Raw genomic sequence first — 52327 nt, forward strand, 5'->3', positions numbered from 1 at the left:
ATATTATAATGACTTTAGCGTATTCCAATTTAAAACTTTGACTTAAGTTAACTATCCTCAAGCGGATTGTCGACAGATTTTCCTTTTTTTCATCACGAAATAATGGATTATTAAGATAAGTTAAGCCACGAAAATTTATTAAAAGTTTTTATTCTAGAAGGGTTTTAAACGGCATAAACGGTAGTTTCATTTCATGAATCATACATTTGACAAAACAATATCTAAAATCAAAACATGTGGTTGAATGTAATTTCTAAAAATTAAGCATTCAAAAATACCGTTTCCATACCATAGAGGCCGCCTGAACGACCGTTAAACTTTTTTGATTGAGACGAATCAGATAAGTGCTTATGATTTTGTCTAATGTAATTATAAGTATGGTTTTAAGGCTTCACACGATACGGCAGCCGGCTATGGCTATGCGGTTGCAGCAAACAACTCAGGCATCGGGCAAACACTCCCGATTTACTCATTCATTACACGAAAGACATCATGAAAAACATTACGATACAAAAATTTGCCGATAAGACCGCAAAAATCGGCATCGTTGGCTTAGGCTACGTCGGTTTACCACTGATGTTGCGCTATGTGGATATCGGTTACCAAGTTTTGGGTTTCGACATTGACACCAACAAAGTCGACAAGCTCAACAAAGGCGAAAGCTACATCGAGCATATCCCTTCCGACAAAATTGCCGCTGCTTCCAACAGCCTGTTTGAAGCAACGACAGACTTCTCCCGCATCGGCGAAGTAGAAGCCGTCATTTTGTGCGTACCGACTCCGCTGAACAAATACCGCGAGCCGGACATGAGCTTTGTGATCGACACTACCGATGCGGTAAAACCTTACCTGCGCGCCGGCCAAGTGCTGTCTTTGGAATCCACTACCTACCCCGGTACTACCGAAGAAGAATTGCTGCCGCGCATGGAAGAAGGCGGCTTGAAAGTCGGTCAAGACGTGTTCTTGGTTTACTCTCCTGAGCGTGAAGACCCGGGTAACCCTAACTTTGAAACCCGTACCATTCCAAAAGTCATCGGCGGCCATACCCCTGCTTGTTTGGAAGTCGGCCTGGCACTGTACCAACCCGCCATCGATAAAGTTGTTCCGGTAAGCTCCACCAAAGCGGCCGAGCTGACCAAACTTCTGGAAAACATCCACCGCGCCGTAAACATCGGTTTGGTGAACGAGATGAAAATTGTTGCCGACAAAATGGGCATCGACATTCACGAAGTCATCAATGCCGCCGCAACCAAACCGTTCGGCTTCGTTGCTTATTACCCAGGCCCTGGCTTGGGCGGCCACTGTATCCCTATCGACCCGTTCTACCTGACTTGGAAAGCCCGCGAATACGGCGTAAACACCCGCTTCATCGAGCTGGCAGGCGAAGTGAACTCCCACATGCCCGACTACGTTATCGAAAAAGTCGGCCTGGCTTTGAACGACCACAACCGTTCTATCAAAGACAGCAAAATCTTGGTATTGGGTATCGCCTACAAGAAAAATGTGGACGATATGCGTGAAAGCCCGTCTGTGGAAGTTATGGACCGCCTGCACAAACTGGGCGCAGTGGTTTCCTACTCTGACCCACACGTTCCAGAGTTCCCACATATCCCCGGCCACCACTACTTCGACCTGAAGAGCGAAGCGCTGACCCCTGAAACTGTCGCTCAATACGACTGCGTGGTTCTGACCACCGATCACGACAAATTCGACTATGACATGATCACCGAACATGCCAAGCTGATTGTCGATACTCGCGGCAAATTCCCAGTGAAAAATCCTAAAGTCATCAAAGCATAATCTTGCTTCAGACGCATCCGGCTGCCACCGGTTTCCCCGACCGGGACGGCGGCCGGTTTCCCAAGGCCATTTGTTTTTCAGACGGCCTTGGCAAACCGGCAACGGTAACAACGCATCTCTTACGAAAAACGCTCAGCTCGAACTTCTGGCCGTCTGAAAACAAATAATATGAACGCGAAAAAAATCCTCGGCTACGCATTGGGCCCGATAGGAAGCGCCGCTTTCGGCCTGCTTTCCCTGCCGCTCATCTCATGGTACTTCCCTGCGGAAGACATCGGCCGTATCGTACTCTTGCAGACCATTGCCGGATTGAGCATCCTGCTCTTGGGTTTGGGGCTGGACCAATCCTATATTCGCGACTATTACGCCGTTAAAGACAAGGCCGCTCTGTTCAAATCCGTTTTTTTATCGCCATTGATTCTGACGGTGGCGGTTGTGGTTTTAGTGTTACTGATAAACGCATCATGGCCGTCTGAAATCATTTTTGACATCCCCAGTGCAAATTTGGGGATTCTCTTCCTGATTTTCTTAGCCACCACGCTGATTATCCGTTTTTTAGCCCTGATTTTGCGGATGAAAGAGCAGGCATTGGCTTTTTCCGTCAGCCAGCTTGCGCCGAAATTCTTGATTTTGGTGTTGGTTTTTGCCGTGATCGCTTCCGGCCTGCCCGCCAATACCACTTCGCTGGTTTTTGCCTACACCGCCGCCCAAGTGCTGACCGTTGTACTGTTGATATATCAGCTGCGCCAAGACTTGCAAGCCGTTTCCCATGCGAAATGGTCGCCTGAGCTGCATCGGGACGGATTACGCTACGGCCTGCCGCTGGCATTCGGCAACTTGGCCTATTGGGGTTTGACTTCGATTGACCGTTTTGTCCTCAAGAATATCTCGGGCTTGGACGAGTTGGGTATTTATTCGATGGCGGTCAGCTTTGGCGCCGTCGCCTTGATCTTCCAAAGCGTGTTCTCCACTATCTGGGCACCTTTGGTGTTTAAATGGGTAGAAGAAAAAACCAATCTGGACAAAATCGGCGACATTACGCTTTCCATGACCGTCCTCATTAGCGCAATGATTTGCCTCATCGGGATTTTCTCGCCGATGGCGACCTGGATACTGCCGGAAAAATACACGCAGGTTCAATTTATCCTGCTCTCGTGTATGCTCTTCCCCCTGTTTTACACGCTGACCGAAGTCAGCGGCATCGGTTTGAACGTCGTCCGCTCGACTTGGCTGATTACTGTCATCAACATCGTTGCCTTTATCGCCAATACCGCCCTACTCTATCTGTTGGTACCGAAATTTGGTGCAAAAGGTGCAGCTATGGCCAGCGCAACGGCTTTTTGGCTGTTTTTCATCTTGAAAACCGAATTCTCTTCACGCCTGTGGCAGCCTTTGCCGCGCCTGAAGATTTATACCAACTCAACGCTCTGCCTGATGATCTGCCTTGCCTACACTTGGTTGGGTACGCGCGACAACTATATTTGGTTTGCGCTGGCATGGGCAGTCGGACTGAGTTTCCTGTTCCTAAAATATAAACACGCACTATTTGCCGCGACCGAAAAAATCAAAGCCAAATTAAACCGTTCGGCAAAATAGCCAACCTGAGATTCACGTCTCTACGATAACAACAGAACGACTATGAAAATAAAACGTCTGAACTTATACACTTACATCCTATACATCATGCTCGCAGCCTATATGCTGGGGCCTGCGCTGTCCTTTAAGGTCGGCGTACCGCGTATCGACAACCCGCTGACCCTGATATTTGTACTGCTTGGTTTTGTCGTATTTTTTCTGGAAAGCAAGCATATTCCGCGCAAGATTTTTGCCATGCTCTGCGCCCTGACCGCCATGTGCATCTGGCCTGCCATCCACATGGGCATTACATCGCTGACGCCGACGCAGTACATGGATATTTTGTTTTTTATGGCGATTCCGGCTTTCTTCTACTTGTTTTACCAAGTATTGAAGCGCGCCGACGACCCTTTGGGAACGATTCAGAAGTTCCTCATCGTATTTACGCTGTTTATCGCCGTGCCGCCGTTTGTAGAGCTGGCCACCGGTATTCAGTTTGTGAGTGCCAGCGATGAGTTGGCTATTGACGAAGGCTCGCTCAAAGGCTTGTTCTTTAACCCGAACAACCTTGCCGCCACCGCAGTCTGCCTTGCGCCTGCCATTTTGTTTTTCTTCCAACTCCAAGGACGGAAACACAAAGAAAAACTGCTGGGCTGGGGCTTGTTCCTGCTGTTGGGCATGGCTATTTTCGCCAGCGTATCGCGTACCGCCATCGGCTGCTACCTGTTGATTTTGTTGGTTTATACAGCCTATCGCAAAAACGGTTTTATTACGGTCGGCGTCGCTGGTTTGCTGGCGTTGGTGTTGTCGATGATTCCATCACGCGCGATTGCGGAATTTTTGCTGTCGCTCAACGGCAACCAGTTTTTGGAACGCTTTTCCAGCCGCGTGTACCTCTTCCTGTACGACTTGGGCAGCGACAACTCCGTTTCCTACCGTCAGGAGATTTACAACTACTTTTGGAACAATCCGCCCCTGCTGCTGACCGGCTACGGTCCTAAAAACTTCCGCGAATATTTCGGCGGCCATTTGAGCGGCAGCTTGGGCTTTGAAAACCCGCACAGCTTCATCATCGAGCTGTATCTGGGGTTCGGCATGATTTCCTTGCTCGGCTTTATTGCTTTTGTGGCGTGTTATTTCCTCTACACCACCTCAAACCGCGCAGTAACCGGCAAATCGCGCGTTTTGGCTTGGGTTGCCTTGGGCATTTTCCTGCTGGCCGGTTTTATTCCGTCCACCATTTTGCGTATGCCGTTTATCTGGCTGCCCTGCCTGCTGATTTTTATTTACAGCGTATTTGTTGCACCCGAGCTGAAAGATATGGCCGCTTACGCATACAACGAAACACTATACGATACGAAGAAACCATCATGAAAATCATCCTGACTACCTCCATGTCCGGCCTCGGTGGCACTGAAAACGCCACTTTCCGCCTCGGCCGCCTGCTCAAACAACGCGGACACGATATCGTATTGGCCTCTTCAGACGGCCCTTTGATTCAGGAAGCGCAAGCATTGGGCATCCGTTGGCAACCGATTGATTTTTACCAAGGCGGTCTTTTGGGTTACGTCAAAGGCATGTTTGCCTATATGAAACTGCTGAAAAAAGAAAAACCTGATGTGATTCACTGCCAAATGGCGCGTATCGTTCCGGCCTGCGCCATTGCGGCCAAGTTCGCTTCGCCGAAAACCAAAGTGTTCTACCACGCGCGCGGCCTTGATCCGGAAACTTATCCGAAAATTGCCAAGCTTTTCGACAAGCTGGGCGTGTACATCATCGGCAACTGCAAACACGAACGCGAAAAACTCATCCGTTACGGTTTCCCTGCCAACCGCATCACCTACACTTACAACGCCCTGCACAAAGCAGATTTCGTTCCTGAAAAAACGGTCAAAGACTATGTCCAACTGGGCACGCTTTCTCGTTTGGACACCGTCCGCGCCGTGCATCTGATGTTGGATATTTTGAAGAAAATGGTTGACCGCGGTATGCCTGTACGCCTCAACGTTGCAGGTATCGGCGAAGAAATGGACAACCTCAAAGCCCAAGCCAAACGTTTGGGCATTGAAGACAAAGTCACCTTCCTCGGCGGTGTCCGCGACTTGACCGGCTACTTCAAAGAAGTCGATATTTTGGTGAACACGCCGCATTGCGTGGGTGACCACGGCGCAGGTGTCGGTAACAATATTTTGGAAGCCGGCCTTTACGACACACCTGTCGTGACCTACAACATGGCGGGCATTTCCGAAATGGTCATTACCGGCCAAACCGGCTACTGCATTCCTTTCGGTGATGACGAAGCGTTTATCGAAGCCGTCGATACACTCATCAAGCATCCAGAGTTGCGCGGTCAAATGGGCAAAGCCCTGCACAAACACGTCGAAACCTTATGCTCCGACGACGAAATATACCGCACCACCATGGCTGCGTACGAAATGTAAGGCCGTCTGAAACATGAACATTACCATCGTCGCCCCTTATTGCTCGCTGCCTTCCGAGCCGCATTTCAACCGCTTCTGGTATCTTGCCGAGCTGTTGTCGCAGTCGCATGATGTGTTGCTGATTACCAGCAACTTCAAGCACTACGACAAATCTTTCAGACGGCCTGAAGATGCCGAGGCCGCCTCACAAGGCCGTCTGAAAGTCATGCTGTTGGAAGAAAGCGGATACAGCAAAAACGTGTCTTTAGGACGCGTGACCAGCCATCACCGCTTCGTCAAACATTTTGAAAAATGGTTGGAAAACTGCCGTCCGGGCGAACAAGATGTCGTCTTTTCCGCCTATCCGCTGATTGCCACCAACCTGCTGTTGGGCAAACACAAAGCGCGTTTAGGCTACAAACTGATTGTCGATGTGCAGGACGTATGGCCGGAGTCTTTCTCCTCGGTCGTACCGTTTTTGAAAAAAGTACCGCACAACCTGCTACCCTTTGCTTCACGCGCCAACCAAGCCTACCGCTACGCCGACGCGCTGGTTGCCGTATCGCAGACTTATCTCGACCGCGCCAAAGAAGCCAATCCGAACGTACCCGGCGAAGTCGTCTATATCGGCGCGGATTTTCCCAAACTCGATGCCGCGCCTGCCAAAGATTTTGGCGACGACAAAACCCGCTTTTTCTACTTGGGCACACTCAGTTACAGCTATGACGTGGAAACTGTGTGCAAAGGCGTTCGCAGGCTGTTGGATGCCGGCGAAAACGTCGAATTGCACATCATGGGCGGCGGCCCCGATTTGGACAGGCTCAAACAATACGCCTGCGACGGCATCAAGTTTTACGGCTACATTCCTTACGCCGAAATGATGTCGGTCGCCAAGGGTTGCGACATCTCCGTCAACGCCATCCACTCTTACGCCATGCAGTCGATTACCAACAAACTGTCCGACTATATGGCTTTGCAAAAACCGATTCTGAACAGCCAGGTCAACGACGAAGTTGCCGAAGTCCTGACCCTGCTGCCGCATGCGAACTACCGTTCCGGCGATGTGGACAGCTTCGTTCAAGCCGCCAAAGATATTTTGAAGCGCAAAGACGATCCTGTTCAGTCCGAAGAAATCGTCCGCCGCTTCAAGCGCGACGTTGCCTATCAAAAAATCGTCAACCTGATTGAAAGATTAGCTCATGAATAAATTTTTCAAACGCCTGTTTGACATTGTTGCCTCCGCTTCAGGACTGATTATCCTGTCGCCTGTGTTTTTGATTTTGGTGTACCTCATCCGCAAAAACTTAGGCTCGCCCGTGTTCTTCATCCAAGAGCGGCCGGGCAAGGATGGCAAGCCGTTTAAAATGATTAAATTCCGCTCCATGCGCGATGCAATCGATAAAGACGGCAACCCGCTACCGGACAGCGAACGCCTGACCGATTTCGGCAAAAAATTACGTGCCACCAGTTTGGACGAACTTCCTGAATTATGGAATGTCTTAAAAGGCGAGATGAGTCTGGTTGGCCCTCGTCCGCTGCTGATGCACTACCTGCCGTTGTACAACGACTTCCAAAACCGCCGCCACGAAATGAAACCGGGCGTGACCGGTTGGGCGCAAGTCAATGGCCGCAACGCCATTTCATGGGACGAAAAGTTCGCCCACGATGTTTGGTACATCGACAACTTCAGCTTTTGGCTGGATATCAAAATTTTGTTCCTGACGGTTAAAAAAGTCTTCGTCAAAGAAGGCATCTCAGCCGAAGGAGAAGCCACCATGCCTTATTTCACGGGTAATAAAACTGATGAAAAAAAATAACATACTGATTCTGTCGGCAGGTCGCCGTGTCGAATTGGTGCAGGACTTCCAAACCGAAGCCGCACGTTTTTCAGACGGCATTGCCGTTTTTGCCACCGACCTCAACCCCGACATGTCTTCTGCCTGCCATGTTGCCGACCGCGCTTTCAGCGTGCCGCGCATCGATGCAGCCGAATACATTGACAGCATTTTCGAGCTTGCCCAACAACACGACATCGGTCTGATTGTGCCAACCATCGATACCGAGCTGCTCAAACTGGCCGAAGCACGTGACCGTTTTGAAGCAGAAGGAATACATATTGTCATTTCGGATACAAAACTGATTACCCTATGCCGCGACAAGCGCCTGACCGCAGGCCTGTTTGCACAATACGGCATCCGTTCACCTGAAATTTACGAACGGGACCGCCTGGTTTTCCCATGTTTTGCCAAGCCTTATGACGGCAGCCGCGCCATCGGTGCGAAAAAAATCAACACACCGGCTGATTTGACTGTCGACATTACCGAAGACCCGAAAATGATGTTCGCCCAATACATCGATATCGAGAATACTTTCTCCGAATTTACCGTCGATATGTATTACGACCGTCAAGGCCGTCTGAAATGCGCCATTCCTCGCGAGCGTTTAGAAGTGCGCACCGGCGAAGTCAGCAAAGGCGCAACCCGACGCAATGCCCTGTATAAAGAGCTGGTTGAAAAAATGGCCGTATTGGAAGGCGCACGCGGCTGCATTACCGCGCAATTCTTCGTCAGCAAAACCGACAGTACGACCTACGGCGTGGAAATCAACCCGCGTTTCGGCGGCGGTTTCCCACTGACTTACGCAGCAGGCGGCAACTATCCGGGCTGGCTGATTCAAGAATACATCGGCGGCCAAGACATCCCTTTCTCCGACGACTGGGAAAACAATTTAATCATGCTTCGTTACGATGCTAAGGTTTTGGTAAGAGAACATGATTAAGCCGGAAGAATCCGTCATCGTCTTCGATCTTGACGATACGCTTTACTCTGAGTACGACTACAAATGCTCCGGAATACAGGCAGTTGTAGGGACAATTACGTCGCTTTACCCACAACACGATGCCGACGTACTAAATGAAATTGCAGACAATAAAAGTAAAGACTGGCTCGACAATTTGTGTCATCATTGCAAATTAAACGAACTAGAGAAACAATCACTTTTGTGGCAATATCGACTACATAGGCCTGTTATCCGACCTTATGTCGAACCGTCTTTTTTACGGAAGCTGATGCGCCCTTTTGCCGCATGCGCCCTGATTACAGACGGCCGCAGTCTGACACAGCGTTTGAAAATACAGGCCTTGGGTTTGACCGATTTGTTTGACGACATTTTGATTTCGGAAGCCATGCAATCGGAAAAACCCGACGATAAGCGTTTTGTCTTCCTGCAAAACAAATATCCGGCTGCAAAACGTTTCATCTACATCGGCGACAACATCAAAAAAGATTTTGTCGCACCCAACAAACTGGGTTGGCTCTCCATAGGCATCATGCCTAAGCCGCACAATATTCATCAAGCCGAGCCCGAGCAATACGGTCGTGAATACCAGCCCACCCTTTGGATAAACACCCTGGAAGAACTGACTACACTGACAACTTCCGCCACCGAAAAAGCAAATGCATAAGGGACATTTCTCCATGAAAATCTTATTTATGGGTCGCAAACAGGTTTCCGCCAACCTGCTTCGTTTTTTGACCAAACAAGATCATATCGAAATCGTCGGTGTCTTGACCGACAGCCATCTGCAAGGCTCGCCGACCACGGCCGCCGCACAGGAATTGGGCTTACCCCTATACACCTTCGATACGGCTTTGGAAGCAATGCGAGAAGGCCGTCTGAAATACGATTTGGGCTTGTCCGTCCTTTACTGGCGTAAGCTGCGTGATGAATTCCTGAGCATTCCGACTTTAGGCACGATCAACTTCCACCCTGCGCTGTTGCCCGAATACAAAGGCACGGGCGGCTACAACCTGGCCATCATGGACGAGCTGAACGAATGGGGCAATACTGCCCACTACGTCGACGCTTCCATCGATACCGGTGAAATTATCGAAGTGGACCGTTTCCCTATCGACGCCGAAACAGAAACCGCCCAATCGCTCGAACGCAAAACCATGCAGGCATTGGAAGATTTCGCACGACGCATCATCACCCGCGCCATCGAGTCGAAAACCAAATTGCCAACCACGCCAAACATCGGTGGCCGCTACGTCAGCCGTGACGAGATGGAAGCCATGAAGCAAATCCGCGACGGCGACAATATCGAGAAGAAAATCCGCGCCTTCTGGTTCCCTCCTTACGACGGCGCATACGTCGAAATCAACGGTCAGAAATACACCCTGATCAATCGCCAACTGCTGGAAGAAATCGCCCCCAAAGGCTCAACCAGTCTTTTCGCAGGAAAAACAAATGCTTAATACATCACTCTCCCCATGGCCAAGCTTTACTCAAGAAGAAGCCGATGCCGTTTCCAAAGTCCTGCTGTCCAACAAAGTCAACTACTGGACAGGTACGGAATGTCGCGAATTTGAAAAAGAATTTGCCGCCTTTGTCGGCACGCAATACGCCGTCGCCCTTTCCAACGGTACGTTGGCTTTGGACGTAGCCCTCAAAGCAATGGGTATCGGCCAAGGCGATGATGTGATTGTCACTTCGCGCACTTTCTTGGCTTCCGCATCCTGCATCGTGACCGCCGGCGCAAACCCTGTGTTCGCCGATGTCGATTTGAACAGCCAAAACATCAGCACCGAAACCATCAAAGCCGCTTTGACGCCAAACACCAAAGCCATCATCGTGGTTCACCTTGCCGGTATGCCTGCCGAAATGGACGACATCATGGCTTTGGCAAAAGAACATAACTTGTGGGTTATCGAAGACTGCGCCCAAGCGCACGGTGCAAAATACAAAGGCAAATCCGTCGGATCTATCGGCCACGTCGGCGCTTGGTCGTTCTGCCAAGACAAAATTATGACCACCGGCGGCGAAGGCGGCATGGTAACCACCAACGACAAAGAGCTGTGGAGCAAAATGTGGTCGTACAAAGACCACGGCAAAAGCTATGACGCCGTGTACAACCGCGAACACGCACCAGGTTTCCGCTGGCTGCACGAAAGCTTCGGTACCAACTGGCGCATGTTGGAAATGCAGGCGGTCATCGGCCGCATCCAGCTCAAACGCATGCCCAAATGGACGGCGCGCCGCCAAGAAAACGCCGCCAAACTGGCTGAAAGCTTGGGCAAATTCGCCAGCATCCGTTTGGTCGAAGTGGCCGACTACATCGAACACGCGCAATACAAGTTCTATGTTTTCGTCAAACCCAAACACCTGAAAGACGGCTGGACGCGCGACCGCATCGTCAGCGAACTGAACGCGCGCAAAGTCCCCTGCTATCAAGGCAGCTGCTCCGAAGTGTATTTGGAAAAAGCCTTCGACAACACGCCTTGGCGTCCGAAAGAGCGTTTGAAAAACGCTGTCGAGTTGGGCGACACCAGCCTGATGTTCTTGGTGCACCCAACACTGACCGATGAAGAAATTGCGTTCTGCAAAGAAAGCATCGAAGCCGTATTGACTGAAGCCACGGCATAATCATTTTCAGACGGCCTGCAACTTCAGGCCGTCTGAAAAAATAAAACAGCCTGCTTCAAACAATCCGTACCAAGCCACATTACAACACTCAGACACAAGAAATATAAAATGAACTTGGAAACCCTGCTGGCTCTGCCGCGCAACCTTAAAAAAACCTTCTTCGTCATCCACGATATCTTGATGATATTCGTGGCGTTTTGGTTTGCCCAAAGCCTCAAAGTGCAATATTCCGACGAATGGTTGAGTATCGCCAACTGGCTGGCTTTCGGCAGCACCGCTGTGCTGACCATCATCCTTTTCATCCGTATCGGCCTCTATCGCGCCGTCACGCGCTTTGTCAGCATCCGCGTCCTGACCGCCGCCGCATTCGGCAGCATCATTTCAGCGGTCTTGTTCTGCCTGACCACCCTGATTTTTGAACAAAAACTACACCTTGCCCTGCCCATCGTCTATTTCTTGGTCTTGGTGGTCGGCGTGACCAGCTCGCGTATGATCCTGCGTGCGATTCTGACCGATCATCACCGCAAACAAATGACCCCCGTCATCATCTACGGTGCAGGCCAATCCGGCCGCCAGTTGTTGGAAGCCATCAAACAGGTTAACGAATATTCGGCCATTGCCTTTGTCGATGACAACCCGAAAATCCAACGTACCGTCATCTATGACCTTGCCGTCTACAATCCCAATGAAATCCCAATGCTGATCAGCCGCTACGGCGTCCGAAAAATCCTGCTGGCGATTCCAAGTTCTACGCCGGAAGAACGCAAAGACATCATCCGCCGCCTCGAAGCGTACAAATGCGAAGTCCTGACCATTCCGGGTATGAAAGATTTGGTTGACGGCAAAATCAACGTCAGCTCATTGAAAAAAATCTCTGTGGTCGATTTGCTCGGCCGCGCCCCTGTGGCACCACGCCCTGAATTGATGAGCGCCGACATCAGCGACAAAGTCGTGATGGTGACCGGCGCAGGCGGCTCTATCGGCTCCGAACTTTGCCGTCAGATTCTCAACTGCCGTCCGACCAAACTGCTGTTGTTTGAATTGTCCGAATTCGCCCTGTACAGCATAGACAAAGAATTGCGCGAAACCCAAGCTGCGCAAGGCAGCCAAGTCGAAGTCGTACCGCTTTTGGGCTCGGTTCAAAACAAAGAACGCCTTAGCAGCATCATGAAGGCCTATCACGTCGACACCGTTTATCATGCCGCAGCCTACAAACACGTCCCTATGGTCGAGTTCAACACCATCGAAGGCATTCAAAACAACGTGTTCGGCACACTCTGCTGTGCGCAGGCTGCCGTAGATGCAGGCGTTTCCACCTTTGTTTTGATTTCCACCGACAAAGCCGTCCGTCCGACCAACACCATGGGCGCCAGCAAACGCATGGCCGAACTCTGCCTACAAGCGCTTGCTGCCGAGCCGGAACAAAAAACACGCTTCTGCATGGTGCGTTTCGGCAATGTATTGGGTTCGTCCGGCTCCGTTGTCCCCGTATTTGAAAAACAAATTGCCGAAGGCGGCCCGATTACCCTGACCCACCAAGACATTACTCGCTACTTCATGACCATTCCCGAAGCAGCGCAACTGGTTATCCAAGCTGGGGCAATGGGTAAAGGCGGCGACGTATTCGTCCTCGACATGGGCGAATCCGTCAAAATCATCGACCTTGCCCGTCAAATGATTGTCCTCAGCGGCCTCAAAGTCAAAGACGAGCAACACCCTCACGGCGACATCGAAATCAAGATTACCGGCCTGCGCCCGGGCGAGAAACTTTATGAAGAACTGCTCATCGGCGACGAGGTACAAAAAACCACTCATCCCCGTATTATGACCGCCAGTGAAGTAATGCTTCCATGGACGCAATTATCTGACATACTGTCGGAACTCCAAACCGCTTGTCTCCAAAGCGACCAAAACAGCCTGCGCCAGCTTTTGTTGCGCGCACCGACAGGCTTCGTACCCAAAGACGGTATCTGCGACTTGGTTTGGCAACAAAACAACAAGGCCGTCTGAACATTTTCAGACGGCCCGGACACCATCCCGCAAGGACTACTACATGAAAAAAACGCTCTCCCTGCTTACTCTATTCGCACTGACTGCCTGCAACAGCACGACTGTCATTCCCGGTTCAACCATCAAAACCAGAACCAAAACCATTGTTTACACCGATACCGACACCGCAGCCGATACCAACCTTGACAGCCGCGTTGCCGTTTACCCCATTACGCCCAACCTGATTGAGAAAATGCGTACGCCACCCGTACTTTCCCAAGCCAACCAAGGCTTGGAGCAAAGCAAAAGCGCTTACCGCTACCGCATCGGCAGCGGCGACGTCCTCAATATCATGGTTTGGGCGCACTCCGACCTCAACTCCCCTATCCAGCAAAGCAACCCGCAAACCAACCAAGTCAGCCGCGGTGCCTGGGTAGATGAGGGCGGTTACATTACTTACCCGTTGGCAGGCAAAATTCAAGCCAAAGGCAAAACTTTGGACGAATTGCAAAACACCCTGACCAGCCTTCTGAAACGCTACATCAAAAACCCTCAAGTAGCCATCAACGTTACCGAATTCCGTTCGCAACGTATTTCTGTATCCGGTGCCATCAACCAAGCAGGTCAGCTGCCGATTACCAATATCCCGATGACCATTTTGGACGCCATCAACCAGGCTGGCGGCGTCACCCAAAGTGCCGACACCCAACACATCAAATGGACGCACAACGGCGTCGACCGCACCATCTCCCTGCAAGACATGCTGCAATACGGCGATATGTCTCAAAACCATCTCCTCAGCCATGGCGACATCGTTTACGTTCCTAACAGCAACAACAACAAAATCTACATCATGGGTGAAGTCGGCAAACAAGCCACCCTGCCAATCGGCAATCACGGCCTCAACCTGACCCAAGCGCTCGGCGAAGTCGGCGGTATGAACCAAAACTATGCTGACGCAACCGGCGTATTCGTGATCCGTCGCGCACCTGAAGATGCGGCCAAACCTATCCACATCTATCAGCTCAACCTGAAAGATGCGACTTCTTACGCGCTGGGCAGCGAATTCAAACTGCGCTCCGAAGACACCGTTTACGTTACCGCCGCCCCGGTTACCCGTTGGAACCGCGTAATGTCACAAATTACCAATTCCATCAGCAACGTCAATACCCTCGACAATACGTTTAAATAAACAGTGGTTCCTGCGTCAGACCCTTGTTTGACAGCAGGATACAAAATCACGCACAATCCGACCAAATTACATAAACGGCATATAAAAGCCGTACACACCGCACAAACGGAAAAGCAGTATCTTATAGTCTGACTCACGCTTTTTTTCAGACCATAAACCGAAAACAATATCATGTACCACAACATACTCATCGTCTGCCTAGGCAACATCTGCCGCTCACCCACAGCAGAGCGGATCATGCAGAAAAAACTACCCGGCCACCGCATCAGCAGCGCCGGCATAAAAGCACTGGCAGGTAAGGATGCCGATTTCCAAGCCATCAAAACCGCGCTCAAACACGGCGTTATCGTTGCAGGCCATACGGCACGCCAACTGACTGCCCAAATGTGCGAACAGGCCGATTTGATTCTCGTCATGGAGCCCTGTCAAATCGACATGGTGGCCGACATCTATCCGCCTGCACGCAGCAAAACCATGCTGTTTGCCCAATGGTTGCCTAAAAAAACCGTACCTGACCCATACAAACAAAGCAGTGAAATGTTTGAAGCCGTTTTTGAACAGCTCAATGCTGCCGCAGACACTTGGAAAACCAAACTAAACGGAAAAACTCAACCGGTATAAAACCGGCATGAACAAGAAAGCAAGCAATGAAAAAAACGACCTACACACCTTACAGCGCAGACAACGACGACATCGACTTCGGCCAACAGCTGCGCGTAATTTGGACAAATAAATACAAAATCCTCGCCGCCCTGCTTGCAGGCGGCATTCTTGGCGCAGCTTTCAGCTTGGCATCCACTCCGCAATACCGTGCCGACGCCATGCTGGAAATTGAAACGCGACAAAACCAAATCCTGACCGAAATCAACAGCATCTTCAACAACCAAACCACGCCGTCTGAAGCAGAAGTCGAGTTGGTTCAATCACGCCTGGTGCTGGGTAAAACCGTTGACGACCTTCAGCTTGACCAAGAAGTCAAAGCCAAATACACACCCGTTATCGGCAGCCTGATGCACAACATCAATGGAGACCCCGATCCTAAATTGACCGTCGGCAGCTTTACCGTACAAGACGAATGGTTCAATAAAACCTTCACGCTGACCGCCAAGAGCAACAAAGCCTATACTCTTACCCTGCCTGACAAACGCGTTGTCGAAGGCAAGGTTGGAGTACCTCTGAAAATCAACAATCACACCACCCTCAAAATCGATCAAATCCTGGCTAATCCGGGTCAAGAATTTGCATTGACCAAGTTCTCCCGTATCAGCGCCATCGAAAACATCCAAAACAAACTGGCTGTTATCAGCAAAGGTAAAACCAGCCCCATCATCAACCTTACCTTTACCGGCACCGACCCTAAACGTACCAGCGTCATCCTCAACAGCATTGCCGACAACTACGTTGCGCAAAATCGCGAACGCGACGTCCAAGTTGCATCCAGCGGATTGGCTTTCATCAGCGAAGAATTGCCACGCTTGAAAGAAACCTTGCAAGACGCTGAAAACAAACTCAATGCCTACCGCCAACAATCAGGCTCCCTCGACATTCCGCTCGAGTCCAAAGGCGCATTGGAAAGCCTGACCGGCATCGAAACCCAAATTACCCTGCTCAAAACCGAAGAAGCAGGTTTGGCCGAGCTGTACACACCGGAACACCCTTCCTATAAAGCCGTATTGGACAAACTTGCCGTCCTCGAGCGCGCTAAAAACAAAATCAACCAACAAATTGCCGAGTTGCCGAACACCCAACAAGAAGTTATCCGCCTGACCCGCGACGTAGAAACCAACCAAGCAACCTACGTCCAACTGTTGAGTAAACAACAAGAACTCAACATCATGAAAGCCAGTGCGCAAGGTAATGTCCGCATCGTTGATTATGCCTATGTCCCTGAATACCCCGTTGCCCCGCGCAAAGCCGTCATCACGCTCCTGAGCGCACTTGCCGCAGGCTCATTGACCGCTTTGTGGCTGATGATTCGCAACCGCATGAAAAACGGCATTACTTCATCCGAAGAAATCGAAAACCTCAATTTGGAAGTCGTCGCACTTGTTCCGCACTCCAAAACCCAGCAAAAACGCGACTTCTTTAAAAGCAAATTCAAGAAAACCGGCGGCCGTTCCAACTATCTGCTGGCCAGCGAAGACCGCGCCGACACTGCCGTCGAAGCCATCCGCGCCCTGCGCACCAATATCTACTTTTCCATGCTGGACGCGCCTAACAACGTCCTCATGATTACCGGTGCCGCGCCTGAAGCAGGTAAATCCTTTATCTCCGCCAACCTCGCCACCGTAATGGCGCAGTCAGGCAAACGTGTTCTGCTTATCGATACTGATATGCGCAAAGGCTACCTCGACCGACTCTTCGGCCTTACCCCCGAGTTCGGCTTGTCTGACATCCTCAACGGCAAAGCTGCTCCGGCCAAAGCCGTACAAGAGACCAGCATTGAAAACCTCCACCTCATCAGCAGCGGCAGCTATCCTAGCAATCCGTCCGAGCTTTTGATGGACAACCGTTTCAACGAGTTGCTCGCCCACGCGCGCCAACGCTACGATTACGTCATTTTGGACACGCCGCCCGTATTGGCCGTGACCGACGCCGTCATCATCGGCCAACATGCCGGCACCGTCCTGATGATCAGCCGTTATGCGCACACGCGTGCACGAGAGCTTGAGGCCAGCGTCGAACGACTCAAACAAAACCACATTAACATCAAAGGTGTCGTCCTCAACGGCATGAAGCGCGAAGCCAACAACAGCTACGACTACTACGCCTACGATGCCTACCATTCCGGTAACAATAAATCATAAACCGAAGCAGGCCGTCTGAACTTTCAGACGGCCTAAGGCTTTTTAAACGGCACAAAAAATTTTTCACAAACGCCGCCCTTGCACCCCAAAGCCGTTTGTTTTAAAGTAAGCCCCGTTCCCATATGGAAGAGAAACATGAAAATTACCGTCATCGGCGCAGGTTCGTGGGGTACAGCTCTCGCGTTGCACTTTGCGCACCACAACAATGAAGTCGCCCTTTGGACACGCAATCCCGACCAAATCCGCACCCTGCAAGCAGATCGCGAAAACAAACGCGGCCTGCCCGGCTTCCCTTTCCCTGAGTCCCTGACCGTTTATGCCGATTTGGGTGAAGCGCTGAAAGACAGCCAACTTGCCCTGATCGTTACCTCCGTAGCCGGCCTCAGAAGCAGCGCCGAGCTGCTCAAACAACATAACGCCGCCGACATTCCCGTTCTCGCAGCCTGCAAAGGTTTTGAACAAGATACCGGCCTTCTGACTTTCCAAGTACTGAAAGAAGTCCTGCCAAACAATAAAAAAATCGGCGTTCTCTCAGGTCCGAGCTTTGCCCAAGAACTGGCCGCCCAACTGCCTTGCGCCGTCGTACTTGCCTCCGAAAACAAAGAATGGGTGGAAGAAACCACCGCCCAACTGAACACCAACGTAATGCGCCTGTACGGCAGCACCGACGTCATCGGCGTTGCCGTGGGCGGTGCCGTTAAAAACGTTATGGCGATTGCCACCGGCCTTTCAGACGGCCTCGAATACGGCCTCAACGCACGCGCAGCCTTAGTAACACGCGGCCTTGCCGAAATCACCCGCCTTGCCATCGCCATGGGCGCACAACCCAAAACCATGATGGGTTTGGCAGGCATCGGCGACCTTATCCTGACCTGTACCGGCGCACTCTCGCGCAACCGCCGCGTCGGCCTCGGCCTCGCAGAAGGCAAAGAGTTGCATCAAGTGCTTGTCGAAATCGGCCACGTTTCCGAAGGCGTCAGCACCATTGAAGAAGTCTTCAACACCGCCGCCAAATACCAAATCGATATGCCCATCACTCAAACCCTGCTGCAACTCATCCGCAAAGAAATGACCCCGCAGCAAGTCGTTGAACGACTGATGGAACGAAGCGCGCGCTTCGAATAAACGGTCGCGCCGTCTGCCATTCAGACGGCCTGACGCACAATATGGCGGCCATAAGGCCGTCTGAAGGGAAACACATGAACCAATCACTGAACAATCTGGAAATCAACGTTTACCAACTTGTCCAAAAATTTGAAACGCTGGTTTCAGAAAACCGCCGTCTCAACGAAGAAATCGACAGACTCAAACTCGAGCAAGAGCAACAAAAACGCCAACACGACGCGGCCATTGACGAACTCAGCGAAGCCTTGCTGGTTCAAGTCGGCAAACTCAAAGAAGACCTGCAAAGCAAAATTGACAGCCTGACCGTCGAAAAAGAAAACTACCGCAACGCACTGGCCCAAAGCGCAGACCAAATCCGCAGCCTCATTGCCCGACTGCCCCAAGAAACACAACAATAAAAGGACGCCCCGTGAGTATCGAACAAGTCAATCTCGACATCATGAATGTCAACTTCACCATCAACACGCCGAGTGAAGAAAAAGCTACCCTGCTGCAAGCCGTTGAAATGCTCAACAAAAAAAGCGACGCGATTAAAGAAAGCGGCCGCATCGTCGGCACGGACAAAATCGTCGTCATGGCAGCCCTCAACGTCGTACACGACCTCTTAAAAACCACCCTCAACGACGATTTGGCAATCGGTGAATTTGAGCGTAAAATAACCGACATGAACAACGCGTGCCAAAAAGCACTGGCGCGCTTGGAACAAAACTGATTTCCCCCTTTTCCCTGCGGTGTTCGCGAAGGCATATATTCCTTTGAACCAATACGTTCGCTTTAGGTTGCCGGGAGCTGTAGTGGGCGCGAGCGTCCGTTTGCCGGACGCACCCGAAACTACCCGAGGTGACCGCCTTGTCAGCAAGGTTCAAGCGGATTCAGCCTAAACGGCACTCGTGGGGATTCCCTAAAAAAAGCCATACCGACAGGTGTGGCTTTTCCCTTTCGTAAGTAAAGACTTTCGTAAAGATTTCCGGCCGTCTGAAAAAACCGCATATTCATGCATCAAACACACTCAATTAAGATTGACAAAAGCCAATCTCCTCTTTAAAATCCATAACTTTCTATATATATCTGGATTCCAACCATGAAAACCTTCTCTGCAAAACCCCATGAGGTGAAGCGCGAATGGTTCGTCATTGACGCAGAAGACAAAGTTCTGGGTCGTGTCGCAGCCGAAGTCGCACACCGTCTGCGCGGCAAACACAAACCCGAATACACCCCTCACGTTGATACTGGCGACTACATCATCGTCATCAACGCAGACAAACTGCGCGTGACCGGTGCTAAATTCGAAGACAAAAAATACTTCCGTCACTCTGGTTTCCCAGGCGGCATCTACGAGCGTACTTTCCGCGAAATGCAAGAGCAATTCCCAGGCCGCGCTTTGGAACAAGCCGTAAAAGGCATGCTGCCTAAAGGTCCTCTGGGCTACGCTATGATCAAAAAACTGAAAGTGTACGCCGGCGCCGAACATGGCCACGCTGCACAACAACCTAAAGTTTTGGAACTGAAATAATAAGGACACGACATGAACGGTAAATACTACTACGGCACAGGCCGCCGCAAAAGTTCAGTGGCTCGTGTATTCTTGACTAAAGGTACCGGCCAAATCATCGTAAACGGCCGTCCCGTTGACGAATTCTTCGCACGTGAAACCAGCCGCATGGTTGTACGTCAACCTCTGATTCTGACTGAAAATGCCGAATCTTTCGACATCAAAGTTAACGTAACCGGTGGCGGCGAAACCGGTCAATCCGGCGCTATCCGTCACGGCATCACCCGCGCCCTGATTGACTTCGACGCAGCCCTGAAACCAGCCCTGTCTCAAGCAGGCTTCGTTACTCGCGATGCTCGTGAAGTTGAACGTAAAAAACCAGGTTTGCGCAAAGCACGTCGCGCAAAACAATTCTCCAAACGTTAATACGTTTTCAGAATCGAATCAAAAAGCCTTGCTCTGCAAGGCTTTTTTCATTTATAAAACAATAATCCAATATCCCCGCAATATATGATGAAAACCCTACTCCACTACGCCAAATCATTGCTTCAGGCTGTGATTATCTTCATCTTCTTATCCCTGATTGTCGACTGGGTGCGCAAGCCTGACCAACCCTTGCAGTCGGCAGCACAAACCATCACTTTAACCGATGGGCAAACCACTTCCCTTCAATCCTTCAGTCAAAATCGGGTTGCCGTCGTTTATTTTTGGGGTAGCTGGTGTCGTATTTGTTCATACACATCATCAACCATAGAAAAGCTGCACCAAGACAATATCCCAACACTGGGCGTAGCCTTGCGCTCCGGAAGCAACGCAGACATTGCCCACCATATGCAACAAAACAACCTATCCTTTCCAAATTTCAATGATTCAGACGGCCTGATGGCTCAAAAATGGAACATAGCCGTCACTCCGACCATTATCATATTAAAAGATGGCAAAATGATTCATCACACATCCGGACTTTCCAGTTATATCGGCTTAAAAATCAGAATTTACTTGGCAAATATCTTCAGCTAAATTCATTGAAAATCCACTAAAAATAGAGAATCTAAAGAATAATTTCACCTGAATATATTCAACCAATTCCATTTCATAAATAAATAAACTATCTCTTTCCCAATAACATATGATTTTGTTGAGATTATAAAGAAAATAGACTAAGATATAACCATAAGAACAATTGGAAACATTATTATCAAAACAAACTGTTAGAGATCTTCATCTAATATTGTGGCAGTGATGCTTTTGTTCCCATGACCCGGCTGCCGACGGCAGCCTTAAAACAGCAATATTCGCCTTTATCAATCTACCTCACGCTTCAACGGTTTGATTTTTGATAACACCGGAGACTTAGTAATGCCCAACCAATCTAAACATGCATCTATCAATATCGGTCTGATTCAGGCACGGGAAGCATTGATGACCCAATTCCGCCCTATTCTGAACCAAGCCAATATTACTGACCAGCAATGGCGTATCATCCGGCTCTTAGCGGAAAACGGCACACTCGACTTTCAAGATTTGGCCAATCAGGCCTGCATCCTCCGTCCCAGCCTGACCGGCATTCTGACCCGCTTGGAAAAAGCAGGTTTGGCCGTGCGCCTGAAGCCTTCCAACGACCAACGCCGTGTTTACTTGAAACTGACGCCCGAAGGCGAGAAACTCTATGAGTCCACTGGCGCATTGGTTGACGAGCGCTATGACGCAATTGAAAAAGTCCTTACCAAAGAAAAAATGGCACAACTCAAAGAACTCTTGGCAGAGCTGGCAAAAATCGAACAGGCATTAAAATAAAGCGAGCCGGATGACAGATTCAACACACACACTCAAGAGATCCTTCCGAGATGCCATGGCCTCCTGTGCCGCTGGCGTGCACGTTATCACGACAGACGGTGAAGCAGGGCGCTATGGCATTACCATGACTGCCGTCACTGCCGTTACCGATGAGCCGCCGACAGTCATGCTGTGCATCAACCGCCAATCCGCCATCATCCCCATCCTGCAGGGCAACCGCGATTTGTGTATCAACACGCTCAACGACAGCCAGCAGGATGTTGCCGAACACTTTGCCGGACTGACCAACCTCTCGCCCGAAGAACGCTTCGAATACCATATTTGGCATAGGGGACAAACCGGACAGCTCGAAGTCGAAGGCGCGCTGGCACACATGCATGGCAGCATTGTCGATCAACGCGAAATCGGCACGCATTACGTCTTTTTTGTTCAGCTCAACGAAATCCGCAATACCGACACGCAAGCGCCAGCATTGCTGTATTTCCGTAGGCAATTCAAATCTTTGGCATAAATAAGGGTCTCAGGCCGTCTGAAACATCGGTTTCATTTTTCAGACTGCCTGAGACTTTTTCTGTTTCACACATTATAGGCACACCCATGAAAGCAATGATATTGGCCGCCGGTCGCGGCGAACGCATGCGCCCGCTGACCGACCACACGCCCAAACCCTTACTCGAAGTGGCAGGCACGCCGCTTATCGGCTGGCACTTGCGCCGCCTGCAACAAGCCGGTTTCACTGAAATCGTCATCAACCATGCCTGGCTTGGCCAACAAATCGAAGATACCTTGAAAGACGGTTCGGACTACGGCGTGCGCATTGCCTATTCTCCAGAACTCGCCGGAGGCCTGGAAACCGCCGGTGGCATTGCCACCGCCCTGCCTCTTTTGGGCGACGAGCCGTTTTTGGTCGTCAATGGCGATGTGTTGACTGACATTGATTTCCAAGCTGCACGACTGGCTGCCCAGCGTATGCAGGAACACAACCTTCTCGCCCATTTATGGCTGGTGGACAATCCACCACACCATCCCGAAGGCGACTTCGGCCTGCTTTCAGACGGCCTGGTATCCGCCTCATCTGCAGACGGCCAAGCCCTGACTTTCAGCGGCGTGGGCGTTTATCATCCCGCACTTTTCAAAGATACCCCGGCGCATCAGGCTGCCAAACTTGCCCCTCTATTGCGTCAGGCCATGAGCCAAAACCAAATCAGTGGCGAACACCATAACGGCCTTTGGTTGGACGTCGGCACAGTCGAACGCCTGCAAGAAGCCGACCGTATCGCCCAAAGCTGGTAAAACAAAAGGGACGCATCCGATACGTCCCTTTCAATATCAAAGGCCGTCTGAAAATATTGGGCAACCCTTTTTTCAGACGGCCTTAATCTATCATCAAGCTTTAGCCAATTTCTTTTCTTTCTTCATTCCCAACAAGCCATTGACAATCATCACGCACAATCCCGACCAAATCAGGCCATAGCCGATCAATGCGCTTTTTTCTACCGGCTCGCCCAGCCACACAATCGACACGATAAAGAGCAATACAGGTTCCAAATAGCTCAACATACCGAACACTGCAACCGGCAACAACTGATTCGCCTTCAAATTCAAATGCATGGATATTGCGCTATTGAAGCCCAGCAGCACAATAAAGAAAATTAAAATTGGTTTGGCCGCAATCATCGCGGGTGTATCCGTTGCCAGCACAATATACGCCAACGCAAACGGCGTAATCATCATCAAATCAAAGGTCAGCCCGATTAAGGAAGGCACGCCCAGCTTGCGGCGCAGCAGATAATAAAACGGATAAGTACCAAACACCCATACAGTCGTCCACGAAAACGCGCCCGACCGCACCAATTCACATGCCACGCCTGCACACGCCAACGCAACGGCAACCGTCTGCAATCGGTTTAAACGCTCTTTAAACCAAATCCGTCCACCCAGCATCATCGCCAAAGGAAACAGGAAATAACCCATGGCGATGTTTACACCTTCCCCGTTGACCGGCCCCCAGACAAACAGCCACAACTGGCTGGCAAATATCGGCGTCGGCAATACAATCAGCAGCCATCGTTTCCAATCCCGGCCGACGCCATAAGCAAAACGCGTTGCCGCCTGCCAACCGTTGACCATCGTCATCAGCACGCACAAAGCCGACAGCATGGCGACCATGCGCCAGGCAAACACCTCCGTCCCCGTCATCGGCCGCATCCACATACCATACAGAAACAGCATGGAAAACAACAAATTGGACGCTATCGCAGCCAGCAAACCTTTGGATAAATTCGTCATTTCAGACGGCCTTTTGCAATCAATCAAAGTTAATATTGTAGAAAAAACGGATGAAAAAATTACTCATCTTTTTGAATGAAGTTTTACCGCAAACATACGTTTCATTAAAGGCCGTCTGAAAACCCTGTCTTCAGGTTTCCAGACGGCCTTTCATTGCATCGAAGCGGTCTAATGCATCAACCCTGCTTCACAATATCCGACAGCGGCCAGCGCGGCTTAACATTGAATGCGCCGACAGCCTGACGCTCGGCAAGACGCATCGCACCGGCAAAGGCAATCATTGCGCCGTTGTCAGTACAGTATGACATCGGCGGGAAATAAACATTGATTTTTTCTTCCTGCGGTTTGGGTTTGCCTTTTTCAGACGGCATTTTGACGACCAACCGTGAAAACTCATCACGCAGTTTCCAGTTTGCACCCACACCGCCGGCAACCACCAAAGTTCTGAAGCCGGTATCCAACAACGCTTTTTTGGCTTTGGCCGCCAATACGTCAACCACCGCATCTTGGAAAGCGCGGCAAATGTCGTTGCGCATCTGCTCGGGAATTTCATCGTTGCCTGTTTCGGCACGGACTTTTTCGACAGCAGTCAAAACGGCAGTTTTCAAACCGGAAAAGCTCATCTGCAAATCGTGCGAATGGAGCATGGGGCGTGGGAATGTGAAGGCATCAGGCGTGCCGAGTTTGGCCAGCTCGGATAATTTGGCACCGCCGGGATAAGGCAAACCCAAAAGCTTGGCCGTTTTATCAAATGCTTCGCCTGCCGCATCATCCACACTTTCACCCAGCAAGGTGTAATCGCCAATACCGCGTACAGCCATAAATTGTGTATGCCCGCCCGACACCAGCAAAGCGACAAATGGAAATTCAGGCTTATCGTCTGCCAATAAGGGCGAGAGTAAATGGCCTTCAAGATGGTGAACGGGGATAACGGGCTTGCCGATGGCAAATGCCAAGGCGTTGGCGAAGCCTGAACCGGTCAGCAATGCGCCGCCCAAACCCGGGCCTTGCGTAAAGGCAACCGCGTCAATATCGGCATAGCCTACGCCTGCTTCCTTCAAGCAACCTTGCGTCAACGGCACGACACGGCGGATATGGTCACGGCTGGCCAATTCGGGGACAACGCCGCCGTATTCGGCATGCATCGCCATCTGGGTGTGCAAATGATGCGCCAACAGGCCGCGCTCAGTATCGTAGAGCGCAACGCCGGTTTCGTCGCAAGATGATTCAATTCCTAATACCAACATGGTTTGAGGCCGTCTGAAAAAAATGATTAAAAACGATTCAGACGGCGTTTTCTCCGAAAACGGAAAAAGGCCGTCTGAAATAAAGTGCGGGATAAGCTGCTTACAATGTGCCGTAAGAATGCAGGCCGCTCAAGAACATATTCACGCCGATAAAGGCAAAGGCGGTAATGACCAGGCCGATAACCGCCCACCAAGCCAACACTTTGCCGCGCCAACCTGCTACCAGCCGCAAATGCAACCAGATAGCGTAATTCAGCCAAACGATGAATGCCCAAGTTTCTTTCGGGTCCCAGCTCCAATAGCGGCCCCACGCGTCAGCCGCCCACAATGCGCCGAGAATGGTAGCAATAGTAAAGAACAAGAAACCGACGGCAATCGCTTTGTACATGACTTCTTCAATGACTTGCGATTGCGGCAGCCATGATTTTTGGCCCGCATCTTCTTTTCTGAGCGCCAGCAGTTCGGCAATACCCAGCATGGCGGCGATACAGAATGCGCCGTAGCCGATAAAGTTGGCCGGAACGTGGATTTTCATCCACCAAGACTGCAAAGCAGGAATCAGCGGCTGAATGGCATGAGCCTCGCGTGAAACGCTGTACCATAAGACAAATCCGACCACAATTGCCATAAAGCTGAAGACAAAGCCACCCAGTTTTTGTACGGCAAAACGGCCTTCGTAATAGAGGTACATCAGTGCCGTAATGACCAAGAACAAGATAAATACTTCGTAAAGGTTGGAAACCGGAATATGGCCGGCATCGGGACGCAGCAGATAGCTTTCATGCCAGCGTACCAGCAAACCGACAAAGCCCGCCATCGCGGAAACCCACGCAAACACGGTACCCATGCCCAAAAGCGTATTGGACGACACATTTTTGCGCACCGCTGCTATCGCGCCGACGATATAGGCAAACAAGGCAAAGAACACAAACGCGCATTGCCACATAATCGCCGACTGGCTGCTTAACAGATATTTGAGCAGGAAACCGTCTGCGTGTTTAATGTCACCGCCATACAAATCAACGGCCAAATACGCCAAGCACACGCCCAAAGGGATAAACCAGCGCATCGGTTTGAAAAACCAACCCAGAAAAACGGCAATACCGGCACTCGCCCACAAAATCACCATTTCGTAGATGTCCATGTGCAGACCGGCTTGGGTTTGGGCAATAAACGCACCGATGGCAATCAGCAGCGCGAATGCCCAGTCGAAAAGGTTGAGGTTTCGGATAAATGATTTGTGTGTCAGAAGCTCATGCTCGGGCAAGGCCTGAAGTTTGTTATTCATGGTTCAAATCCTTGGCAAGCTGCTGCAATTGCCGTGTGTGTTGCGGAAATTCTTTCTGCAAGTCGCGTTCGTTGCGGCTGGAAGACATGGCAAAACGGATACGGCCGTCTGAAAACAGCAGCCAAGCACGTTTTTCACGAATATAAAACATGAACACCGTGCCCAACACCAGCAATACCGAACCCAAATACACCAAGAACTCCCCCGGAGAACGGGTCATCTGCAGGCCGGAAGAGCGTACTTCAGCAAAACTTTCCAATTGCAGCATCATTGGCGCAGGATACTCGGTCAAACCGGTGTACGCGTCCATTGCATGCAGCAGGAAGCGGTTGCGCTTTTCGTCTTGCGGCCAAGCCGGCAGGTTGTATGTGCTGATCGTATCTTCCAAAGCGGCATTCATCACGCCATAGAGCATTTCGTAGAAATAGCCCTGCATTTTTTCCTGCTGATCTTTCGGAATGTTGGTGGTAACAAATTCGTCCAAAGCCAAATAGCCGCCTTTGGCAAAAATCGATAAAGTGTTTTCCGCCGCCGCCATGAATTGTTCACGGATTTCGGCAGGCGCGCCTTTAACGGCGTTGGCAACGGTTTTACGGCGTGCCGCATCATCTTTCAGATATTGGCGCAAAGCCATAAAGGTGTCGATTTGGCCGTTTTTATCCATCGGAATGCGCAACCAGCGGTATTGCTGCGCCAAGCCGCTGCGTGTGCCGGTAATGAAGAAATAGTCTTCATCTTGTTTTACCGGCAGCATATAGTTTTTATATTCGACCGCCTGCCCTGCTTTGTCTCGGATGCGGTAAACGATAGATGGGCCGATATTGGTGTATTTTTTGCCTTCTTGACGGACGGAGCGAACATCATTGATGGCGGATTTTAAGTTTTGCTCTTTTTCAGACGGCTCGCTCATGTCTTCGACGTTCATCGAAGTAAACTGGTCAAATTCCAGCTTATAAGAAGCCTTGCCCAAATCCAGCGGAAACTCGCGCATAGAAGTTGCTTTGAGTTTGACCGGAGTACGATCGGCATCAGCCAGATTCCACGCTTTAAACGTCAAGTCAGAGCCGCCGTCGGCGAAACTTGCCTGATAAACCGTAATACCGTGTAGCGTCAAAGGATGGTTGACGCGGATAGTGTGTTCGCTGACTTTGCCGGTTGCCTTGTCCGTGACTTCCAAGTCGCTGGCGAAATCGCGCGGCATACCGGTATCGTAAAAATCAATATGGAATTTCTTCAATTTGACCGAAAACGGCAAGTCTTGCACGAGCATGCCGTTATCCGCATTCAGAAATACCACGTCCGCGCTCTGACCTTCCGAAATATTGACATTGCCCCTAAACGACAGGTTGGATTCTCCCAACACGCTTTCGGGCTTAAAGTCTTTGGCATAAACCGCCGTATTGTCCGGCACGACTTTGCCGGTGAGCATGCCGATTTTCAGCAGGATATTGCTGTCTATCAAACCGCCCAAACAAATTACAATCAGCGCGGCATGGGCAAAGATATAGCCCCATTTGTTCATCGCGCCTTTTTTCGCCGCCACTAAAACCGAACCGTCTTCACGCGTAACGGTTTTGCAGCCGTAGCCTTGTACTTCCAAATATCGTTGTGCGACTTCGGGCGTCACCTGTCCGTCTAAAACGATGGAATGGCGCATTGCCGCCAGCGATTTTTCCTTCGCGTTTTCACGGAACGAACGAATCTCGCGCAAAAACGGCGGAACATTGCGAATCAGGCACAATCCGGTGGAAATCACCAAAAACATCATGATGACAACGAACCACGCCGAGGCGTACACGTCGTACAGACCCAAAAAGCCGAAAATCTGCGACCAAAACGGGCCGAATTTCACCAAATAATCGACTTGCGGCTGGTTTTGCTGCAAGACCGTACCGATAATCGAAGCCACGCCCAACAGGCTGAGCAGGGCGACGGCAAAACGCATGGAGCTGAAAAAGGCAAACCATGGTCTACGGATAAGTGGGACGGATGATGAAGATTTACTCATGTCTCAAATGTCGGCTTGGGGCAACCCGATCGATGGAACGGACTGCAATGACGTGTGATGCGAAAGGAAGAATACTGCATATTGTAGTAAAAATCTTGCTGTCGCTATTTGAAAAAAACAATCAGGCTTATCGGCCTATATTGGCTAAGGCCGTCTGAAGGGTTTTCAGACGGCCTGTATCAATAAGCTCGTTTCAAAACGAAATTAGTGCAAACCTTGGATGAAGTTGGCTACTGCGTTCAACTCTTCTTCGCTCAGGCGGTTGGCAATATCGGCCATGATGGCGTTTTTGCGTTGACCGGATTGGTAAGCTTTCATTTGCTCGACAACGTAAGCTTTGTGTTGGCCGCCCAGACGAGGATAGGCTTGGATTTCAGTACCGCCGCCAGGGATACCTGCGCCGCTAGGACCGTGGCAAGACATACATGCCGGCAGTTTTTTAGCGCTCAGGCCGCCACGATAGATTTTCGCGCCCAACTCTGGGTTTTCTTTAGGATTGGCTTCGCCCGGTTTGCCTTGTTGTTTGGCATAGTAGGCGGCAGCGTCGCGGATGTCTTGTTCGGACAAGTTCATCACCATCGGTTTCATCACGCCGGCAGCACCGTGGGTACGGGTACCGTCTTTGATGGCCATGGTTTGACCGTAGGTGTAGGCCGCGGCCTGACCTGCCAGTTTAGGATAAGTTGCGATACCGCTGTTACCATCGGCTGCGTGACACGCCGCACAGATAGTAGTCGCTACCTGTTTGCCTTTTTCAGCATCTGCTTTAGGGGCAGCGGAAACCGCACCGGCAGCCAATACCAAGGCCAATAAAGTCAATCGTTTCATGGAGTGCTCCTGATTACAGCATTGCGTACCGCGTCAATGCCTTTTTTATACTCAAATACCGGGGAATTTTCCCGATTAAAACCGATAATTCTATAAACGTGCTATTCTATACCAAGTTTACATTAAATTACTACTCAAATTACCAAACTGCTGCAACATAAATGCCCGATACAAATTATGATGTTGCAGTTTTGTTTCCATGCAAGGAAATACTGATGAACCTTTTTCAAAACGCCAAATTCTTTACAACGGTCAACCATCTGAAAGACCTGCCCGACACGCCGGCCGAGATTGCCTTTGTCGGCCGAAGCAATGCCGGCAAATCCAGCGCCATCAATACTTTAACCAATCATGTGCGCCTTGCCTATGTTTCCAAAACACCGGGCCGAACCCAACACATCAATTTCTTTGAACTGGAAAACGGCAATTTCATGGTCGACTTGCCCGGCTACGGCTACGCGCAAGTACCGGAGGCCATCCGTGCGCACTGGGTCAAACTCTTGGGCGACTACCTGCAACAACGCCGCCAACTGATCGGCCTGATTTTGATTATGGACTCGCGCCATCCGCTCAAAGCTTTAGACATTCAAATGCTGGACTTTTTCCACATCACCGGCCGTCCCGTGCATATCCTGCTGTCAAAAGCAGACAAGCTGTCTAAAAACGACCAGATTAAAACTTTGGCGGCGGTAAAAAAATCACTCAAACCCTACACCGAGCGTCAAAAAATCAGCGTTCAACTATTCTCCAGCCTGAAAAAACAAGGCATGGACGAAGTCAATCAAGTGGTCGGCTCATGGTTTGACGCGCATCGCGAAGAAATCGAAAATCTTGCAGGCGAAACATCGCCTGAGTGATTGTAAAACAAGGCGGCGACAAATGAATTGACCAACCGCAAATCTTATTCCGTCATTTGTTTTCTCACCATTGTGTTTACCATTTAATTCGGGGCATGTATCACACATGCCTTTTTTTCATCACACTTTTTGTTTTCACACGCAAACCAAAACTTTCGCCAAATATGCCATCACAACATATCAGCAAGGCCGTCTGAAAGCGCGGCTTCGATCTCCATTATTATTAAAGTGTTAATTTTAGTATTGCAACTAATTACACATCTTAGCATTTTGCTCATATTCAGCTAATTGTTGAGGCATAGAATGCATTCATCGTTCAACAACACAGTAGGAAAGAAAATCATGAAACGCATTAACGCTTTTATTTCAAAAAAACTCATCATTGCCGGTATTATTGCTTCAAGTTTGGGCGTTGCTGGTGCAGCAGGTACTATGGCTTTCAAAGAAGGTATGTTTGCAAAGGTTTCCGGCCAGCAAGCAGCCGCAGCAGCGGTAGCGGAAGTGGGCGGCGTCGTTAAAGATGTCGATTACAAATACAAACAACATTTGGGCGGCCGTTACAAAGTAGAAATCTTGAAAGACGGCGTCGAATACGAAGCTTTGGTTGATGCTCAAAACGGCAAAGTATTGGCAGTAGCACAAGATGACGATCAAGACAAACGACACTTTGGTAAACATGATAAGCATCATAAACATGATAACCATGACAATGCTGAGCCCTCTTCATCGCAAAATACAGATTATCAGGCTCCTGCAGATGCTGCACCTGACACACCTGAAAATGCAACCGCTTCCGAGGTAACACAATCTTAATTTAAACTTTAAAAAAGCCAATGCCGTCTGAAACTTTCAGACGGCATTGGCTTTAATGCAGCATTGTTTGAAACACAGCTCCTATCAAGCCCAATCGTTTTCAGACGGCCTTTGTACCATCTTCGCCGTCTATCCAACCCGCTTCTTTCAATTTCCTCTGTTGCGCGTCATATCGGGCTTTTTCCACCCAATACATTGTCTGGATACAGGCATCGCCGCATTCGCTGCCACAACATTCCCACGACTCAGGGCGGACAGGTTCGTCTAAAAGCGGCTCGCCCAAGATGGCTTCGGCTTTATTCTTCAGGGTCGTATCCATCGGCAATTTCCAAGCGTGCACCGTCAAACTCAATCACTTCGCCGCCGCGTATTTTGGCGGTTTTACGGGTTTCAGTTTCGCCGTTACGCAACACCAGCCCTTCGGCGATAAACGCTTTTGCCTGTCCGCCGCTTTCGGCAAGGCCGGCCAATTTCAACAGGTCGCATAAAGCGATGTATTCATTATCTTCAAGATAGACTGTTGCTTCCATCATTTAATCCTTTTCAATAATGGCGATATTTTAACATGGCCGTCTGAAAGAAAGCCCCCTTCTATTTTATTTGCTTTATCCAACCCCATTACATTTGGTTTTCAGACGGCCTTTAGCTGCCAACCCTGCTACAATACGCCTTTTATTGTTCACGCCGATTTTGCCATGACCGAGCCGACCTACATCCCCCTGCGCCTGCATACCGAATTCTCGATTACCGACGGTATGGTGCGGATTAAAAAACTGATTGCCAAAGCGCAGGAATACGGTTTGCCTGCTTTGGGCATCAGCGATTTGATGAACGAATTCGGTTTGGTGAAATTCTATAAAGCCTGCCGCGGCGCCGGAATTAAGCCCATCGGCGCGGCGGACGTGTGGATAGGCAATCCGAATGCGCCCGACAAGCCGTTTCGTGCCATGCTGATTATCCGCAACGATGCGGGCTATCTGCGCTTGAGCGAGCTTTTGACGGAGGCCTATGTCGGCAAAGACCGCAATATCCATCATGCGGAACTCAATCCCGAATGGCTGGAAAACGGCGACAACAGCGGCTTGATTTGTTTGAGTGGCGCGCATTACGGCGAAGTGGGCGTGAATCTTTTGAACGGCAATGAAGACGCGGCGCGTGCGGCGGCGTTGAAATATGCGGCGTGGTTCCCTGATGCGTTTTATTTAGAGCTGCAACGCCTGCCCGAACGCCCTGAATGGGAGGCTTGCGTTTCCGGCAGCGTGAAGCTGGCGGAGGAACTGGATTTGCCGGTGGTGGCGACGCATCCGACACAGTTTATGAGCAGCGATGATTTCAACGCGCACGAGGCGCGGGTGTGTATCGCTGGCGGCTGGGTACTGACGGACAAAAAACGTCCGCGCGATTTCACGCCGAGCCAGTTTTTCATTCCGCCGGAAACCATGGCCGAACGTTTTGCCGATTTGCCCGAAGCCCTCGAAAACACGGTGGAAATCGCCAAGCGCTGTAATCTGCACATCACATTAGGCAAAAACTTCCTGCCGCTCTTCCCTACTCCGGACGGCCTGTCGCTGGATGATTATTTGGTAAAGCTATCCAACGAGGGCTTGCAAGAACGCATGGTTCAGCTTTATCCCGACGAAGCGGAACGCGCAGAAAAAATGCCGGAATATCAGGAACGTTTGGATTTTGAGCTGAACATCATCATCCAGATGAAATTCCCCGGCTATTTCCTTATCGTACAAGACTTTATTAACTGGGCGAAAACGCACGGCTGTCCGGTCGGGCCGGGCCGTGGTTCGGGTGCAGGCTCGCTGGTGGCGTATTCGCTGAAGATTACCGACCTCGACCCGTTGAAATACGCGCTGCTGTTCGAACGTTTCTTAAACCCCGAACGCGTTTCCATGCCCGACTTCGACGTGGACTTCTGTCAGGCAAACCGCGGTCGCGTGATTGAATATGTGCGCGAAAAATACGGCGCGGAGGCGGTAAGCCAAATTGTGACCTTCGGCACGATGTCGTCCAAAGCGGTCATCCGCGACGTGGGGCGCGTGCTGGAGCTGCCGTTTATGCTGTGCGACAAACTGTCCAAGCTGATTCCGTTGGAAGCCAACAAACCCCTGAGTTTGGAAAAAGCCATGGAGGCCGAGCCGCAGATTCAGGAATTAATCGAAGCGGAAGAAGCGGACGAACTGATTACGCTGGCGAAAAAGTTGGAAGACCTGACGCGCGGTTTGGGTATGCACGCAGGCGGCGTGTTGATTGCGCCGGGCAAGATTTCCGATTACAGCCCTGTGTATCAGGCGGACGAATCCGCCTCACCCGTATCCATGTACGACAAGGGCGACGTGGAAGACGTGGGTTTGGTGAAATTCGACTTTTTGGGTCTGCGCAACCTGACCATTATCGAAATGGCGCAGAACAACATCAAAAATACCACCGGCGATATCGTCGATGTCGGCAAGATTCCGCTTGATGACCAAGCCGCCTACCAAATCTTCCGCGATGCGAACACCACCGCTGTCTTCCAGTTCGAGTCGACCGGCATGAAAAAAATGCTGAAAACGGCGCATACGACCAAGTTTGAAGAACTTATTGCCTTCGTATCACTCTACCGCCCAGGCCCGATGGACAACATCCCCGACTTCGTCGCGCGCATGAAGGGTCAGGAATTCCAATACATCCACCCGCTGCTCGAAGGCATCCTCGCGCCGACCTACGGCATTATGGTGTATCAGGAACAAGTGATGCAGGCGGCTCAGATTATCGGCGGTTACTCGCTCGGCGGTGCGGACTTGCTGCGCCGCGCCATGGGTAAGAAAAAGCCCGAAGAGATGGTGAAACACCGCGAAATCTTCGCCGAAGGCGCGGCAAAACAAGGCATTTCGCGCGAAAAATCCGACGAAATCTTCAACTACATGGAAAAATTCGCCGGCTACGGTTTCAACAAATCCCACGCCGCCGCCTACGCCCTGATTTCCTACCAGACCGCATGGCTCAAAGCCCACTATCCCGCCGAATTTATGGCGGCGACCATGTCGTCTGAATTGGATAATACCGACCAGCTCAAGCATTTCTACGATGACTGCCGCGCCAACGGTATCGAGTTCCTGCCGCCCGACATCAACGAATCCGACTACCGCTTCACGCCGTATCCGAACATGAAAATCCGCTACGCACTCGGCGCGATTAAAGGCACGGGCGAAGCCGCCGTCGAATCCATCATCGCCGCTCGGCAAAGCGGCGGCAAGTTTACCGGCCTCTTGGACTTCTGCGAGCGCGTCGGCAAAGAACACATGAACCGCCGCACCCTCGAAGCCCTGATACGCGGCGGCGCGTTCGACAGCATCGAACCCAACCGCGCCATGCTCTTGGCGAACATTGACCTTGCCATGAACAACGCCGACCAAAAAGCCGCCAACGCCAATCAGGGCGGACTTTTCGACATGATGGAAGACGCCATCGAACCGGTGCAGCTCGTTGACGTGCCCATGTGGAGCGAGTCAGAAAAACTCGCCGAAGAAAAAACCGTCATCGGCTTTTATCTGTCCGGACACCCGTTCGGCCCATATGCCCAAGAAGTCCGCCAAATCGCCCCGACCAAGTTAGGCCGTCTGAAACCGCAAGACAGCGTGCGCCTCGCCGGATTCGTTACCGCCGTGCGCACCATGATGGGCAAACGCGGCAAAATCGCCTTCGTCAGCCTCGAAGATTTGAGCGGACAGATTGAAATCATGGTCAGCGGCCAGACGCTGGAAAACTGCTCCGACTACCTCAAATCCGACCAGGTGCTGATTATCGAATCCAAAGTCAGCCGCGACGACTACGGCGGCGGCGACGGGCTGCGCATCATGGCAAACCAAGTCATGACCCTGCAAATGGCGCGCGAACGCTACGCCCGCAGCCTCAGCCTCGCCCTCGCCCCCGGTCACGACATCGCACGCCTCGCCGCCATCCTCACCGCCCACCGCCTGCCCGACACGTCGCACATCCCACTGCAACTGTCGTACAGCAACTGCAAAGCATCAGGCAAATTGAAAATTGCACCAAAATGGATGGTAACGCCAAGCACCGCCTTGTTTGACGAACTGGAAACATTGCTCGGCAGCAGGGCCGTCCGCGTGAATTGGTAAAACTAAAGGCCGTCTGAAACTACACGTTCAGACGGCCTTTAATTTAAAAAGCGCTTTAAAAACATAAATCAGATAAAGATTCAGGCTTTCAGACGGCCTTATTGTATGGAGAGATTATCCGAAAAGTTTATTGCAAGAGACTTTGGCTAATAGGAAAAGATAGCCCACAAAAAAGGGGGTGAAAATACACCCCCTTTTTCTATAGAAGCGCCATATCAAAGGCCGTCTGAAAAACAGTTTTATTTAACGATTTCAACCGGGCCGTGGTCGTCGCAGTGGTCGCCGTGTTGGTGATGCAGACGGCCGTTGACAATGTAGTCGACGTGATCGCCGTGCGGTACGGCTTCGTGGCCGCAACCTTCGCCGTGAACGTGGCCGTGGCAGGTGTCAACCGGATGGCAGCCGTCAGGGTTGGTTTCATTGACGCTCAGGGCATGCTCGTCGTAGTGGCCGTTGTGTTCATGGTGCAGGTGGCCGTCGTGCAGATAATCGACGTGACCTTCGTGTTTGATGGCAGTGTGGCCGCAGTTTGCGCCGTGAACGTGGTCATGATGTTCGTGGGTTTTACAGGTCATTTTTTCTCTCCTAATGTTCAGTGAATAGCAATCTTTCACGATTGATTTTTTATCTTATCTTTTTTTTGATGCAAACGTAAAAAATTTTACAGTTATTAATATATTGTTACGATATATCATCTGTTGATATATAAGCCTATTTTATTTTTCAGACGGCCTTTCATCTATAATTCATTTATTTTCAGCGAGAACTTCAAATCCTTCCGGCAATGTAAAATATCGAATTTTTCAGCCGTAACAGGTAACATGGAAACAAAGGGATGGGTTCTTCAAACAAATAGGTACCGCAATGGGAAAACAAGCCAGACTTTATATGGTTCGCAGCACGCAAGGTGCGCTTTATGATGTATTTTTTGAACGCGGTGTGGCGGCATTGGCCTGGCCTATGCTGGCCGAAGCGGCGGCCAAGGGTTTTGGCCGTGAGGAACTAACGGATATTTACCGTTCGGCCGTGCCGGATGTGAAGTTGAGAACGGCGCAATCGGGCGCGGCTCAGATGTGGCGGTTTGTCAACGAGTTGGCCGATGGAGATGCCGTATTGACCTACTCGCCTGCTTTGCGCCGTTATCGGGTTGGCAGGATTACGGGCGGCGCGGTACATTGTCCGCAATGGGACGATGAAAAAATGTCGCTGGTGCGGCCGGTTGAGTGGCTGGGCGAAGTGTGCCGTGATGATTTGAGTGCGGCTACGCAACGGGCTTTGGGCAGCGTGGCAACTTTGTTTGCGGTATCGGAAGCGTGTGCGGCAGAAATTTTTGAACGCGTGGGTTTTCAGACGGCCTAAGAAGGGAAAGGAAACAGGATTATGTGGAACACCATGCATGAATGGCTGAACGCTTTGCCTGTCAGTGAAGAAATCATTAAATCGGCATTGATGTCGGTATTGATGATTGTGGTCGTCATTGCCGGGCGCAGCATTTTGCTCTCGGCGCATTTTCGCAGCCATCCGGATTTGAGCATTGAAAACAAACGCCGCTCGCTGGTGTTCAGCCGCAACGTGACCATGTTGCTGATCCTACTCGGGCTGGCGATGATTTGGGCGGCGCAGATTCAAACTTTGGCGTTGTCCATGTTTGCAGTGGCCGCGGCGATTGTGGTGGCAACCAAAGAGCTGATTATGTGTTTGTCCGGCAGCATCCTGCGTTCGGTAACCAAACAATATTCCATCGGCGACTACATCGAAATCAACGGCCTGCGCGGACGGGTGGTCGATATCAATATGCTGAACACGCTGATGATGCAAATCGGCCCTAATCCGTTGATTGGCCAGCTTTCCGGCAAAACGCTCTCGTTTCCCAACAGCCTGCTTTTGAGCCATACCGTACGCCGCGACAATATTTTAGGCGATTATGTGATTCATACGGTGGAAATCCCCGTGCCGATTCATTTGGATTCGGACGAAATCATAGGCCGTCTGAAAGATGTTCTTGAGCCATTGTGCGAGCCTTATGTCCCTGCCATCAAGCAGCATTTGGAAAACGTGCAAACCCAAAAGTTGTTTATCACGCCCGCCGCCCAGCCGCGCGTATCCCGCGTGCCACATGATGACAAAGTGTACAACATCATCGTGCGCTTTGCCTCGCCCGTAGCTAAACGCTTGGAAATCCAACAGGCGGTTTTGGACGAATTCTTACGCACACAATGCCAATTAATCAATAAATTAAAATAGTCCAGTTTATATATACTATCAAATACCTTACAATACCGAGGTTCACAATAAACAATAAGGAAAAGTCATGTTGCCCGAATCAGCCCTTGCCGAAATGTACCCTGTAATCATGACCCCCAGCCATGACGGCAAATATTTCCACAACTACACCCTCTCGCTTCTGAACATCGTCCACACCAACGCCTCCCTCGGCCTGCCGCTGCAAGTAATGATGCAGCGCGGCGAAAGCCTGATTACGCGCGCGCGCAACAACTGCGTGGCCAAATTTTTGGAAAACAAAGAATGGACGCATTTATTCTGGATTGACTCCGACATCGGCTTCTCTCCCGACTCATTCTACCGCCTGCTCTTGGCCGACAAAGACGTTGTAGCCGGCGTTTATCCGCTCAAACGCGAAAACTGGCCCCAAGCAGGCCTTCCTGCCGGCATGACCCAAGCCGATTTCGAGCGCATGTACACTTCTTACACCGTCAATACCAACGACAAAAATGAAAACGGCGAAATCGTCCTGAAAGTCGATGAAGAAGGCTTTATGAAGGTTCATGACGCACCAACCGGCTTCATGGTTATCAAACGCAGCGTATTTGAAAAAATGATAGAGGCCTACCCCGAGTTGAACTACGTCTCCGACAGCGACTACAGCCCGGAAAACAAAGGCCTGCACTACCGCTTCTTCGACTGCATGGTCGATCCTGAAAGCAAACGCTATCTGTCCGAAGACTACACCTTCTGCCACCTCTGGCGTCAAATCGGCGGAGAAGTGTATGTCGACGTGCAATCCAACCTGACCCACCAAGGCGCAAAAGTGTATCGCGGCTCGTTTGCCGAATCCCTGCAAACCAATGTTGCCAATGCGGTTTATGCCCCAGAAGGCACCACTATGCGCCTCGAGCTGGCTGCGCCATTGCACGCCAATCCGCGCGGCGCAGAATAAGATTGGCCGACAGGCAGGCGAGACACTTTAATTCTGCCTGTCTGCCACCATATAACGCCTATCGTTTTCTTTTCAGACGGCCACAAGGCCGTCTGAATCCATCTTATCCAGGAGAAACCATATGAGCGACAATGTCCTGCTCCACTTGGGCGAAGAACCCCGTTTCGACCAAATCAAAACCAAAGACATCAAACCTGCCCTGCAAACCGCCATTGCCGAAGCACGCGAACAAATCGCCGCCATCAAAGCGCAAAAGCACACCGACTGGGCCAACACGGTCGAAAAACTGACCGACATTACCGAACGTGTCGGCCGCATTTGGAGCGTGGTTTCCCATCTCAACTCCGTGGTCGATACGCCCGAGCTGCGTGCCGTATACAACGAATTGATGCCCGAAATCACCATCTTCTTCACCGAAATCGGTCAAGACATCGAGTTGTACAACCGCTTCAAAATCATCAAAAATTCTGCCGAGTTCGACACCCTCTCCCAAGCGCAGCAAACCAAGCTCAACCACGACTTGCGCGATTTCGTCCTCAGCGGTGCCGAATTACCGCCCGAACAGCAGGCAGAATTGGCGCAACTGCAAACCAAAGGCGCGCAACTGGGTGCCAAATTCGCACAAAACGTCCAAGACGCGACCGACGCTTTCAGCATTTACTTTGACGATGCCGCGCCACTTTCCGGCATCCCCGAAGACTCCATCGCCATATTTGCCGCCGCTGCGCAAAGCGAAGGCAAAACAGGCTACAAAATCGGCCTGCAGATTCCGCACTACCTCGCCGTTATCCAATACGCCGACAACCGCGAACTGCGCGAACAAATCTACCGCGCCTACGTTACCCGTGCCAGCGAATTGTCTGACGAAGGCAAATTCGACAACACGGCCAACGTCGAACAAACGCTTGCAAACGCACTGAAAACCGCCAAACTGCTCGGCTTCAAAAACTACGCCGAGCTGTCACTGGCAACCAAAATGGCGGATACGCCCGAACAGGTTCTGAATTTCCTGCACGACCTTGCCCGCCGCGCCAAACCGTTTGCCGAAAAAGACTTTGCCGAAATCAAAGCCTTTGCACGCGAGAGCCTGAATATCGAAGATCCGCAATCTTGGGATTTGAGCTACGCCGCCGAAAAACTGCGCCAAGCCAAATACGCCTTCAGCGAAACCGAAGTGAAAAAATACTTCCCTATCAGCAAAGTATTGGCAGGCCTGTTTGCCCAAATCAAAAAACTCTACGGCATCGAGTTGGCTGAAAAAACCGTCCCCGTTTGGCACAAAGACGTGCGCTATTTCGAGCTGAAACAAGACGGCCAAACCATCGGCGGCGTTTACATGGACTTATACGCACGCGAAGGCAAACGCGGCGGCGCATGGATGGACGGCTACAAAAGCCGCCGCCGTTTCGCCGACGGTACGCTGCAACTGCCGACTGCCTACCTCGTCTGCAACTTTACCCCGCCGGTCGGCGACAAAGAGGCGCGTTTGAGCCACGACGAAATCATCACCCTCTTCCACGAAACCGGCCACGGCCTGCACCACTTGTTGACCCAAGTTGACGAAATGGGCGTATCCGGCATCAACGGCGTCGAATGGGACGCGGTCGAGCTGCCTAGCCAATTCATGGAAAACTTCGTTTGGGAATACGACGTATTGGCGCAAATGTCCTCGCACGAAGAAACCGGCGCGGTATTGCCGAAAGAGCTGTTCGACAAAATGCACGCGGCCAAAAACTTCCAACGCGGTATGTTCCTCGTCCGTCAAATGGAATTTGCCCTCTTCGACATGGAAATCTATCATCAGGAAGATGAAGGCCGTCTGAAAGAATGGCCGCAAATCTTGGACAAAGTGCGTCAAGAAGTCGCCGTGACCCAACCGCCGGCATACAACCGCTTTGCCTTGAGCTTCAGCCACATCTTCGCCGGCGGCTACTCCGCAGGCTATTACAGCTACGCATGGGCGGAAGTTTTGAGTGCAGACGCTTACGCAGCGTTTGAAGAAAGCGACGATGTGGCCGAAACCGGCCGCCGCTTCTGGAAAGAAATACTGGCCGTCGGCGGTTCGCGCAGCGCAGCCGAATCCTTCAAAGCCTTTCGCGGCCGCAAACCAAGCCTGGATGCCCTGCTCCGCCACAGCGGTTTTGACAACGCAGCTTGATTTGAAAATCCGCCGTTTTAATTGCTGATTCAACGCTAAAGGCCGTCTGAAATGTTTCAGACGGCCTTTTTATAATCCATTCAATATGTTCAGCAAAACAAATATAAAACCATTAAGCCGATAAAACCACCCAGCGCAGAACGCCGCAATGATTTCCAAGCTCAATATTTTCCCAATGCGGACAAGCCGCCCATAAAAACAGGGCATGTTCCCATGCCCTATCATTTGAATTTCAGACGACCTTTCGGTTGTCAAAACTTATTAGGAACAATGAGCAAGCACTGTCCCTAACAAGACTTCGAGAAAAACAGAAGCCCACATTTCAAACCCCTATCTCCCCCAGCTCAACGCTAAAATTAGTTTTTGCCCTTTTTATCACCGGCATCCAAGCGCATATTGATAAATTCCATCATCAAATCTTTTTTCGTCCAGAAAAAGGTTTTCATTTTTTCCAAAGAATAGATTTTCCGAATCATCGCCGGCAATCCTGCATGAACGATGGCCGCGACTTCGCCATTGGTTGTTTCATTATCCATGGCGGCTTTGAGACTTAGATTGTGCGTATTCAGGTAGTTGCTAAGCTCTTTCCTGACGCTGTTGCTGATTTCAAATTGTTTCATGTTTTCCGTCCATAATGTTTTTATAATTAAATAGCATAGGATTTTAACAAGTTTTTTGCATCGTGCATATATCAACTTGCATATTGTTGCGAAATTTACAATTTGGTTTTTGGGTAAAATCGCGCCTGCAACACATTGTTGTGGCGAACTAAATCAGATTGTTTTGACTATTTTATTTTGGCTCGGGCCGTATTGCGGATAAAATAATGGTTTTAGGTTTTGGGGCCGTCTGAAATGTATTTGTGGTTTAAGCTGTTACACATATTTTTTGTGATTTCTTGGTTTGCCGGACTGTTTTATCTGCCGCGGATTTATGTGAATCTGGCGCAATTAGAGTCTGGTAGCGTGGAATATGTACGGCTGACGGATATGTCGCGCAGGCTGTACCGCTTTATGTCGCCTTTAGGCTGGGGAACGCTGATATTTGGCGCGGCCATCGGGTTTGTAAATAATTGGTGGGGCAACGGCTGGCTGGCGGTTAAATTATTGTGCGGCCTGCTGCTCTTGGCTTACCAGCTTTATTGCGGTCTGCTGCTGCGCCGTTTTCAAAACGGCAGCAATGTGTATTCGCACCGCTGGTATCGGGTATTCAACGAACTCCCCGTATTGATGATGGTGGCCGCGCTTTATATGGTGGTTTTCAAGCCGTTTTAATCTTCAGACGGCCTGTTTGGTAAATAAGGAAAGAATTCATGACGGTCGAAATCGAACGCCGCTTTTTGCTGGCGGATGACAGTTGGCGCGAAGCGGCAAGCGAGCCGCTGGTGTTGCAACAGGGCTATTTGAGCGTGGAAAAAGAGTGCACCATCCGCGTGCGGATTATCGGTTCGCAAGCATGGCTGACCTTAAAAGGCTATATTTCCGACATGACGCGCAGCGAGTTTGAATACGAAATCCCGCTGGCTCACGCGCAAGCGATGATGGCGGACATGTGTCCGTTTAAAATGGAAAAATACCGCTACCGTGTCGAATTTGAAGGCTTTGTGTATGAAATCGACGAATATTTCGGCGACAATGCGCCATTGATTGTGGCGGAAATCGAATTGCCGTCTGAAGATACCGAGTTCCCCAAACCATCTTGGCTGGGCAAGGAAATCACGGCAGACGGTAAATTCACCAATGCGTATTTGAGCAAACATCCGTATTCGTCTTGGACGGAATAAGGGTGACAACCTCTCTACACATACAAAAAAGGCATGTATCGCACATGCCTTTTTTCTTTTCAGACGGCCTAATTTGCCTTACCGATATTTGTATCAAACTGCTTTCGACATAGCGTTTCAAATATCGGGCAAGCCCGTGTGTTTTATCCGTGGAACCTTATGCCGGACGGCAGGCAACCATATAGTTGACCTCGGTCGAGTCGCACAAAGAATAACGGCCGCTCAACAAATTGTAGGTCATGCCCTTGCTGCCGACGGTATCCAATCCGGCTTGGCGGCACATGCGCGCAAGCTCTGCCGGCGTGATGAATTTTTTCCAGTCGTGCGTGCCTTTGGGGACGAATTTCAACAGATATTCCGCGCCGACAATCAGATGCAGATAAGATTTGGGATTGCGGTTGATGGTGGAGAAAAACACCATGCCGTCGGGTTTGACCAGTTTCGCACAGGCTTGAACGATGGCAGACGGATCAGGAACGTGTTCCATCATTTCCATACACGTTACCACGTCAAAGCTGTGCGGCTGCTCGGCGGCTAGGTCTTCGACGCGGATGCAGCGGTAATCGATATTGGCAACGTGTTGAGCGGCCGCATGGGCTGTGGCGGTTTGCAGGGATTTTTCCGCCATATCGATGCCGGTCACGTGTTCTGCGCCGCGTTTGGCCATGCTTTCCGACAAAATACCGCCGCCGCATCCTACATCCAGCACGCGTTTGCCTGCCAATCCGGCATAGCCGTCGATATAGTCTAGGCGCAAGGGATTGATGTCATGCAGGGGCTTGAATTCGCCGTTTTTATCCCACCATTTATCGGCGATTTGGCTGAACTTGGCGATTTCGCCGGCATCTACGTTATCGTGTTGATTGCTCATGGTTTGCTCCTGCATAAAATCATTCGCCTGATTTTAGCCGATTGCGCTTCAAAATAAAATGTTTCAGACGGCCTTTGCCTGTTTATCGGCCCTATTTCAACTTTTATCCGCCCACCCATAAAAAACGCACCTTGTAGCAAGGTGCGTTTCAATCGGTGCGATTTAGAATTTAGCGCCGGATTCGTTGGCCATGTAGTCAACTGCGGCTTTCACTTCGTCGTCGCTCAAGCTGCCGTTGCCGCCTTTGGCAGGCATGGAATTGAAGCCTTCGAGGGCGTGTTTGTGCAAGGTGTCTTTGCCTTGTTTAATGCGAGGTGCCCAGTCTTCTTTTTTGCCTACGGCCGGAGCGCCGGGAATCAAGCCGCTGTGGCATGCTTTACAGTTCGCTTCAAAAACAGCTTTGCCGTCCACTTTGGCGGATTCGGCAGGCTTGGCTTCAGCGGCAAGCGCTTCGGCTTTCTCTTCGGGCTTGGCGGCTTCTTCAGGTTTCGCGGCTTCCTCTGCTTTGCTGGCGGCAGCTTCAACCTTATCGGCGGCTTCTTGAGCGGCAGATGCAGTCGCATCGGCAGCAGAAGCGGCTTCGGTTTTAACTTCAGATGCAACGGCTTGAGCAGCCTCTTGAGTCTCCTGTTTAGCCTCTTGGGAACAAGCTGTCAAACCAGCCATCATCATTACGGCAATCAGTAATTTGTTCATGTTCGGTCTTTCCTTAGTTTTAGTTTAAATCACTGTTTTATATAAACAGCTTAAAAATTCTAGCATAGAAACTAATACTTTCGACCTACACTATAATAAATATTGGTATAAATCAGATTTTGTCTCAAAAACTGAAAAACATATTGACACCACCTCTCTACTCGGATAGAAATTCACCCCCATTTGTCATAAAACGCGATAACTTTCATTTTATTGTTCAAGCAGTTACTCATTTTATTTTCAAAGTTTCTTTTAGAATTCAACTTTTTACCGACTTCTCCATAAGTAGCGTCAACCTAAAAGCCATCCCCATCCAAACAGGCCGTTTGAATCCCAATCAGGTTTCAGACGGCCTTTTTGAATCATGTTAATAAACATTTGCCGCTTGGCCATGCAAAAGACACCAGCAGGCTTACCTATTTATGTGGTTATTCATATTCCGACTACAATTTAATCCATTGTCGCCATTAGTCTTTTGCCAATGTTTCAGCTTCAACCCACAATCCCCGCTTCTGCTCTGCCGTCAATTTCTTAATGCCGACTTCCCGTTTCAGCGCTTCACTTTTGCTCAGGCCGTCTGAAACGATGCGCATCTCGACAGGCTTGTTCAAACGCATGTATTTTGCGCCTTTTCCTGACAAATGCGCTGCAAATCGCTCTTGAGGACGGTTGCTGATGCCGCAATAAAACGCGCCGTTTTCGCACAAAATCAGGTAAACGCTCCAATTTTCCGCGTTCATAAATCCCCTTCCTTGGCAAAACTCTCGGTAAAAATCCGCACGGCAGCCTCGGTTTTGGCAGACTGCACACGATAAGGCGTTACCAAATAAAGGCTGACCGGCGGCAATGTCCATTCAGGCAAAACCGCTTTCAGACGGCCTTGCGCAATTTTCTCCCTCACTTCGCCGCCCACCTGCAAAGACAAACCAAATCCACTTTCGGTCAGACTACACACAGCGGCAAGATGCGTACAGGCAATGCTGTCGGCGACGTCAAGGAAATAGCTTTCTTCACCATTTTGCAAGGTCGTGCGGACAGGTAAAAAATGCAGCCAGCGGTGCGCATGAAGCTGAGAGGGATGGGTAATGGGCGGATGCCGGTCGAGATAATCGGGCGCGGCGCAAATGATGTACGGCCACGTCACGAGATGGCGCGCAACCAAGTTGGGATCGTCCAAAGCCCGGTCGCCGCCGCGTATGGCGATGTCGGTCTGATTGTGTTGCAGGTCGTCCAAAGTATCGCTGAAATTAAGGACAGGACGGATTTTTGGGAACTCGGTTTGCAATCGCGAAAAGGCCGTCTGAAAAGCGCGGGATTCGATGACCGTAGAAGTCAGGGAAATGCGCAATTCGCCGACAGGTTCGGTCTTCAGATTGTCGATAACAGTACGCGTATCGGCAAGGGTGGCGGCGAGACGGCGGCAGTATTCGCCCAAGGCACGGCCGGCATCGGTAGGCGCAAGGCTGCGCGTGCTGCGGTTTAACAGCTTGATACCATGCAGGGTTTCGAGGCGGTTGATGTGCTGGCTGACGGCAGACGGCGTCATGCCCAGCGCGGCCGCAGCGGCGTTCATGCTGCCGTGTTCAAGGACGGTAGCGAAAACAAGCAGGGGTTTGATGTCTTGCATTTGGAAATAATTGTTTAGTTCAACTTCACAATCATAACAGCAAATCAGGGATTATCAAGCGTTTCAGACGGCCTTACAATGCACTCATCTAATCAATCACACCCGAACAAGGAGTAAAACATGAAAATCGCAGTTATCGGTGCAACTGGTTATGTCGGCAACGCAGTCGTTCAAGAATTGGCAGGCCGCGGTCATGAAGTGACTGCTTTCGCCCGCAACACAGACAAAGTGTTCCAAGCACAAAATGTTGCCGCAGTCTCCGCAGATGTCAACGCAGCAGATTTTGCCGACAAACTGGCCGGTTTTGATGCCGTGGTCAGCGCATTCAACCCGGGCTGGACCAATCCCAACATCGGCGCGGATTTCACACACGGCGCAAACAGCATCGTCGAAGCGGCAAAAGCAGCGCAAGTGCCTTATTTGTTGGTCGTCGGCGGCGCAGGCAGCCTGTATGTGGCACCCGGTTTGCAAGTTATCGATACGCCCGACTTCCCGAAAGAAATTTTCGACGGCACCAATGCCGCACGCCATCTCTTGGCAGAACTCTTGCCGCGCCGCGACGTGAACTGGTCTTTCGTTTCCCCTCCGGCACGACTGGGCGCAGACGGCGGTTTCAGCGAAGACCAAACCGGCAAATACCGCTTGGGCAAAGACGATTTGCTGATGGACGGTGAAATTCCGGCAGGCATCAGCGTGGCCGATTTGGCAGTCGCCATCGCCGACGATGTGGAAAACAAAGCGCATTTGTTTGAACGTTTTACCGTCGCCGCTGTTTAATCATCTTAATTTAAAGGCCGTCTGAAACTAAAAGTTTCAGACGGCCTTTGCATGCGCTCATCTCATCAATCGAATCTCAACAAGAAGTCACACATGAAAATCGCAGTGATTGGTGCAACAGCTTATGTCGGCAACGCAAGCAAAGTTTTCCAAGTGCAAAATATTGTCGTCGTCTCCACATACGAATAAAATCTGTCGGCAATTTATATCAAAATTACAAAAATATTTTGAACAAAGTGAAGGAACTGTACCAGAGTAGTAAGGAGCCCATCCTGAAAAGATGTAGATCATAAATTGCATATTGTGAGCAACAATCCGCTCCGCTACCGATCTTTTCTCACGCAAGCGCTGATGGTTAAGATGATCTGAAAGCATCTCTCTAATTTTTCAGACGACCTCAATTTTCCCTGTACTCTATTTCAAGGAGTTTTCATGACACCTCAAACTGTCTTAGATTTCTGGTTTACCGAAGAAAACCGCCCTTTCCAATTTGCCCGCAACAATGGATTCGATGCCCAAATTCGCGCTCAATTTTTCGATATCTGGCAGCAGGCAGCTCGCGGCGAACTTTCACACTGGCGCGATACCCTGCAAGGCAGGCTCGCCGAAATCATTATTCTTGACCAATTCTCGCGCAATCTGTTCCGCGACAGCCATCAAGCGTTTGCCCAAGATACTGCTGCACTCATTCTTGCCCAAGAAGCCGTTCGCCAACCCGGCTTCGCCGACCTCCTTCCGCATGAACGCCATTTCATGCTAATGCCGTTGATGCACAGCGAAAGCCAAGTTATCCATGAACAAGCCGTACCGCTGTTTGAACGCTATACCAATGAAAACGCATTGACCTTTGAAATCAAACACAAAGTCATCATCGACCACTTCGGACGCTATCCGCACCGTAACGCCGTATTGGGGCGTAAAACCACGGAAGAAGAAGCAGAATTTCTGAAGCAGGAAGGTTCATCATTTTAATTCCATCAAAGTCAAAGGCCGTCTGAAACCGAAATCAAGGTTTTCAGACGGCCTGCATCATCGTGAAATCACTATATAATACCGTCTATTAAATTCCAGATACGAGCCAACCATGTCCGCATCCCAACCCACCATCGCCGCCATCGCCACCGCACCCGGACGCGGCGGCGTCGGCGTGATCCGTCTTTCCGGCAAAAACCTGCTGCCTTTGGCGCAAACCCTCAGCGGCGGCAAAACGCCCAAACCGCGCACCGCGCTTTACACCGACTTTCTCGGCGGCGACGGGCAGCCGATAGACAACGGCATCCTGCTCTACTTCGCCGCGCCAGCCAGCTTCACCGGCGAAGACGTGATTGAATTGCAGGGACACGGCGGCCCCGTCGTAATGGACATGTTGCTCTCGCGCTGCCTCGAACTGGGCGCGCGCATGGCGGAGCCGGGCGAATTTACCAAACGCGCCTTCCTCAACAACAAACTCGACCTAGCCCAAGCCGAAAGCGTCGCCGACCTCATCGACGCCTCCAGCAAGTCCGCCGCGCGCATGGCATTGCGTTCGCTCAAAGGCGCGTTTTCCCAACACATACACGAGCTGGTGGACGACCTTATTACCCTGCGGATGCTGGTTGAAGCCACGCTCGACTTCCCCGAAGAAGACATCGACTTTCTCGAAGCCGCCGACGCGCGCGGCAAGCTCCAAGCCCTGCAAGGCCGTCTGAAAACCGTCCTCGCCAGCGCGGAACAAGGCGCAATTTTGCGCGAAGGCATGAACGTTGTCCTCGTCGGCGCGCCCAACGTCGGCAAATCCAGCCTGCTCAACGCCTTGGCGGGCGACGACATCGCCATCGTAACCGACATCGCCGGCACCACCCGCGACACCGTGCGCGAACAAATTACCCTTGACGGTGTACCCGTCCACATCATCGACACCGCAGGCTTGCGTGAAACCGACGACGTGGTCGAGCAAATCGGCATCGAACGCAGCCGCAAAGCCGTCTCCGAAGCCGATGTCGCCCTGATTCTGATTGACCCGCGCGAAGGCGTAAACGCCAAAACCCAAGCGATTTTAAACAGCCTGCCCGAAGGTTTGAAAAAAATCGAAATCCACAACAAAGCCGATCTGACCGGCGAACCTGTCGCCGTCCGTTCAGACGGCCTCGCGCAAACCGGCGCGGAAAGTGTCATCAGCCTGTCCGCCAAAACCGGCGCGGGTCTCGATTTGCTCAAACACGCGCTGCTGCAGGAAGTCGGCTGGCAGGGCGAAAGCGAAAGCCTGTTCCTCGCCCGCAGCCGCCACCTCAACGCCCTCTCCGAAGCCGAAGCCGAGCTGGAAAACGCCGCCCTCTGCAACAACAACCAAATCGAGCTTTTCGCCGAACACCTGCGCCTCGCCCAAAACGCGTGCAGCGAAATCACCGGAGAATTTACCGCCGATGATTTGCTGGGCGTGATTTTCTCGCGCTTCTGTATCGGCAAATAAAACGGTTTACCATCAAATACAAAGGCCGTCTGAATGTTCAGACGGCCTTTTTTATCACCAAAACAAGCTTAATTTCACTTGCGTTTATTTATTGGCAGCTTCTGCCATATTTTTTGCGATTTTGGTTGCGCCAACTGTCAAACCGGACATACCGATCAAAGAAGCCGCAGCCAATTTGATTAATGTTTTCATTTTAACTCTTTTCTGTGTATTTAAGGGTGTGTTGTGTATTTTTTATTTATCGGCATCAGCCATATTGTGGGTGATATTGGTTGCACCGACGGTCAGGCCGGACATACCGATTAAAGAGGCTGCTGCCAGTTTGATTAAATTTTTCATTGTTTATCTCACTTTCTTGTCTGTCGGCCGAAAAACGGCCTAAGTTGCGTTTTCTGAAGTATTGTAATTAATTCGTTTATGATTGAATTATTTGTGTACTACCGTTTCGATATTACGGGAGATGCCGATGGCAGAAGCCGATATTCCGGACATACCGATTAAAGAAGCGGCGGCAAGCGTTATTAAATATCCCATTTTAAGTAGTCCTTTTTCATAGATACAAAATGTTATTTAACAACATACACATTTTTTCGCCGGCATCCGCGCTGCCGACAGGACGAATCATACCGTGTTAATCGTTAATTAATACAATTTTTCCGTAAAGATAAAATACTAAAAATATACATAATGATGATTTTAGTTAATTTATATTTTGTTTTGAAAATGACACCGATGTCTTTTTCAATGACACCGATGTCTTAATTACATACGCACTACAAACGTATCTTTCTGCGCCCATAAAATCCCTCCTTTTTTGTTGCAAAATTGCACTCTAAATTAAATATATTTTTAAATTCAAAATGTTACAAATTTATCTTTTTCACAACCTAAATGTTCAATTAGTCAAAACCAATACCTTTGATAGCTTCTTTTAAAGAAAACACACGTTTCTAGCGCATATCCGACCATAAAATGCGCTGCAAATATATGATATAGTGAAACATTCCGCGTATTGACTATTTCCAGCATGAACACCACCCTAATCCTGACCGGCGCGGCCGCATTTTTTATCGGCGCGCTGTTTGCTTGGCTGATAACACGCTACCAAGCCCAAAGCCGACACTTTACCGTTTTACAAGAATTGGCCGAAGCCCGCCGCCTGCATGAGTTTGCCGAACAGGTTCAGGCTCAAACTGCGGCGGATTTGGCGCAAAGCCGCCATACCGTGCAGGAATTGCAAGACGAATTGCAGGAGACGGGCAACCGCTTTGCCGCAGCCGAAAAACAGATTGCCTATCTGCAAGATTGCGAGGCCGAAGCCGAAGCTTTAAAACACGAATGTGCAAAATGGCAGCAAAACGCGCAAAACCTGCAAATCAACAATGAACGCCTAAACACGCAACTGGTTCAAGAACAGGCCTTGAGTGCGGATAAAAATACGCTTTTGCAACAACAGGAAGCGGAAAAAGGCCGTCTGAAACAAGACTACGACACGCTTTTGGAGCAAAACCATGCACTGCAAGTCCAAAACGAACGCCTCTCCACACAATTGACGCAAGAAAAAGCCAATATCGACGACAAAAACAGCCTTTTACAGCAACAGGAAGCCGAAAAAAGCCGTCTGAAACAAGAATACGCCGCCCTTTTGGAGCAAAATCACGCGCTTCAAGTCCAAAACGAGCGCCTCAACACCCAATCGGAAAAAGACCGTCAGGCTGCCGAAGAAAAATTGGCCCTGTTGGCAGATGCACGTAAAAACCTGAGCGACCAGTTCCAAAACCTCGCCAATACTATTCTGGAAGAGAAAAGCCGCCGCTTTACCGAACAAAACCACGACCATCTCCAACAACTGCTCAATCCGCTCAACGAACGTATACACGGCTTCAGCGAGCTGGTCCAGCAGACTTATGAAAAAGAAGCCAAAGAACGCCTGACCATCGAAAACGAGCTCAAACGCCTGCAAACCCTCAACACCCAGCTCCACCACGATGCCAAAGCGCTGACTACCGCGCTGACCGGCACGCAAAACAAAACCCAAGGCAACTGGGGCGAGATGATTTTGGAAAGCGTATTGGAAAATTCCGGCCTGCAAAAAGGCCGCGAATACATCGTCCAAGCTTCCAGCGTCCGCCACGAAGCAGACGGCACCCAACGCCGCCTCCAGCCCGATGTCCTCATCAATCTACCCGACAACAAACAAATCGTCATCGACTCCAAAGTATCGCTGACCGCCTACGTCCGCTATACGCAAAGCACCGGCGCAGAAGCAGAACGCGAGCTTGCCAACCACGTCGCCAGCATCCGCGCCCATATCAAAAGCTTGGCAGCAAAAGATTACACCGACCTTGAGGGCGTCAAAACGCTGGACTTCGTCTTTATGTTCGTCCCTGTCGAACCGGCCTACCTCCTCGCCCTGCAACATGATCCAAACCTATTCCAAGAGTGTTTCGACAAACGCATCATGCTGACCGGCCCCAGCACCCTGCTCGCCACCCTGCGCACCGTTGCCAACATCTGGCGCAACGAGCAGCAAAACCAAAACGCGCTGGCGATTGCCGAAGCAGGCAGCAAAATCTATGACAAATTTGTCGGCTTTGTCGAAAGCATGGACGGCATCAATAAAGCGCTTGGTCAGGCACAATCCCAGTTTCAGACGGCCTACGGCCGCTTGGTTTCCGGTAGGGGCAACCTCATCAGCAGCACCGAAAAACTACGCAAATTGGGCATCAAAGCCGGCAAACAACTGCAGCGGGATTTAGTAGAAAAGGCCATGTCGGAAAACGAAGACCACGCCGCCTTACCGACTGCACAAGACCAAGAAAATGACTGACAAAATTTAAAACATTGCAAATAAAGGGAATTTAACCAATGAGCAACATTACCATCGTCCTTGCCGCCGATACCGGCTATGCCGAACAAGTCCATACCCTGATGAAGTCCATCTGTACGTACAATACAGGTGTCAATTTCTACCTTATGCACAACACCTTCAGGAAGGAATGGATCAACTATACCAACCAAAAACTCGCCGCCAGCGGCAGCCGTCTGAATGATGTCAAAATCGAAATGGACTTCAGCCAATATCGCCGCCTGTCCCATATTTCGGATGCCGCATTTTTCCGCCTAATGATGCAGCACCTGCCCATCGACCGCGCCCTTTATCTCGACAGCGATATGGTGGTTACCCAATCCCTGCACGATTTATTCAACCTCGATATGCGCGGCTATCCCGTCGCCGCCGTACAAGATTCCTATCTCGCCCGTACCGATTGGAACCATCCGACCGGCCTGCACACCACGCCCTATTTCAATTCCGGTATGCTGCTGGCTGATTTGGGTCAATGGCGCAAACACAATATCGCGGAGCAACTGCTGCAAACCGCCGCCACCATTGATAAAACCGTCCCCTACGGCGACCAATGCTTTCTAAACACCGTATTTCAAGAAAACTGGCTGCAATTGGAAGAATCTTGGAATTACCAAACCGGCGCCAGAAGATTTTTCCAAACATACAACCTTGACGAAATGTTCCCTCTGCCGGATACCACCCCGCCCATCATCCACTACACCACACTCGCCAAACCGTGGTTGTGCGATTACGGCAAAATTCCTTTTGAAGAAATATATTGGCAATACTATTACGCCGACTGGCCGGAAGCGGAGTCTCTGACAGGGAATACGCTTCGCTTGCCTCAATTGTCCTTAAA

50 protein-coding genes and 1 other RNA gene are annotated in these 52327 nt (G+C 50.6%); 38 read left to right on the forward strand and 13 right to left on the reverse strand.

Going from position 1 to position 52327, the window contains the following annotated elements:
- Positions 1-492 precede the first annotated feature (492 nt).
- From Q1M25_RS00005 to murU, 24 genes are all read left to right on the forward strand, one after another.
- On the forward strand, positions 493-1800 hold the full coding sequence (locus Q1M25_RS00005) for a nucleotide sugar dehydrogenase (protein WP_004520865.1): 1308 nt from the start codon (positions 493-495) through the stop codon (positions 1798-1800).
- Between the two features lie 168 nt (positions 1801-1968).
- Entirely contained in the window at positions 1969-3396 is a 1428-nt protein-coding gene (locus tag Q1M25_RS00010; RefSeq protein ID WP_300480319.1) for an oligosaccharide flippase family protein, read from the forward strand.
- Between the two features lie 42 nt (positions 3397-3438).
- A complete protein-coding gene (locus Q1M25_RS00015) occupies positions 3439-4749 on the forward strand; it encodes an O-antigen ligase (protein WP_300480322.1) in 1311 nt (436 codons plus the stop codon).
- Positions 4746-5816, forward strand: a complete 1071-nt coding sequence (locus tag Q1M25_RS00020; RefSeq protein WP_128580227.1) for a glycosyltransferase family 4 protein — start codon at positions 4746-4748, stop codon at positions 5814-5816. The genes Q1M25_RS00015 and Q1M25_RS00020 overlap by 4 nt, the downstream gene beginning before the upstream one ends.
- Before the next feature lie 13 nt (positions 5817-5829).
- Positions 5830-7002: a glycosyltransferase gene (locus tag Q1M25_RS00025; RefSeq protein ID WP_300480327.1), complete on the forward strand. Its 1173-nt coding sequence runs from the start codon at positions 5830-5832 to the stop codon at positions 7000-7002.
- Positions 6995-7612, forward strand: a complete 618-nt coding sequence (locus tag Q1M25_RS00030; protein WP_049333552.1) for a sugar transferase — start codon at positions 6995-6997, stop codon at positions 7610-7612. The genes Q1M25_RS00025 and Q1M25_RS00030 overlap by 8 nt, the downstream gene beginning before the upstream one ends.
- Complete coding sequence (locus Q1M25_RS00035) at positions 7599-8573, forward strand: ATP-grasp domain-containing protein (protein ID WP_300480330.1); 975 nt, start codon at positions 7599-7601, stop codon at positions 8571-8573. Before Q1M25_RS00030 ends, Q1M25_RS00035 begins: the two co-directional genes overlap by 14 nt.
- Positions 8566-9258: an HAD family hydrolase gene (locus tag Q1M25_RS00040; RefSeq protein ID WP_101756152.1), complete on the forward strand. Its 693-nt coding sequence runs from the start codon at positions 8566-8568 to the stop codon at positions 9256-9258. Before Q1M25_RS00035 ends, Q1M25_RS00040 begins: the two co-directional genes overlap by 8 nt.
- 13 nt (positions 9259-9271) lie before the next feature.
- A complete protein-coding gene (locus Q1M25_RS00045) occupies positions 9272-10051 on the forward strand; it encodes a formyltransferase family protein (protein ID WP_070814986.1) in 780 nt (259 codons plus the stop codon).
- Positions 10044-11219, forward strand: a complete 1176-nt coding sequence (locus Q1M25_RS00050) for a DegT/DnrJ/EryC1/StrS aminotransferase family protein (RefSeq protein ID WP_300480336.1) — start codon at positions 10044-10046, stop codon at positions 11217-11219. Before Q1M25_RS00045 ends, Q1M25_RS00050 begins: the two co-directional genes overlap by 8 nt.
- Positions 11220-11327: 108 nt before the next feature.
- Complete coding sequence (locus Q1M25_RS00055) at positions 11328-13229, forward strand: nucleoside-diphosphate sugar epimerase/dehydratase (RefSeq protein WP_070749491.1); 1902 nt, start codon at positions 11328-11330, stop codon at positions 13227-13229.
- A gap of 43 nt (positions 13230-13272) precedes the next feature.
- Positions 13273-14400, forward strand: coding sequence for a polysaccharide export protein (locus Q1M25_RS00060; RefSeq protein ID WP_300480339.1), 1128 nt, complete (start codon positions 13273-13275; stop codon positions 14398-14400).
- A 171-nt stretch (positions 14401-14571) separates the two neighbouring features.
- Positions 14572-15021: a low molecular weight protein-tyrosine-phosphatase gene (locus Q1M25_RS00065; protein ID WP_300480342.1), complete on the forward strand. Its 450-nt coding sequence runs from the start codon at positions 14572-14574 to the stop codon at positions 15019-15021.
- Positions 15022-15047: 26 nt separating this feature from the next.
- A complete protein-coding gene (locus tag Q1M25_RS00070) occupies positions 15048-17207 on the forward strand; it encodes a polysaccharide biosynthesis tyrosine autokinase (RefSeq protein ID WP_300480345.1) in 2160 nt (719 codons plus the stop codon).
- A 135-nt stretch (positions 17208-17342) separates the two neighbouring features.
- Positions 17343-18332 carry an NAD(P)H-dependent glycerol-3-phosphate dehydrogenase gene (locus tag Q1M25_RS00075; protein ID WP_003749007.1) on the forward strand — a complete coding sequence of 330 codons (990 nt, stop codon included), beginning with the start codon at positions 17343-17345 and terminating at the stop codon, positions 18330-18332.
- 74 nt (positions 18333-18406) lie between these two features.
- Entirely contained in the window at positions 18407-18730 is a 324-nt protein-coding gene (locus Q1M25_RS00080; RefSeq protein WP_036492772.1) for a hypothetical protein, read from the forward strand.
- An 11-nt stretch (positions 18731-18741) separates the two neighbouring features.
- Positions 18742-19044, forward strand: coding sequence for a cell division protein ZapA (locus Q1M25_RS00085; protein WP_003681511.1), 303 nt, complete (start codon positions 18742-18744; stop codon positions 19042-19044).
- Between the two features lie 8 nt (positions 19045-19052).
- Positions 19053-19233, forward strand: a non-coding RNA gene (gene ssrS, locus Q1M25_RS00090) — 6S RNA.
- Between the two features lie 180 nt (positions 19234-19413).
- Positions 19414-19845, forward strand: a complete 432-nt coding sequence (rplM, locus tag Q1M25_RS00095) for a 50S ribosomal protein L13 (RefSeq protein WP_003684605.1) — start codon at positions 19414-19416, stop codon at positions 19843-19845.
- Between the two features lie 12 nt (positions 19846-19857).
- A complete protein-coding gene (rpsI, locus tag Q1M25_RS00100) occupies positions 19858-20250 on the forward strand; it encodes a 30S ribosomal protein S9 (protein WP_300480354.1) in 393 nt (130 codons plus the stop codon).
- Between the two features lie 87 nt (positions 20251-20337).
- Positions 20338-20844, forward strand: a complete 507-nt coding sequence (locus tag Q1M25_RS00105; protein ID WP_300480357.1) for a protein disulfide oxidoreductase — start codon at positions 20338-20340, stop codon at positions 20842-20844.
- A gap of 339 nt (positions 20845-21183) precedes the next feature.
- Positions 21184-21621: a homoprotocatechuate degradation operon regulator HpaR gene (hpaR, locus tag Q1M25_RS00110; RefSeq protein ID WP_004520883.1), complete on the forward strand. Its 438-nt coding sequence runs from the start codon at positions 21184-21186 to the stop codon at positions 21619-21621.
- 10 nt (positions 21622-21631) lie between these two features.
- Positions 21632-22132 (forward strand): 4-hydroxyphenylacetate 3-monooxygenase, reductase component, encoded by a 501-nt coding sequence (gene hpaC, locus Q1M25_RS00115; RefSeq protein WP_300480361.1) that lies wholly within the window; start codon positions 21632-21634, stop codon positions 22130-22132.
- Between the two features lie 86 nt (positions 22133-22218).
- Entirely contained in the window at positions 22219-22914 is a 696-nt protein-coding gene (gene murU, locus Q1M25_RS00120; RefSeq protein ID WP_300480363.1) for an N-acetylmuramate alpha-1-phosphate uridylyltransferase MurU, read from the forward strand.
- Positions 22915-23007: 93 nt separating this feature from the next.
- Here murU and rarD read toward each other — a convergent pair whose 3' ends face one another.
- The 5 genes from rarD to Q1M25_RS00145 all read right to left on the reverse strand — a co-directional run bounded on the left by rarD (position 23008) and on the right by Q1M25_RS00145 (position 29281).
- On the reverse strand, positions 23008-23910 hold the full coding sequence (gene rarD / locus Q1M25_RS00125; RefSeq protein ID WP_300480366.1) for an EamA family transporter RarD: 903 nt from the start codon (positions 23908-23910) through the stop codon (positions 23008-23010).
- Between the two features lie 176 nt (positions 23911-24086).
- Positions 24087-25157 carry a tRNA (adenosine(37)-N6)-threonylcarbamoyltransferase complex transferase subunit TsaD gene (tsaD, locus tag Q1M25_RS00130; RefSeq protein WP_300480368.1) on the reverse strand — a complete coding sequence of 357 codons (1071 nt, stop codon included), beginning with the start codon at positions 25155-25157 and terminating at the stop codon, positions 24087-24089.
- Between the two features lie 100 nt (positions 25158-25257).
- Positions 25258-26445: a c-type cytochrome biogenesis protein CcsB gene (ccsB, locus tag Q1M25_RS00135; RefSeq protein WP_300480371.1), complete on the reverse strand. Its 1188-nt coding sequence runs from the start codon at positions 26443-26445 to the stop codon at positions 25258-25260.
- Positions 26438-28390 carry a cytochrome c biogenesis protein ResB gene (locus Q1M25_RS00140; RefSeq protein WP_300480420.1) on the reverse strand — a complete coding sequence of 651 codons (1953 nt, stop codon included), beginning with the start codon at positions 28388-28390 and terminating at the stop codon, positions 26438-26440. Before Q1M25_RS00140 ends, ccsB begins: the two co-directional genes overlap by 8 nt.
- Positions 28391-28657: 267 nt before the next feature.
- Positions 28658-29281, reverse strand: a complete 624-nt coding sequence (locus tag Q1M25_RS00145) for a c-type cytochrome (protein WP_003684518.1) — start codon at positions 29279-29281, stop codon at positions 28658-28660.
- Between the two features lie 215 nt (positions 29282-29496).
- Between Q1M25_RS00145 and yihA the strand changes: the two genes are divergently transcribed.
- Positions 29497-30138: a ribosome biogenesis GTP-binding protein YihA/YsxC gene (yihA, locus tag Q1M25_RS00150; RefSeq protein WP_049336942.1), complete on the forward strand. Its 642-nt coding sequence runs from the start codon at positions 29497-29499 to the stop codon at positions 30136-30138.
- 342 nt (positions 30139-30480) lie between these two features.
- Positions 30481-30951, forward strand: coding sequence for a PepSY domain-containing protein (locus Q1M25_RS00155; RefSeq protein ID WP_232444986.1), 471 nt, complete (start codon positions 30481-30483; stop codon positions 30949-30951).
- Positions 30952-31051: 100 nt separating this feature from the next.
- Here Q1M25_RS00155 and Q1M25_RS00160 read toward each other — a convergent pair whose 3' ends face one another.
- Together Q1M25_RS00160 and Q1M25_RS00165 are read right to left on the reverse strand one after the other, a co-directional pair.
- Positions 31052-31270: a hypothetical protein gene (locus tag Q1M25_RS00160; RefSeq protein ID WP_300480379.1), complete on the reverse strand. Its 219-nt coding sequence runs from the start codon at positions 31268-31270 to the stop codon at positions 31052-31054.
- Positions 31248-31481: an RNA-binding S4 domain-containing protein gene (locus tag Q1M25_RS00165; protein ID WP_002221492.1), complete on the reverse strand. Its 234-nt coding sequence runs from the start codon at positions 31479-31481 to the stop codon at positions 31248-31250. Before Q1M25_RS00165 ends, Q1M25_RS00160 begins: the two co-directional genes overlap by 23 nt.
- A 165-nt stretch (positions 31482-31646) precedes the next feature.
- Between Q1M25_RS00165 and dnaE the strand changes: the two genes are divergently transcribed.
- Positions 31647-35081 carry a DNA polymerase III subunit alpha gene (gene dnaE / locus Q1M25_RS00170; protein WP_300480382.1) on the forward strand — a complete coding sequence of 1145 codons (3435 nt, stop codon included), beginning with the start codon at positions 31647-31649 and terminating at the stop codon, positions 35079-35081.
- 239 nt (positions 35082-35320) lie between these two features.
- Here dnaE and Q1M25_RS00175 read toward each other — a convergent pair whose 3' ends face one another.
- A complete protein-coding gene (locus tag Q1M25_RS00175) occupies positions 35321-35656 on the reverse strand; it encodes a hypothetical protein (RefSeq protein ID WP_003684489.1) in 336 nt (111 codons plus the stop codon).
- Positions 35657-35945: 289 nt separating this feature from the next.
- On the opposite strand from Q1M25_RS00175, the gene Q1M25_RS00180 reads away from it, so the two are divergent.
- From Q1M25_RS00180 to Q1M25_RS00195, 4 genes are all read left to right on the forward strand, one after another.
- The gene (locus Q1M25_RS00180; RefSeq protein ID WP_107857409.1) at positions 35946-36440 is read left to right on the forward strand and encodes a restriction endonuclease; all 495 of its coding nucleotides are present in this window, start codon (positions 35946-35948) and stop codon (positions 36438-36440) included.
- A 21-nt stretch (positions 36441-36461) separates the two neighbouring features.
- The gene (locus tag Q1M25_RS00185) at positions 36462-37325 is read left to right on the forward strand and encodes a mechanosensitive ion channel family protein (RefSeq protein WP_300480388.1); all 864 of its coding nucleotides are present in this window, start codon (positions 36462-36464) and stop codon (positions 37323-37325) included.
- A 67-nt stretch (positions 37326-37392) separates the two neighbouring features.
- Entirely contained in the window at positions 37393-38259 is an 867-nt protein-coding gene (locus tag Q1M25_RS00190) for a hypothetical protein (protein WP_101756172.1), read from the forward strand.
- Between the two features lie 121 nt (positions 38260-38380).
- Positions 38381-40417: a M3 family metallopeptidase gene (locus Q1M25_RS00195; protein ID WP_300480392.1), complete on the forward strand. Its 2037-nt coding sequence runs from the start codon at positions 38381-38383 to the stop codon at positions 40415-40417.
- A 356-nt stretch (positions 40418-40773) separates the two neighbouring features.
- On the opposite strand, the gene Q1M25_RS00200 is transcribed toward Q1M25_RS00195, so the two are convergent.
- Entirely contained in the window at positions 40774-41037 is a 264-nt protein-coding gene (locus Q1M25_RS00200; protein ID WP_070713750.1) for a hypothetical protein, read from the reverse strand.
- A gap of 234 nt (positions 41038-41271) precedes the next feature.
- Here Q1M25_RS00200 and Q1M25_RS00205 point away from each other — a divergent pair, with 234 nt between their 5' ends.
- Both Q1M25_RS00205 and Q1M25_RS00210 read left to right on the forward strand, forming a co-directional pair.
- Positions 41272-41691 (forward strand): CopD family protein, encoded by a 420-nt coding sequence (locus Q1M25_RS00205; RefSeq protein ID WP_300480395.1) that lies wholly within the window; start codon positions 41272-41274, stop codon positions 41689-41691.
- A gap of 38 nt (positions 41692-41729) precedes the next feature.
- Complete coding sequence (locus Q1M25_RS00210; RefSeq protein WP_250590824.1) at positions 41730-42200, forward strand: CYTH domain-containing protein; 471 nt, start codon at positions 41730-41732, stop codon at positions 42198-42200.
- Positions 42201-42357: 157 nt separating this feature from the next.
- Here the strand turns inward: Q1M25_RS00210 and ubiG are convergent, their stop codons facing one another.
- The 4 genes from ubiG to Q1M25_RS00230 form a co-directional block, all read right to left on the reverse strand.
- Positions 42358-43071: a bifunctional 2-polyprenyl-6-hydroxyphenol methylase/3-demethylubiquinol 3-O-methyltransferase UbiG gene (gene ubiG / locus Q1M25_RS00215; RefSeq protein ID WP_285071311.1), complete on the reverse strand. Its 714-nt coding sequence runs from the start codon at positions 43069-43071 to the stop codon at positions 42358-42360.
- A 162-nt stretch (positions 43072-43233) separates the two neighbouring features.
- Complete coding sequence (locus tag Q1M25_RS00220) at positions 43234-43767, reverse strand: c-type cytochrome (protein ID WP_300480401.1); 534 nt, start codon at positions 43765-43767, stop codon at positions 43234-43236.
- Between the two features lie 467 nt (positions 43768-44234).
- Positions 44235-44507, reverse strand: coding sequence for a GIY-YIG nuclease family protein (locus tag Q1M25_RS00225; protein ID WP_150537165.1), 273 nt, complete (start codon positions 44505-44507; stop codon positions 44235-44237).
- The gene (locus Q1M25_RS00230; protein WP_300480405.1) at positions 44504-45394 is read right to left on the reverse strand and encodes a LysR family transcriptional regulator; all 891 of its coding nucleotides are present in this window, start codon (positions 45392-45394) and stop codon (positions 44504-44506) included. The genes Q1M25_RS00225 and Q1M25_RS00230 overlap by 4 nt, the downstream gene beginning before the upstream one ends.
- Before the next feature lie 120 nt (positions 45395-45514).
- Between Q1M25_RS00230 and Q1M25_RS00235 the strand changes: the two genes are divergently transcribed.
- From Q1M25_RS00235 to Q1M25_RS00255, 5 genes are all read left to right on the forward strand, one after another.
- A complete protein-coding gene (locus Q1M25_RS00235; RefSeq protein ID WP_300480408.1) occupies positions 45515-46171 on the forward strand; it encodes an NAD(P)-dependent oxidoreductase in 657 nt (218 codons plus the stop codon).
- A 432-nt stretch (positions 46172-46603) separates the two neighbouring features.
- Positions 46604-47143, forward strand: a complete 540-nt coding sequence (locus Q1M25_RS00240; protein ID WP_300480410.1) for a DUF924 family protein — start codon at positions 46604-46606, stop codon at positions 47141-47143.
- Positions 47144-47255: 112 nt separating this feature from the next.
- The gene (gene mnmE / locus Q1M25_RS00245) at positions 47256-48620 is read left to right on the forward strand and encodes a tRNA uridine-5-carboxymethylaminomethyl(34) synthesis GTPase MnmE (RefSeq protein ID WP_300480413.1); all 1365 of its coding nucleotides are present in this window, start codon (positions 47256-47258) and stop codon (positions 48618-48620) included.
- 1027 nt (positions 48621-49647) lie between these two features.
- The gene (rmuC, locus tag Q1M25_RS00250; protein WP_300480415.1) at positions 49648-51450 is read left to right on the forward strand and encodes a DNA recombination protein RmuC; all 1803 of its coding nucleotides are present in this window, start codon (positions 49648-49650) and stop codon (positions 51448-51450) included.
- 38 nt (positions 51451-51488) lie between these two features.
- Positions 51489-52327, forward strand: an 839-nt coding sequence (locus Q1M25_RS00255) for a glycosyltransferase family 8 protein (RefSeq protein WP_300480417.1), incomplete at its 3' end; no start/stop codon positions are given.

Source organism: uncultured Neisseria sp., assembly GCF_951230505.1.
Lineage (GTDB): Bacteria > Pseudomonadota > Gammaproteobacteria > Burkholderiales > Neisseriaceae > Neisseria.

Coding starts and splice junctions, on each gene's coding strand:
- Q1M25_RS00005 (WP_004520865.1), top strand. CDS start 493: ATGAAAAACATTACGATACAAAAATTTGCCGATAAGACCGCAAAAATC.
- Q1M25_RS00010 (WP_300480319.1), top strand. CDS start 1,969: ATGAACGCGAAAAAAATCCTCGGCTACGCATTGGGCCCGATAGGAAGC.
- Q1M25_RS00015 (WP_300480322.1), top strand. CDS start 3,439: ATGAAAATAAAACGTCTGAACTTATACACTTACATCCTATACATCATG.
- Q1M25_RS00020 (WP_128580227.1), top strand. CDS start 4,746: ATGAAAATCATCCTGACTACCTCCATGTCCGGCCTCGGTGGCACTGAA.
- Q1M25_RS00025 (WP_300480327.1), top strand. CDS start 5,830: ATGAACATTACCATCGTCGCCCCTTATTGCTCGCTGCCTTCCGAGCCG.
- Q1M25_RS00030 (WP_049333552.1), top strand. CDS start 6,995: ATGAATAAATTTTTCAAACGCCTGTTTGACATTGTTGCCTCCGCTTCA.
- Q1M25_RS00035 (WP_300480330.1), top strand. CDS start 7,599: ATGAAAAAAAATAACATACTGATTCTGTCGGCAGGTCGCCGTGTCGAA.
- Q1M25_RS00040 (WP_101756152.1), top strand. CDS start 8,566: ATGATTAAGCCGGAAGAATCCGTCATCGTCTTCGATCTTGACGATACG.
- Q1M25_RS00045 (WP_070814986.1), top strand. CDS start 9,272: ATGAAAATCTTATTTATGGGTCGCAAACAGGTTTCCGCCAACCTGCTT.
- Q1M25_RS00050 (WP_300480336.1), top strand. CDS start 10,044: ATGCTTAATACATCACTCTCCCCATGGCCAAGCTTTACTCAAGAAGAA.
- Q1M25_RS00055 (WP_070749491.1), top strand. CDS start 11,328: ATGAACTTGGAAACCCTGCTGGCTCTGCCGCGCAACCTTAAAAAAACC.
- Q1M25_RS00060 (WP_300480339.1), top strand. CDS start 13,273: ATGAAAAAAACGCTCTCCCTGCTTACTCTATTCGCACTGACTGCCTGC.
- Q1M25_RS00065 (WP_300480342.1), top strand. CDS start 14,572: ATGTACCACAACATACTCATCGTCTGCCTAGGCAACATCTGCCGCTCA.
- Q1M25_RS00070 (WP_300480345.1), top strand. CDS start 15,048: ATGAAAAAAACGACCTACACACCTTACAGCGCAGACAACGACGACATC.
- Q1M25_RS00075 (WP_003749007.1), top strand. CDS start 17,343: ATGAAAATTACCGTCATCGGCGCAGGTTCGTGGGGTACAGCTCTCGCG.
- Q1M25_RS00080 (WP_036492772.1), top strand. CDS start 18,407: ATGAACCAATCACTGAACAATCTGGAAATCAACGTTTACCAACTTGTC.
- rplM (WP_003684605.1), top strand. CDS start 19,414: ATGAAAACCTTCTCTGCAAAACCCCATGAGGTGAAGCGCGAATGGTTC.
- rpsI (WP_300480354.1), top strand. CDS start 19,858: ATGAACGGTAAATACTACTACGGCACAGGCCGCCGCAAAAGTTCAGTG.
- Q1M25_RS00105 (WP_300480357.1), top strand. CDS start 20,338: ATGAAAACCCTACTCCACTACGCCAAATCATTGCTTCAGGCTGTGATT.
- hpaR (WP_004520883.1), top strand. CDS start 21,184: ATGCCCAACCAATCTAAACATGCATCTATCAATATCGGTCTGATTCAG.
- hpaC (WP_300480361.1), top strand. CDS start 21,632: ATGACAGATTCAACACACACACTCAAGAGATCCTTCCGAGATGCCATG.
- murU (WP_300480363.1), top strand. CDS start 22,219: ATGAAAGCAATGATATTGGCCGCCGGTCGCGGCGAACGCATGCGCCCG.
- rarD (WP_300480366.1), bottom strand. CDS start 23,910: ATGACGAATTTATCCAAAGGTTTGCTGGCTGCGATAGCGTCCAATTTG.
- tsaD (WP_300480368.1), bottom strand. CDS start 25,157: ATGTTGGTATTAGGAATTGAATCATCTTGCGACGAAACCGGCGTTGCG.
- ccsB (WP_300480371.1), bottom strand. CDS start 26,445: ATGAATAACAAACTTCAGGCCTTGCCCGAGCATGAGCTTCTGACACAC.
- Q1M25_RS00140 (WP_300480420.1), bottom strand. CDS start 28,390: ATGCGTTTTGCCGTCGCCCTGCTCAGCCTGTTGGGCGTGGCTTCGATT.
- Q1M25_RS00145 (WP_003684518.1), bottom strand. CDS start 29,281: ATGAAACGATTGACTTTATTGGCCTTGGTATTGGCTGCCGGTGCGGTT.
- yihA (WP_049336942.1), top strand. CDS start 29,497: ATGAACCTTTTTCAAAACGCCAAATTCTTTACAACGGTCAACCATCTG.
- Q1M25_RS00155 (WP_232444986.1), top strand. CDS start 30,481: ATGAAACGCATTAACGCTTTTATTTCAAAAAAACTCATCATTGCCGGT.
- Q1M25_RS00160 (WP_300480379.1), bottom strand. CDS start 31,270: ATGGATACGACCCTGAAGAATAAAGCCGAAGCCATCTTGGGCGAGCCG.
- Q1M25_RS00165 (WP_002221492.1), bottom strand. CDS start 31,481: ATGGAAGCAACAGTCTATCTTGAAGATAATGAATACATCGCTTTATGC.
- dnaE (WP_300480382.1), top strand. CDS start 31,647: ATGACCGAGCCGACCTACATCCCCCTGCGCCTGCATACCGAATTCTCG.
- Q1M25_RS00175 (WP_003684489.1), bottom strand. CDS start 35,656: ATGACCTGTAAAACCCACGAACATCATGACCACGTTCACGGCGCAAAC.
- Q1M25_RS00180 (WP_107857409.1), top strand. CDS start 35,946: ATGGGAAAACAAGCCAGACTTTATATGGTTCGCAGCACGCAAGGTGCG.
- Q1M25_RS00185 (WP_300480388.1), top strand. CDS start 36,462: ATGTGGAACACCATGCATGAATGGCTGAACGCTTTGCCTGTCAGTGAA.
- Q1M25_RS00190 (WP_101756172.1), top strand. CDS start 37,393: ATGTTGCCCGAATCAGCCCTTGCCGAAATGTACCCTGTAATCATGACC.
- Q1M25_RS00195 (WP_300480392.1), top strand. CDS start 38,381: ATGAGCGACAATGTCCTGCTCCACTTGGGCGAAGAACCCCGTTTCGAC.
- Q1M25_RS00200 (WP_070713750.1), bottom strand. CDS start 41,037: ATGAAACAATTTGAAATCAGCAACAGCGTCAGGAAAGAGCTTAGCAAC.
- Q1M25_RS00205 (WP_300480395.1), top strand. CDS start 41,272: ATGTATTTGTGGTTTAAGCTGTTACACATATTTTTTGTGATTTCTTGG.
- Q1M25_RS00210 (WP_250590824.1), top strand. CDS start 41,730: ATGACGGTCGAAATCGAACGCCGCTTTTTGCTGGCGGATGACAGTTGG.
- ubiG (WP_285071311.1), bottom strand. CDS start 43,071: ATGAGCAATCAACACGATAACGTAGATGCCGGCGAAATCGCCAAGTTC.
- Q1M25_RS00220 (WP_300480401.1), bottom strand. CDS start 43,767: ATGAACAAATTACTGATTGCCGTAATGATGATGGCTGGTTTGACAGCT.
- Q1M25_RS00225 (WP_150537165.1), bottom strand. CDS start 44,507: ATGAACGCGGAAAATTGGAGCGTTTACCTGATTTTGTGCGAAAACGGC.
- Q1M25_RS00230 (WP_300480405.1), bottom strand. CDS start 45,394: ATGCAAGACATCAAACCCCTGCTTGTTTTCGCTACCGTCCTTGAACAC.
- Q1M25_RS00235 (WP_300480408.1), top strand. CDS start 45,515: ATGAAAATCGCAGTTATCGGTGCAACTGGTTATGTCGGCAACGCAGTC.
- Q1M25_RS00240 (WP_300480410.1), top strand. CDS start 46,604: ATGACACCTCAAACTGTCTTAGATTTCTGGTTTACCGAAGAAAACCGC.
- mnmE (WP_300480413.1), top strand. CDS start 47,256: ATGTCCGCATCCCAACCCACCATCGCCGCCATCGCCACCGCACCCGGA.
- rmuC (WP_300480415.1), top strand. CDS start 49,648: ATGAACACCACCCTAATCCTGACCGGCGCGGCCGCATTTTTTATCGGC.